Annotated in this window: 37 protein-coding genes and 1 pseudogene (2 of these 38 running past the window's edge); 19 read left to right on the top strand and 19 right to left on the bottom strand. The window is 69.2% G+C overall.

Annotated features, from left to right (window positions below; translation table 11 throughout):
* From U5O44_RS18250 to U5O44_RS18225, 6 genes are all read right to left on the bottom strand, one after another.
* Nucleotides 1-17,045: the 5' portion of a cadherin domain-containing protein gene (locus tag U5O44_RS18250; RefSeq protein ID WP_322589824.1), read on the bottom strand. The gene continues 2,656 nt to the left of window position 1, outside the view; 17,045 of the gene's 19,701 nt are visible here — the first part of the coding sequence; the start codon lies at nucleotides 17,043-17,045; its stop codon lies off the left edge, out of view.
* A 13-nt stretch (nucleotides 17,046-17,058) separates the two neighbouring features.
* A complete protein-coding gene (locus tag U5O44_RS18245; RefSeq protein WP_322589823.1) occupies nucleotides 17,059-17,925 on the bottom strand; it encodes an efflux RND transporter periplasmic adaptor subunit in 867 nt (288 codons plus the stop codon).
* Between the two features lie 17 nt (nucleotides 17,926-17,942).
* Nucleotides 17,943-19,868: a preprotein translocase subunit SecA gene (locus U5O44_RS18240; RefSeq protein ID WP_322589822.1), complete on the bottom strand. Its 1,926-nt coding sequence runs from the start codon at nucleotides 19,866-19,868 to the stop codon at nucleotides 17,943-17,945.
* A gap of 1 nt (nucleotide 19,869) precedes the next feature.
* Complete coding sequence (locus U5O44_RS18235) at nucleotides 19,870-22,101, bottom strand: site-2 protease family protein (RefSeq protein WP_322589821.1); 2,232 nt, start codon at nucleotides 22,099-22,101, stop codon at nucleotides 19,870-19,872.
* Nucleotides 22,098-23,582: an efflux RND transporter periplasmic adaptor subunit gene (locus U5O44_RS18230; RefSeq protein ID WP_322589820.1), complete on the bottom strand. Its 1,485-nt coding sequence runs from the start codon at nucleotides 23,580-23,582 to the stop codon at nucleotides 22,098-22,100. Before U5O44_RS18230 ends, U5O44_RS18235 begins: the two co-directional genes overlap by 4 nt.
* 86 nt (nucleotides 23,583-23,668) lie before the next feature.
* Nucleotides 23,669-24,376, bottom strand: coding sequence for an HAD family hydrolase (locus U5O44_RS18225; protein WP_322589819.1), 708 nt, complete (start codon nucleotides 24,374-24,376; stop codon nucleotides 23,669-23,671).
* A gap of 56 nt (nucleotides 24,377-24,432) precedes the next feature.
* Here U5O44_RS18225 and hemH point away from each other — a divergent pair, with 56 nt between their 5' ends.
* Nucleotides 24,433-25,530 carry a ferrochelatase gene (hemH, locus tag U5O44_RS18220; protein WP_322589818.1) on the top strand — a complete coding sequence of 366 codons (1,098 nt, stop codon included), beginning with the start codon at nucleotides 24,433-24,435 and terminating at the stop codon, nucleotides 25,528-25,530.
* A 32-nt stretch (nucleotides 25,531-25,562) separates the two neighbouring features.
* Here hemH and kynB read toward each other — a convergent pair.
* The 5 genes and pseudogenes from kynB to U5O44_RS18195 form a co-directional block, all read right to left on the bottom strand.
* Nucleotides 25,563-26,177 (bottom strand): annotated as a pseudogene (gene kynB / locus U5O44_RS18215) (arylformamidase); the annotation flags it as partial.
* Nucleotides 26,174-26,782 carry a hypothetical protein gene (locus tag U5O44_RS18210; protein WP_322589817.1) on the bottom strand — a complete coding sequence of 203 codons (609 nt, stop codon included), beginning with the start codon at nucleotides 26,780-26,782 and terminating at the stop codon, nucleotides 26,174-26,176. The pseudogene kynB and the gene U5O44_RS18210, both read right to left, overlap by 4 nt.
* Before the next feature lie 3 nt (nucleotides 26,783-26,785).
* Nucleotides 26,786-28,270: a tripartite tricarboxylate transporter permease gene (locus U5O44_RS18205; protein ID WP_322589816.1), complete on the bottom strand. Its 1,485-nt coding sequence runs from the start codon at nucleotides 28,268-28,270 to the stop codon at nucleotides 26,786-26,788.
* An 8-nt stretch (nucleotides 28,271-28,278) separates the two neighbouring features.
* Nucleotides 28,279-28,809 (bottom strand): tripartite tricarboxylate transporter TctB family protein, encoded by a 531-nt coding sequence (locus U5O44_RS18200; RefSeq protein WP_322589815.1) that lies wholly within the window; start codon nucleotides 28,807-28,809, stop codon nucleotides 28,279-28,281.
* A gap of 3 nt (nucleotides 28,810-28,812) precedes the next feature.
* Entirely contained in the window at nucleotides 28,813-29,772 is a 960-nt protein-coding gene (locus tag U5O44_RS18195) for a Bug family tripartite tricarboxylate transporter substrate binding protein (protein WP_322589814.1), read from the bottom strand.
* Between the two features lie 145 nt (nucleotides 29,773-29,917).
* Between U5O44_RS18195 and U5O44_RS18190 the strand changes: the two genes are divergently transcribed.
* The 3 genes from U5O44_RS18190 to U5O44_RS18180 are packed head-to-tail and all read left to right on the top strand — an operon-like array spanning nucleotide 29,918 to nucleotide 32,557.
* The gene (locus tag U5O44_RS18190; protein ID WP_322589813.1) at nucleotides 29,918-30,598 is read left to right on the top strand and encodes a response regulator transcription factor; all 681 of its coding nucleotides are present in this window, start codon (nucleotides 29,918-29,920) and stop codon (nucleotides 30,596-30,598) included.
* A 4-nt stretch (nucleotides 30,599-30,602) separates the two neighbouring features.
* Nucleotides 30,603-32,105 carry a sensor histidine kinase gene (locus U5O44_RS18185; RefSeq protein WP_322589812.1) on the top strand — a complete coding sequence of 501 codons (1,503 nt, stop codon included), beginning with the start codon at nucleotides 30,603-30,605 and terminating at the stop codon, nucleotides 32,103-32,105.
* Nucleotides 32,102-32,557: an RNA-binding S4 domain-containing protein gene (locus tag U5O44_RS18180; protein WP_322589811.1), complete on the top strand. Its 456-nt coding sequence runs from the start codon at nucleotides 32,102-32,104 to the stop codon at nucleotides 32,555-32,557. Before U5O44_RS18185 ends, U5O44_RS18180 begins: the two co-directional genes overlap by 4 nt.
* A 22-nt stretch (nucleotides 32,558-32,579) precedes the next feature.
* On the opposite strand, the gene U5O44_RS18175 is transcribed toward U5O44_RS18180, so the two are convergent.
* Complete coding sequence (locus U5O44_RS18175; RefSeq protein ID WP_322589810.1) at nucleotides 32,580-34,085, bottom strand: DUF5666 domain-containing protein; 1,506 nt, start codon at nucleotides 34,083-34,085, stop codon at nucleotides 32,580-32,582.
* Nucleotides 34,085-34,996 carry a DUF6502 family protein gene (locus tag U5O44_RS18170; protein ID WP_322589809.1) on the bottom strand — a complete coding sequence of 304 codons (912 nt, stop codon included), beginning with the start codon at nucleotides 34,994-34,996 and terminating at the stop codon, nucleotides 34,085-34,087. Before U5O44_RS18170 ends, U5O44_RS18175 begins: the two co-directional genes overlap by 1 nt.
* A 174-nt stretch (nucleotides 34,997-35,170) precedes the next feature.
* Between U5O44_RS18170 and grpE the strand changes: the two genes are divergently transcribed.
* From grpE to U5O44_RS18150, 4 genes are all read left to right on the top strand, one after another.
* Complete coding sequence (gene grpE / locus U5O44_RS18165; RefSeq protein WP_322589808.1) at nucleotides 35,171-35,725, top strand: nucleotide exchange factor GrpE; 555 nt, start codon at nucleotides 35,171-35,173, stop codon at nucleotides 35,723-35,725.
* A 120-nt stretch (nucleotides 35,726-35,845) separates the two neighbouring features.
* A complete protein-coding gene (gene dnaK / locus U5O44_RS18160) occupies nucleotides 35,846-37,795 on the top strand; it encodes a molecular chaperone DnaK (protein ID WP_322589807.1) in 1,950 nt (649 codons plus the stop codon).
* A gap of 152 nt (nucleotides 37,796-37,947) precedes the next feature.
* A complete protein-coding gene (gene dnaJ, locus U5O44_RS18155) occupies nucleotides 37,948-39,093 on the top strand; it encodes a molecular chaperone DnaJ (RefSeq protein WP_322589806.1) in 1,146 nt (381 codons plus the stop codon).
* A gap of 29 nt (nucleotides 39,094-39,122) precedes the next feature.
* Nucleotides 39,123-39,527 (top strand): DUF1801 domain-containing protein, encoded by a 405-nt coding sequence (locus U5O44_RS18150; protein WP_322589805.1) that lies wholly within the window; start codon nucleotides 39,123-39,125, stop codon nucleotides 39,525-39,527.
* Between the two features lies 1 nt (nucleotide 39,528).
* On the opposite strand, the gene U5O44_RS18145 is transcribed toward U5O44_RS18150, so the two are convergent.
* The 4 genes from U5O44_RS18145 to U5O44_RS18130 all read right to left on the bottom strand — a co-directional run bounded on the left by U5O44_RS18145 (nucleotide 39,529) and on the right by U5O44_RS18130 (nucleotide 46,095).
* The gene (locus U5O44_RS18145; protein ID WP_322589804.1) at nucleotides 39,529-40,845 is read right to left on the bottom strand and encodes a diguanylate cyclase domain-containing protein; all 1,317 of its coding nucleotides are present in this window, start codon (nucleotides 40,843-40,845) and stop codon (nucleotides 39,529-39,531) included.
* Nucleotides 40,845-43,550 (bottom strand): response regulator, encoded by a 2,706-nt coding sequence (locus tag U5O44_RS18140; protein WP_322589803.1) that lies wholly within the window; start codon nucleotides 43,548-43,550, stop codon nucleotides 40,845-40,847. The genes U5O44_RS18145 and U5O44_RS18140 overlap by 1 nt, the downstream gene beginning before the upstream one ends.
* A gap of 141 nt (nucleotides 43,551-43,691) precedes the next feature.
* Nucleotides 43,692-44,897, bottom strand: coding sequence for a CaiB/BaiF CoA transferase family protein (locus tag U5O44_RS18135; RefSeq protein ID WP_322589802.1), 1,206 nt, complete (start codon nucleotides 44,895-44,897; stop codon nucleotides 43,692-43,694).
* A gap of 13 nt (nucleotides 44,898-44,910) precedes the next feature.
* Nucleotides 44,911-46,095, bottom strand: a complete 1,185-nt coding sequence (locus U5O44_RS18130; RefSeq protein WP_322589801.1) for an acyl-CoA dehydrogenase — start codon at nucleotides 46,093-46,095, stop codon at nucleotides 44,911-44,913.
* Nucleotides 46,096-46,206: 111 nt separating this feature from the next.
* Between U5O44_RS18130 and U5O44_RS18125 the strand changes: the two genes are divergently transcribed.
* The 7 genes from U5O44_RS18125 (at nucleotide 46,207) to ybaK (ending at nucleotide 53,973) form a co-directional block, all read left to right on the top strand.
* Entirely contained in the window at nucleotides 46,207-47,100 is an 894-nt protein-coding gene (locus U5O44_RS18125; RefSeq protein ID WP_322589800.1) for a LysR substrate-binding domain-containing protein, read from the top strand.
* Complete coding sequence (locus U5O44_RS18120; RefSeq protein ID WP_322589799.1) at nucleotides 47,097-47,651, top strand: phosphoethanolamine transferase domain-containing protein; 555 nt, start codon at nucleotides 47,097-47,099, stop codon at nucleotides 47,649-47,651. The genes U5O44_RS18125 and U5O44_RS18120 overlap by 4 nt, the downstream gene beginning before the upstream one ends.
* A gap of 165 nt (nucleotides 47,652-47,816) precedes the next feature.
* Complete coding sequence (locus U5O44_RS18115) at nucleotides 47,817-48,689, top strand: transporter substrate-binding domain-containing protein (RefSeq protein WP_322589798.1); 873 nt, start codon at nucleotides 47,817-47,819, stop codon at nucleotides 48,687-48,689.
* A complete protein-coding gene (locus U5O44_RS18110; RefSeq protein ID WP_322589797.1) occupies nucleotides 48,686-51,898 on the top strand; it encodes a sensor domain-containing protein in 3,213 nt (1,070 codons plus the stop codon). The genes U5O44_RS18115 and U5O44_RS18110 overlap by 4 nt, the downstream gene beginning before the upstream one ends.
* A gap of 46 nt (nucleotides 51,899-51,944) precedes the next feature.
* Complete coding sequence (locus tag U5O44_RS18105; protein WP_416222195.1) at nucleotides 51,945-52,808, top strand: 3',5'-nucleoside bisphosphate phosphatase; 864 nt, start codon at nucleotides 51,945-51,947, stop codon at nucleotides 52,806-52,808.
* Nucleotides 52,809-52,827: 19 nt separating this feature from the next.
* On the top strand, nucleotides 52,828-53,457 hold the full coding sequence (locus tag U5O44_RS18100) for an L-threonylcarbamoyladenylate synthase (protein WP_322589795.1): 630 nt from the start codon (nucleotides 52,828-52,830) through the stop codon (nucleotides 53,455-53,457).
* Nucleotides 53,458-53,472: 15 nt separating this feature from the next.
* Nucleotides 53,473-53,973 (top strand): Cys-tRNA(Pro) deacylase, encoded by a 501-nt coding sequence (ybaK, locus tag U5O44_RS18095; RefSeq protein ID WP_322589794.1) that lies wholly within the window; start codon nucleotides 53,473-53,475, stop codon nucleotides 53,971-53,973.
* Here the strand turns inward: ybaK and U5O44_RS18090 are convergent, their stop codons facing one another.
* Nucleotides 53,974-54,564 (bottom strand): Uma2 family endonuclease, encoded by a 591-nt coding sequence (locus U5O44_RS18090; protein ID WP_322589793.1) that lies wholly within the window; start codon nucleotides 54,562-54,564, stop codon nucleotides 53,974-53,976.
* Between the two features lie 95 nt (nucleotides 54,565-54,659).
* Here U5O44_RS18090 and plsY point away from each other — a divergent pair, with 95 nt between their 5' ends.
* The 3 genes from plsY to U5O44_RS18075 are packed head-to-tail and all read left to right on the top strand — an operon-like array spanning nucleotide 54,660 to nucleotide 56,137.
* The gene (gene plsY, locus U5O44_RS18085; protein ID WP_322589792.1) at nucleotides 54,660-55,373 is read left to right on the top strand and encodes a glycerol-3-phosphate 1-O-acyltransferase PlsY; all 714 of its coding nucleotides are present in this window, start codon (nucleotides 54,660-54,662) and stop codon (nucleotides 55,371-55,373) included.
* An 18-nt stretch (nucleotides 55,374-55,391) separates the two neighbouring features.
* Nucleotides 55,392-55,754, top strand: coding sequence for a RidA family protein (locus U5O44_RS18080; protein WP_322589791.1), 363 nt, complete (start codon nucleotides 55,392-55,394; stop codon nucleotides 55,752-55,754).
* A complete protein-coding gene (locus tag U5O44_RS18075) occupies nucleotides 55,751-56,137 on the top strand; it encodes a glutaredoxin family protein (RefSeq protein ID WP_322589790.1) in 387 nt (128 codons plus the stop codon). Before U5O44_RS18080 ends, U5O44_RS18075 begins: the two co-directional genes overlap by 4 nt.
* 16 nt (nucleotides 56,138-56,153) lie before the next feature.
* On the opposite strand, the gene U5O44_RS18070 is transcribed toward U5O44_RS18075, so the two are convergent.
* Entirely contained in the window at nucleotides 56,154-57,218 is a 1,065-nt protein-coding gene (locus U5O44_RS18070) for an aldo/keto reductase (protein WP_322589789.1), read from the bottom strand.
* Nucleotides 57,219-57,303: 85 nt separating this feature from the next.
* On the opposite strand from U5O44_RS18070, the gene U5O44_RS18065 reads away from it, so the two are divergent.
* Nucleotides 57,304-57,671, top strand: partial view of a DMT family transporter gene (locus tag U5O44_RS18065; RefSeq protein ID WP_322589788.1) — the beginning only. The gene runs 487 nt beyond the window's last position; the window shows 368 of its 855 coding nt (coding positions 1-368); its start codon is at nucleotides 57,304-57,306; its stop codon lies beyond the right edge, outside the window.

Genomic DNA, 57,671 nt, shown 5'->3' with positions numbered 1-57,671 from the left:
GAGGTGATCGCCGGCGTGTTGTCGTTGAGCGCAGTGACCCTCACCGCGATTGCCTGTGAGGTCGTCAAGCTGCCATCGCTCACCTGCACGGTCACGTCATAGACGTTGTCGGCGTTGGCGTCACTCGGGGCTTCGTGGTCCGGCGCAGCCAAGAAGCTCAGGACACCCGTGGCTGCATCGATCGTGAACCGGTCGCCATCAGCGCCCCCGGTGATGCTGAACGTCAGCGTCTGCGCCGGCAGATCCGAATCTGTGGCCGTCACCGTCGTCACGGCTGTCGTGTTCTCGGACACGCTGACCGCGCTGCCCGAGGTGATGGTCGGCGTGTTGTCGTTGGTCGCAGTGATGGTCACCGCGATCGACTGCGAGGTCGTCAGGCTGCCATCGCTGACCTGCACCGTCACGTCGTAGACGTTGTCCGCGTTGGCATCGCTCGGCGCTTCGTGGTCCGGTGCGGCGAGGAAGCTCAGCGCGCCGGTGGCTGCATCAATGGTGAACCGGGCAGCGTCCCCGCCACCGGTGATGCTGAACGTCAATGTCTGCCCTGGCAGATCGGCATCCGTCGCCGTCACCGTCGTCACGGCCGTCGTGTTCTCGGCCACGCTGACCGCGCTGCCCGAGGTGATGGCCGGCGTGTTGTCGTTGACTGCAGTGACCGTCACCGCGATCACCTGCGAACTCGTCAGGCTGCCGTCGCTGACCTGCACCGTCACGTCATAGACGTTGTCGGCGTTGGCATCGCTCGGGGCTTCATGGTCCGGTGCGGCGAGGAAGCTCAGGACACCCGTGGCTGCATCGATCGTGAATCGGTCGCCATCAGCGCCCCCGGTGATGCTGAACATCAGCGTCTGCGCCGGCAGATCCGAATCTGTTGCCGTCACCGTCGTCACAGCCGTCGTGTTCTCGGCCACGCTGACCGCGCTGCCCGAGGTGATGGTCGGCGTGTTGTCGTTGACCGCGGTGACCGTCACGGCGATCGTCTGCGAACTCGTCAGGCTGCCATCGCTGACCTGCACCGTCACGTCGTAGACGTTGTCCGCGTTGGCATCGCTCGGCGCTTCGTAGTCCGGCGCGGCGAGGAAGCTCAGCGCGCCTGTGGCTGCGTCGATGGTGAACCGGGCAGCGTCCGCGCCGCCCGTGATGCTGAACGTCAACGTCTGTGCCGGCAGATCGGCATCGGCCACCATCACAGTGGTCACGGCCGTCGTGTTCTCGGCCACGCTGACTGCATTGCCGGAGGTGATGGCTGGCGTGTTGTCGTTGACCGCAGTGACCGTCACCGCGATCGCCTGCGTGTCGATCAGGCTACCGTCGCTGACCTGCACGGTCACGTCGTAGACGTTGTCCGCGTTGGCATCGCTCGGCGCTTCGTGGTCCGGTGCGGCGAGGAAGCTCAGCACGCCCGTGGCTGCGTCGATCGTGAACCGGGCAGCGTCGGCACCGCCAATGATGCTGAACGTCAGCGTCTGCGCCGGCAGATCGGCATCCGTCGCCGTCACCGTGGTCACGGCCGTCGTGTTCTCGGCCACGCTGACCGCGCTGCCCGAGGTGATGGTCGGCGTGTTGTCGTTGAGCGCAGTGACCGTCACCGCGATTGCCTGTGAGGTCGTCAAGCTGCCATCGCTCACCTGCACGGTCACGTCATAGACGTTGTCGGCGTTGGCGTCGCTCGGGGCTTCATGGTCCGGCGCGGCGAGGAAGCTCAGCGCGCCTGTGGCTGCATCAATGGTGAACCGGGCAGCGTCGGCACCGCCAATGATGCTGAACGTCAGCGTCTGCGCCGGCAGATCCGAATCTGTGGCCGTCACCGTCGTCACGGCCGTCGTGTTCTCGGCCACGCTGACTACGCTGCCCGAGGTGATCGCCGGCGTGTTGTCGTTGAGCGCAGTGACCGTCACCGCGATTGCCTGTGAGGTCGTCAAGCTGCCATCGCTCACCTGCACGGTCACGTCATAGACGTTGTCGGCGTTGGCATCGCTCGGGGCTTCATGGTCCGGTGCGGCGAGGAAGCTCAGTACACCCGTAGCCGCATCGATCGTGAACCGGGCAGCGTCCGCGCCGCCCGTGATGCTGAACGTCAACGTCTGTACCGGCAGATCGGCATCGGTCGCCATCACCGTCATCACGGCGGTCGTGTTCTCGGCCACGCTGGCCGTGCTGCCCGAGGTAATCGACGGAGCGTTGTCGTTGACCGCGGTGACCATCACGGCGATCGCCTGCGAGCTCGTCAGGCCGCCGTCGCTGACTTGCACCGTCACGTCATAGACGTTGTCGGTGTCGGCATCGCCCGGTGCTTCGTGGTCCGGTGCGGGGAGGAAGCTCAGTACGCCCGTGGCCGCGTCGATCGTGAACCGGGCCGCGTCCGCGCCGCCGGTGATGCTGAACGTCAGCGTCTGGGCGGGGACATCGACGTCCGTTGCCGTCACGGTCATCACGGCGGTCGTGTTCTCGACAATGCTGGCCGTGCTGCCCGAAGTGATGGCGGGCGCGTTGTCGTTGACCGGGGTGATCGTCACGGCGATCGCCTGCGAGGTCGTCAGGCTGCCGTCGCTGACCTGCACTGTCACGTCGTAGACGTTGTCGGTGTCGGCATCGCTCGGCGCTTCGTGGTCCGGCGCGGCCAGGAAGCTCAGTGCGCCTGTGGCAGCGTCGATGGTGAAGCGAGTCGCGTCCGCGCCGCCGGCGATGCTGAACGTCAGGGTCTGCGCCGGCAGATCGGCGTCGGTTCCCGTCACCGTCATCACGGCGGTCGTGTTCTCGGCCACGCTGACCGCGCTGCCCGAAGTGATGGCCGGCGTGTTGTCGTTGACCGCAGTGACCGTCACCGCGATCACCTGCGTGTCGGTCAGGCTGCCATCGCTGACCTGCACCGTCACGTCGTAGACGTTGTCGGTGTTGGCGTCGCCGGGGGCTTCGTGGTCCGGTGCGGCGAGGAAGCTCAGCACACCCGTGGCCGCATCGATCGTGAACCGGGCAGCGTCCGCGCCGCCGGTGATGCTGTAGCTGAACGAGGCTGCACCCAGGTCCACGTCGCTGGCCGTCACGGTGACCACCGCTGTGGTGTTCTCAGCCAGGCTCAGCGCCGCCGTGGCGCCGCCACCCAGGCTGGTGATCACCGGTGCGTCGTTGACCGGCGTGAGGGCAATGGTGCCCACGATCGGGGTGATGCTGGCACCGTCGCCGTCGCTCAGGTCGATCTGTACCGTGCGGGTGGCGCTGCCCGGGTCGTCACTGCTGTTGCGGTACGTCAGGTTGCGCAGCAGGGCCTGCACGGCCGTGACGCTGGCGTTGCTGTTGAAGGTCACGACCAGCGGTGTGCTGCCGTTGCCGAAGCCGGCGTGGGTGCCGATGACCACGCCGCCGTAGGTCACGTCATTGCCCGACAGGCCGATCTGCCCGGCGCCGGTGCCCTCGTCGCGGATGGCCAGTTCATCGCTGGCCGATCCGTTGGCCGTGACCATGTAGGCGAGGACACCGCCGTCGAAATCGGCCGAGTCCACATCCGTGACGGTGGCCACCGCGTCGAAGAGCGCTGGAGCGTTCTCGACATAGGTGCCGCTGGATCCCGACACCGTGACCACTGGAGCATCGCTGACCGCCGCAATCACGACCACCGTGTGCCCGGTGCCTGTCAGCGAGCCGCCAGTGCCCTGCGCGCCGGTGTTGCCGTCGCGGAAGGTCCAGTCGATCCGCACACTGGCGGGCGGGGTGTCCGAGCTGTTCCAGTAGACGATGTGGCGCAGCAGCGTGTCCACCCGCGCCTGGGTCGCACCGCTGCTCAGGGTGACATCGAGCTGCCCGCCGGTGAAGACATAGGTGCCAACCTGGGTACCACCGACAAACAGGTTGGCGCCGCTGACGGTGACCACCGTGCCGTCGAAGGCGAGCTGGTCCTCGGCATTGGCGCCGCCCTGGCGGGCCAGCGTCAGCGTGGCGCCGGTGAAGTCATCGGCCGCGCCCAGTTCGGCATCGGCCAGCGAGGCGGTCGGCGCGAGCGCCACGCCGGCCGCGCCTTCCGTGTAGCCGACGCTGCCGCCGAGTCCGCTGAACACGGGTGCCTCATTCACCGCCCGAAGGTGGATGCTCAGCACCACGTCGAGCGAAGCCCCAACGCTGTCGGTGAAGCGCACGGTCACGTCGTGGCGGGCAGCGGCCTCGAAGTCCAGCCGGCTGCCATCGGCCACAGTGAGGGTGCCCGTGCTGGCGTCGATGGCGAAGCGACCGCCTGCGTCGTCGATCAGGCTGTAGCTGCCCGGTGCCGCGGCGTCCGGATCGCTGCCAGCCACGGTTCCCAACACGGTGCCTGTGGTGGCGAGTTCGTCCACGTGCAGACCCTGGGACTGCTGGTAGAGCGTGGCCACGTCCTGGGCGCTGAAGACGCCCTGGGCGATGACGAAGTGGTCGATCGCGCCCTCGAAGGCGGCGTCGCCGCTCCAGTTCGACTTGCCCACGTACTGGACGGGCCGCACGCCCGTTTCGGGCACCACGCCGGTCCCGGTGCCGGTCAGGGTGCCGTTGATGTAGAGCTTCATCTCGCCACTGCCATCGACGGTGGCGACAAAGTGCATCCACACGCCGTCGGTGATGACATTGACGGCGGTAGCTCGGTAGTCGTAGCTGCCGCTCTTCTCGATCGTGAAGGTCAGGTCGTTGCTGATCCCCATGCGGCCGACATAGATCGCACCGATCCCGCCGCTGTCGGCTTCTCCGAAATCGAACACCCGCTGCCAGTCGCCCGTGGTGTCGAAACGCACCTCGGCGGCGAAGCTCATGCTCCCGCCGCTGACAAAGCCCGGCACGGTCCCGTATTGCCCCCCCGACAGCTGCAAGGCCTGGGAGCCATCGACCGCGGTGGTGCTGCCCGGGTTGCCGGACAGCGCCATGTCAAGGTGGCCGGAGCCATCGTCACGCCCCGGCTGGGCGGTGGTGTCGAAGCCGTACACCGCCACCAGATTGGCCCCCGTCACGCCGGGCACGACGTAGAGGCCCACGGGGGCATCGTTGAAGGCCGTGACGGTGACGTCCACGGTGTCGGTGGCGCTGGAAAACGCGGTCGTGCCGCCGTTGCTGGCCGTGGACACCTTGGTGCCCGCGCTACCGCTGGTGGTGTCCCAGGCGCGCAGCGTCAGGGCGGCGAGGCTGCTGCCACTGAAGTTGGCGGTCGGAGCGAAGTACAGCCGCGTCGCCCCGTTGTCGGCCAGCAGCAGCGCCGCGCTGTCGCTCACCGCGCCGACGCCTGTCCAGCTGGCGCCCGCATTGGTGCTGTAGTACCAGGCGCCGTGGGTCTCGTCCGTGGCCGTGAGGGCGATGCCCCGGACCGCGCCAGTGTCGACATCGCCGGTGCCACCAGTGAATGCGCCCACCAGCGCACCGACCACGCCGGACGGCAGCCCGGCGTCCTCGGCCACACTCAGCGTGAGCGGCGTGTCGGACAGGACGGGGGCGTCATTGACCGACGTGATGGTCACGGTGGCGCGTTCGCTGGCCGCGCTGAAGGCGGTGGCCCCCCCCACGGTGGTGGCGTCGGCCAGCGTGCCGGCCGTGCCGCTGGTCTGGTCCCAGCCCCGGTAGTCCAGCAGGACCGTGCCGCCATTCGTGGTGGAAGGCAGGATGCGGATCTGGTCCGTCGCGCGCAGTAGCAAGGCCGAGCCAGGGGCGACCGCCGGTACGCTGTTCCAGCTGGTGCCGCCGTCCAGGCTGTAGGAAAAGTCCCCCCCGCTGCCCGCCAGCGCGTACAGCGCCAGCCCGCCTGCTGCGCCCGCATCGGCATCGCTCAAGTGGCCGTTCAGTACGGTCGCCACGGACACCACGAACGGAACCGCGTTCTCCGTGGTGGCATAGGACGGGGCGTACAGCGTCAGCACCGGTGCATCGTTGACGGCGGTGACCATCACTGTCGTGCTGCCCGTGGCCGCGAGCGCGCCACCACTCCCCTGCCCACCTGTGTTGCCGTCGCTGAAGGTCCAGTCGATCTGCACGCTGGCGGGCGGCGCATCGCTGCTGTTGGCGTAGGCGATCTGCTGCAGCGCCGAGTTCACCCTCGCATTCGTGGCGCTGGCGTTGAAGGTGAAGACCAGCGTGCCAGCCGAATTCGTATAGGTGCCGATGGTGACACCGCCCGACACCAGGTTGCCGCTGGCAGCGCTGATCGAGCCCAGCGTGCCGGTCGCGCTGAACACGTCCTGGCTGTTGGCGCCGCCATTGCGCGCCAGGGTGAGGGTGGCGCCGTTGAAGTTGTTGGCTGCCGTCAGCTCGGCATCGAAAACCTGGGCTACCGGCTGCAGCACCACGGCAGCGCCGTTTTCTGCATAGTTCGCGGCGCTCAAGGTACCAGACACTTGGCGCACGGCAATGTTGTCGAGATGACCGTCGACATAAAGCGAGCCGTCGGCCACGCCCGCAGTGTCGGATGTGTCGGTGAACGTGATCGTGGTGGCCGCCGAATTAGCCGTAAAGGTGTAGGTATAACGAACGGCATCCGAGCTCGGTACGCTGGTGACGATCTGGCCTGTCGTCAGCAGATTGCCTGCGCCATCGACCGCCACCTGCAACGACTGGTTCCGCGTGTTGTTGCCGTCGCGGTAGTCGAACGACAGCGCATAGGTGACCCCCGCCTGCGTGGCCAGCACTTGCGATGCCGTGTGCGGGCCGACTTGGTCGGAAGCACCAAAGGTCAGCTCGCCTGTGGACAGGCGGGTCACACTGGCGGATACGGTCCAGGCACCGAGATCGGTGTCGAAGCTGCCGTTGGTGATCAGGTTAGGACCGAATGTCGGCGCATCGTTGATGGCATTGAAGCTCACGGTCGTGCTGCCAAGCGTGGTCAGCGCCCCGCCACTGCCCTGGGGGCCGCTGTTGCCGTCGCTGAAGAGCCAATCGATCTGCGCGCTGGCTGGCGGCGTGTCACTGTTGTTGCCATAGCCGATTTGCTGCATCACGGCATTGACGTTGGCCCCCGTAGCGGTGCTATTGAAGATCAGCGCCAGCGTGCCATTCGAATTGGTCGTGATACTTCCGACGACAGTACCGTTGAGGTTCAGGGCGGCGCCCTCGTAGAGCGCCCGAAGGGTGCCTGTCGCATAGAACACATCCGAGACGTTGGCCCCTCCGTTGCGGACCAAGGTCAGCGTGGCGCCGTTGAAGTTGTCGGCTGCGCCCAGTTCGGCATCGGCAATGGTGACGTTGGCGTCCAGCACCACGGCCGCTGCGTTTTCGGTGGAACTCGGCGTGCCGTCCAGACCGGTGAAAGCGGGCGCGTCGTTCACCGCCGTCACCGTCAGCGTGCGCGTAGCAGCCGCGCTGGTCAGGGTGGAATAAGCGTCGGTGGCGGTGAATTCCAGCGTGCGCGTGGCCGTGCTGGGCGCTTCGCTGTTGTTGACGTAGGTCACGCTGCGCAGCGCCGCCTGGTATTGCGCCAGCGTGGCCTGGCCGCTCAGCGTCAGCAGGCCTGTGGTGCCGTTCCAGTTGCCGGAAATGCCGTTTTGGCTGATGAAGCCCAGCAGGTCCTGGCTCGCCACATAGCCGGTGGTGATCTGCACACTGGCCCCTGTCAGCAGCGTGCTGTCGGCGTCGGTCAGCAGCAGGCCAGCATCCACCGCCACCGCTGCTGCGTTCTCCGTGTAGGCGGCGCTGCCACCCGTGGGGCTGACCACGGGTGCGGTGGGCGTGGTGTAGCTCACCGTCAGGTAGGGCCTTAGCGCGGCACTGGCGTTTTCTGACGAGTGGTAGCGCCAGTCGCTGCCGGCTTTGTTGATCACCCAGCCCTGGTTGGTGGTGCCGTCGGCCCAGCTCTGCAGACTGGTCTCCAGGCCAGTAAAGGTGTTGAAGCCGTTGCTGTTGCTGGCCAGAGTGCTGACGGGCGTAGCCGCTGCTTCCACGCCGTCCAGTTGCACGCCGTTGCCAGTGCTGTTCCAGGTGGCGGTGGCCTGGTTCCATGTCAGACCCAGCAACTGGTGCATGGTGGCGCTGCCAGTGCCAATGTTGTCCAGGTACAGCGTCAGCGATGCCGAGGTGATGGTGGCGCCCGCCGGAATCTGTCCTGGCCCGCTGCCAAACAGGCTGTCGAATCGAATCAGCACCTGTTCGCCAGCGTTTTGGTAGATCGCGGTTTCGTTGCCGTAGTTGGTGCTGGGCGTTCCGCTGACGATGCGCACGTCTTGCGCGCCGCTGTAGCTGTTCGCACCCTGTTGAAACTGCAGCGCACCCACTTGCATCAGCACGCTGCCGCTGGCCTGCAGCGCACCGCCGCTGCCAGTGTTGCCCTGGTCGTTCACGGTCAGGCTCAGGTTGGCGCTGCCGTTGTAGTTGGCCGGTGGCTGGTAGCTGGCGCCATTCAGTGCAGCGTTGATGTTGGTCTGGCTGCCGGTGAACACCATGCTGGCATCGGCGGTGCCGTCACCCGTGCTGAACACCAACCCGCTGATGCTGGCCAAGGTGAAGCTGCCGGTGGATACCGACAGCGTCAGCTGCAGCAGGCCGGCACCGTTATCCACATCGCTCACGGTCAGCGCGTTGCCGTTGCCCGCGCTGAACACCCGGCTGCCGTTGGTGGGCAGGCTTTGGGCACCGGACAGGTCCAGCGCCGGGGCGTCGTTGACGCCCGTGATGTTCACTGTGCTGCTGCCCACCACGGCCAATGCGCCGCCGGTACCTTGCGCGCCAGTGTTGCCGTCGTTCAAGGTCCAGTTGATCTGCACGGTGGCGGGCGGCGCATCGCTGCTGTTGGCGTAGGCGATCTGCTGCATCGCCGAGTTCACCCTCGCATTCGTGGCGCTGGCGTTGAAGGTGAAGACCAGCGTGCCAGCCGAATTCGTATAGGTGCCGATGGTTGTGCCACTCAGGACCACGTTGCCACTGGCAGCCGAGATAGCGCTCAGCGTGCCCGTGGCGCTGAACACATCTTGCGCATTGGCGCCGCCATTGCGCGCCAGGGTCAGCGTGGCGCCGCTGAAGCTGTCGGTTGCGAACAGCTCCCGGTCCACCACTGTGGCGTTGCTGTCGATCACCACCGCAGCGCTGTTTTCCGCGTAGGCGATGGTGTTACCCAGCGTGTAGGCCGCGTTGCCGGCGTCAAAGCCCCGGTCCAGTGCGCCCGCGCTGTTGTAGCGGGCGATGGCCAGGTTGTAGCTGCCGCCCAGGTTGCTGGTGCCGGCCAGCACGATCTGCCCGTCGGCCAGCAGTTGCAGGGCGGCACCGCGGTCGTCACTGCTGCTGCCGAAGTCGGTGTTCACCCGGCCCGTACCGTTGAACGTGGTGTCCAGCGCGCCGGCGCTGGTGTAGCGCACCAGCGCAAAGTCGTTGCCGTTGCTGCCGGCCTGGCCGGCAATCACGATCTTGCCGTCGGCCTGCACGGCCACGGTCACGCCCAGTTCGCTGCCGGCGCCGATGTCCGTGGTCACCGTACCGGTGCCGTTGAAGCTGGTGTCCAGCGCGCCGGCGCTGGTCAGGCGCACGGTGGCAAAGGTGGTGCTGCCGCTGGCGTCGCTCCAGCCGGTCAGCACGATGGCGCCGTTGCTTTGCAGCGCCATCGCGTAGGCCATGTCGCTGCTGTTGGTGCCGATGTCGAGCAGCCGCATGCCAGTGCCGTTGAAGCTGGTGTCCAGACTGCCATTGGCCAGCAGCCGCACCACGGCAAAGTCGAACTGGCCGCCGTTCAGCGCCGTGCCGCCCACCACCAGACGGCCATCGGTCTGCACCTCGATGCTGCGTGCCAAGTCGGTGCTGCCGGCCAGGTCGATGGCGGCCACGCCGCTGGTGCCAAAGCTGGCGTCCACGCTGCCGTTGACGTTGAAGCGCTGCACCACAAAGTCGCTGTTGCCCGCAGCCAGCAAGATCTTGCCGTCGGTCTGGATGGCCAGTGAACCCGACTGGTTGGACACAGAGTTGCTGCCGGTGGCTACGCCGTCGCCGCCGCCAAAGCTGGTATCCAGCGTTCCGTCGGCATTGAGCTTCACCAGCGCCGAGACAAAAATGCTGCCGTTGAAGGTTTGGCCGGCCACCACCAGCTTGCCGTCGTCCAGCACCTTCACGGCGGTGGCGAAATCGTTCGACAGCCCGATGGCCAGCGTGAACTGCCCGCCGGTGCCAAAGCTGGTGTCCAGCGTGCCGTCCACGTTCCAGCGCTGCACCGCCAACTCCTGGTTGGCGGCCTGCGTGTAGCCCACGGTCACCAGCTTGCCGTCGGCTTGCTTGGCCATGCCGAGGGTGAAGTCAGACGTGCCGCCGCCCAGGTCTTGCACCACCTTGCCATCGCTGTTGCTGAAGCTGGGCGCGGTGTTGGGCCCACTGGCGATCACGTTGGCAGCGAATTCTGAGGTGTCGCCGGTGCTGAGGTTGGTGGCGGTGGCGCTGATGGCCTGGCCTGCGGCCACGGCCTGGTCGAGGACGACAGAAAAACCGGCGCTGCCAGCACCATCGGTCTTCACCACGCTGTAGCCCAGGTAAGTCTGCCCCTCGCCGCTGCCGCTGGCGTCGCCCGTGGCGTTGGCGAAAAACTCCAGGCGGTACAGCGTGTTCAGGCCTGAACTCAGGCTGCCGTTGAGGGTGATTTGCGTGGCCGTGAGGGTGGCAGAGGTCAGCGTGGGCCGGTTCTGCAGGCTGTTCGCGCCGGTGTCACCGTCGCCAGTGTCGTTGGCCGTCACGCCGTCCATGCCGAGGTCGATCCCCAACCCGGCGTTGCCGACGATCGAGTTGCCCAGCACCGCGATGCCACTGACGTCAGCCTCGACGCTGATGGCACCGTCGTTGCCCCAGGAAAGGTTGTTGGCGATCAGGTTGCCGGAGCCGGTGGCGGTACCCCCCACCGTGTGCTGGCTGGTGCCCATGCCGAACCAGAAAGCGCCCGCCCAATTGCCCAGCGCCTGTGTGCCGGTCACGTCCGTGCCGATGTAGTTGCCTTGCACCAGCGTGCCGGAGGTGCCGGCGCCGAAGATCTCGAATCCGTGTCGCGTGTTGGCGGAGATGATGTTGCGTTCGGCGGCCGAGGTGCCACCGATGCGGTTGTTGGCGCCAGAGGGGATGAACAGGCCGTCCTGGGCGTTGCCACGGGCGAGCGTGCCGGTGGCATCGGTGCCGATGTAGTTGCCGATCACCACGTTGTTGGAGCCCGCCAGCCACACGCCCGCGTTCACGTTGCTGGACAGCACGTTGCGGGCCAGTGTCGTCGTGCCGCCGATCGTGTTGTTCGAGGACTGGACCGCCAGCCCGCCCAGGTTGTTGGCGGCGGCGGTGCTGCCGTCCGCCAGCAGGCCGATGACATTGCCTTCGACCGTGTTGCCATCCGAGCCCGCATCGATGTTCAAGCCGTACAGGCCGAAGTCCACCAGGCTGAAGCCCCGGACAGTGCTGCCACCGGACCCGGCCGCCAGTGTCAGACCTGACGCACTGATCCCGTTGCCGTCGAGCACGATGGCGGCACGCTGGCCGTTGGCGGCGAAGCTGTCGTCCGTGGAGGCGTCCAGCACCACAGCCCCAGTGACCGACGGCAGCGCCGTGGCCACCGTGATCGTGTGGACACCCGTGCCGGCGATGGCGAAGGTGATCCTGTCGGCGCTGCTGCCATTGGCGGTGTTGTTGGCCGCCGTGATCGCCTCGCGCAGACTGATGAAGCCGTCTGCGCCCTTGTTCGCCAGCAGCGTGCTCAGGCTGCTCGTGTCGCCATCGCTGGTGTCGGCGGCAGTATCCACCGTGATGACCGCCTGCGCGCTGGACACGGCGGCGATGCTGCGCGCGAACTCGGAGGTGTCGGTGAAGGTCGTGTAGGTCGCGTCGCTCTTCGTCGCCGTCGCGCTGATGGACTCGCCCACCGCCACGCTGGCGCTCAGGGTCGTGCTGATCGTGGCGTTGCCCGAGGCGTTGGTGGCCACGTTGGCGTAGCCGAGGTAGCGCTGGCCTTCGCCGTAGCCGGTGGCGTCCTGGCTGGTGTTGGCAAAGAACTCGATGCGGTAGTAGCTGCTGGCGCTGCTGTTGAGCGTGCCGGTCAGCAGGAGCTGTGTGCTGCCGTCGGTGCGTGCCGTGTTCAGCACCGGGAAGTTCTGCAGATTGTTCGGTCCGAAGTCGGCATCACCGGTGTCGTTGGCCCGCACACCGGCGCTCCCCAGGTCGAGGCCCAGGCCGACATTGCTGTAGACCGTGTTACCCAGCACCGCGTTGCCGGTCGTGCTGTTGCCACTGATGCTGACGCCCGAGGTCCAGGTGCCGCCTTGGCCGCTGAACGCGATGACGTTGCCGGCCCCGGCAGCGGTACCGCCAATCTGGCTGCTAGTCGCCCCGTTTTCCACCAGGATGCCGTTCTGCTGTGTGCCCCAGTTGGCCGTGCCGGCCAGATCGGTGCCGATGCGGTTGCCGTGGACCAGGGTGCCAGACGAAGCGCCGTCGATTTCGATGCCGACCAGACCGGCACCCGCAATCCAGTTGCCGCTGTTCGCCCCCGTGCCGCCGATCACGCTGTTGTCGGCACCGCCGCTGATGAAGATGCCGTCGCCACTGTTGCCCAGCACGCCGGTGCCGGCAGCGTTCAGCCCGAGCCAGTTGCCGATGACGGTGTTGCCGTCGGACGCCTCGCTGGCGATCTTGACCGCGTTGTCTCCGTTGCCCGAGATGACGTTGCGCTGCGCGACCAGCGTGCCGCCGACCGTGTTGGCATTGGCTCCGCCCGTGATCTGGACACCGTCGAAGGTATTGCCCCGGTCCAGCAGGCCGGTGGCATCGGTGCCGATGTAGTTGCCCGCCACGGTGTTGCCGCTGATTTCGGCATCCGCCAGCGCAACCCCGTTGTAGTTGGCCGAGATGACGTTGCGCTCGGCGGCGTCGGTGCTGCCGTCGGCATTGGTGCCGATCAGGTTGCCGGTGACCGCGAGCGCAAACCCGCCGTTGTAGAGGTACACCCCGGCGCCGGTGTTGCCGACGGCGGTGCTGCCGTCGGTACCCAGGCCGATGAGATTGCCCTGCACCCGGTTGTTGGTGCTGCCGTTGGCGACCAGCACGCCGGTCTCGTTGCCCGAGATGACGTTGCCCGCCCCGGTCAGGCCAGAGCCGACCTGGTTGCCTGTGGCGCCGCCCCAGAACGCGACCCCGCCCTGTGCATTGCCCAGCGCGACCAGACCGGTCACATCCGTGCCGATGTAGTTGCCCTGCACGACGTTGCTGGCGGTGCCGGTGCCGACCATCTCGACGCCGTACCAGTTGTTGCCGGAGATGAGATTGCGCTCGGCGGTGTCGTTCGTGCCGTCCGCATTGGTGCCGATGCGGTTGCTGCTGGCACCGCCCATGATCACCACGCCGCTGACGCCATTGGTCTGGGCGGCCCCGTTGAGGTCGGTGGTGCCGGTCAGGTCGGTGCCAATGTAGTTGCCGATCACGACGTTGCCGGTGGCGGAGGCCGTGCCGAGCTTGACGCCGGCGCTGCCGTTGGCGGCGATGACGTTGCGCTGGCCGGCGGTGGTGCCGCCCACCGTGTTGCCGGCGGACTCGATCAGGACGCCGTTGACGGCATTGCCCAGCGCCGCATCACCGCCTTCGGTGGTGCCGATGTAGTTGCCTCGGATCTGGTTGCCCGTGGCGCCCCCGCCGATCCACACCCCGGTGCCCGTGTTGGCGGAGATGAGGTTGCGGTCGGCCGCAGTGTCACCGCCGATCACGTTGTTGTTCGAATTCCAGATGTTCACGCCCTGCTGGTTGCCGCGGGCGGTGACGCCGTCCGTGCCGACGCCGAACCAGTTGCCGGCCACGGTGTGGCCGCCGCTGTCGGAAATGTCGAGGCCGTCCTGGGTGAAGCGCTGCACGATCAGGCCGCGCACGGTGCTGCCATCGGCGCCGGTGTACAGGCGCAGGCCGTCCTGCACCACATTGGCGCCGTCGAGCACGATGGCCGGCCGGTTGCCGCTGGCGGCGAATCTGTTGTCGGTGGTGGCGTCGATCACCACGGCCTGCGTCATCGTGGTCAAAGCCGAGCCCAGGGTGATGCTGGGCGTCAGCAAGGCGGTGTTGATGTTGGCCGACTCGATGTTGGTCGGAATCGCAAACACGATGCGGTCGGGCGATGCCCCGTTGGTCGTGTTGTTGACCGCCGCCATGGCTTCGCGCAGGCTGACGCGCCCGTCGCCACCGCGCGCATTGCCCAGACCCGTGATGCTGGTGGTGGTGCCGTCGCTGGTGTCGCTGGTGGTGTCCACCACCACCACGCCGCTGGTGTTGGCGGTGACGTTGGCCGCGAATTCAGACGTGCCACCGTAGTTGCCCCCCCCCAGGTCACGCGTGGCCGTAGCGGTGACGCGGTCGCCGTGGTTGACGTAGACGCCGGCCAGCGAGGCGTTGATGCTGGCGTTGCCGCTGCCATTGGTGGTGACGGTGGTGAAGCCCAGCCAGCGCGCGCCTTCGCCGTTGGTGCCGTCGGTGTTGCCGGGGCGGTTTGAATAGAAGTCGATGCGGAAGGTGTGGCCGGCGGTCGAATTCAGGCTGCCATTCACCGTGGTTCCCGACGTGTCGCCAGAGACGCTGCTGAGCACAGGGAAGTTCTGGTACCCATTGGGCCCCGTGTCCGGGTCCAGGTTGTCGTTGCTGTCGTAACCGTTGTCGCCCAGATCGATGCCGCGCTGGACGTTGCTGTAGATGTTGTTGGCCAGGATGCTGGCGGTGTTACTGCCATTGGCGGTGACCAGAATGCCGTCATTGCTGTTGCCGACGATCAAGTTGGCACTGGCTTGCGTGTCGCCGCCAATCACCGCGCCACTGGAGTTGTTGTCCACGGTGATACCGCTCAGCCCATTGCTGATCACCCAGTTGCCCCGGATGCCGGTGTTGACGGCAGCATCCACGTAGATGCCGCGGCCCGTGTTGTAGGTCACCACATTCCGGCCGGCGGCCGTGCTGTTGCCAATGAGCGTTCCCGTGGCACCGGCGACATGAATGCCGCTTTGGCTGTTGGCGACTGCCGTGCTGCCGTTGCTGCCTACGCCGATCCAGTTGCCCAAGATCTGGTTGCCGGTGCTGGCAGCGTTTTCGACCGCGATGCCGCTTTGGTTGTTGCCGGCAATGATGTTGCCCGCGCCGGCAACTGTTCCGCCAATGGTGTTGTTGCTGGCGCCGGTGTCGATCTGGATGCCGTCCTGCCCGTTGCCCTGTGCCACGTTGCCACTGGTCGACGTGCCGATGTAGTTGCCGAGCACAGTGTTGCCCATGGCGCTGGCACCCGACAGGTTGATGCCGAACGTGGTGTTGCCCGAGACAACATTGCGGGCCGCAGTGGTCGTGCCGCCGATGGTGTTGAACGAGCCGAGCACGCGGATGCCGGCGTCGGCATTGGCCAGGCTGCCGGTGCCAGCGGCGTTCAGGCCAACGGTGTTGCCGGCCACCACATTGCCCGTGGCGCTGCTTTCCAGCGTGATGCCAGTGCCATTGCCGCTCACCACGTTGCCGGCCCCCGCCACGCTGCCGCCAATCGTCACCCCGCTGACAGCGTTGACGAAGACACCGTGCCAGGTGTTGCCCACATCCGCCGAGCCGGCCGCATTGGTGCCGATGTAGTTGCCCTGCACCACCGTGCCGACAGAGCCAGCACCGACGATGTTGACGCCGATGTTGCCGTTGCCAGAGATCACGTTCCGGTCGGCGGCCACGGTGCCGCCAATCCGGGTGTTGGCCGCGTTGAACAGGTTCACCCCGATGCCGTTGACCAGCGAGAAATTGCCGTTCACATCCGTGCCGATGTAGTTGCCTGCGACCGTGACGCCGCTGCTGTCGGAGATGGCGATGCCCGCGCCGGTGAACGAGTGCAGCACCAGGCCACGGAGGACGCTGGAGTCGCTCCCCGCCTGGAAATCCAGCCCAGTGGTCACGCTGTGCCCACCGTGCAGCACGATGCCCGGCACGCCTCCATTGGTGCCGTTGATCGTCACCCGCCCGGTGATCTGTGGCAGCGCGCTGGCCAGGTTGATGGTGCCGAAGGTGCTGAAGGCGATGGTGTCCGCACCGCCATTGGCGTTGGCATTGGTGATGGCCTGCCGCAGGGAACCCGCGCCGGAGTCGTTCAGATTGGTGACGGTGTAGGTCGCCAGCGTGCCCTGCCACAGCGCCTGCGCGGTGGGCTCGAAACGGGCGGAATCATCGATCCGGCCGGTCTGCAGCTCCAGTTCCCAGTCGCCGCCGGCCTCGGCCGAGCCGGTCAGGTCGGTGCTGGCGGCCACGTCGGCGCCGGTCAGGTTACCGAGCTGGTGGACAAAAGCCGCCCCGTCCAGCCCCTGCCCCACATCGCAGCCGTAGAGCAGCAGGTCAGCGTCGTCGGTGAGCGCCTGGCGCCAGCCGGCCACTTCCTCGGCCCGCGCCGCGAGCAGCGCCGCATCCACTGCGGTGCGCCCCAGCTGCAGCAATGCCGTGTCGCCGTGGCTGACCAGGTGCACCGCCGACAGGTTCTGCCGGCTCGCCAGCAAGGCGGAGACCTGCGCCAGGCCGTCGGCGAGCGGATCGGTCACCACGACCTCGATCTGGCAGGCCGACGTCGCCCGGGACCACCACATCATCGCCAGCTGCGAAGCGCCGTCGATGCCACCGTCGATGACCACCAGTTCGTGCCGGACCTCGGCCTGCCAGTCCTCCGACACGGCGGACACGGTGGACACGGCCGTCGCCACAGCCTCCGGCTGACTCTCGGGCAGGACATCGGGCAGGACATCGTCCAGCGCTGCAGCGCCCAGCCAGCGCCGACCATCCGCGTCGAACCAGGGCAGCACCTCGGCGTCCGGCGGCAGCTCGGCCAGCCGGGCCAGCCCGTCCACGCCGCCGTCGATCAGCAGCACGGACGGCGCCGGCGCATCGGCCGTGGCCTGCGCCTGCCGGTCCGCCAGCACCAGATCCCAGTCCTCGACCCGGCGATCGACCACCAGCCAGCGGGCCTGCTGCACGGCGGCAGCGGCCTCGGCTCCATCGCTGCGGGCCGTGTCCACGCTGCGCACATCGGCCATCGGCACGCCGCCCAACAGCAGCGCCGCATCGGCGGAATACAGGATGCGGGCTTCGAGTTCCTCGATGCCGGTGCGGTGGGTGGCCGTCATGGAGCAGACCGGCTCAGCGCACACCCAGGGCAGGCACCACGGCAGGCGCAGCCGGTGTCGCCGGTACGGCGGTGGGTGTGGCCCCGGCCCACTCGGGCAGGCACCGCACGCCGGCCAGGATCGCGTGGTCCGGATTTGGCAGTGTCAGCCGCGCACGGAAGGTGCGGCTGGCGGCATCGACGATCTTGTCCACCCGCTCGACCGTGGCGGTCTTGCGGGTGGCGCCCGGGTAATCGGGCTTGAGCTGCAGCGCATCGCCCGCCTTCAGGCGGCCCAGGTCGGACAGCGGCAGCACCAGCTCGACCCGCAGCGGATCGAGCCGCGCGATGCGCAGGATCGGCTTGTCGTCGACCCGCTCGCCGGGGTGCAGGAAGCGGTCGACGACCACACCGTCGATGGTGGCGACCAGTTCGCGCTGGGCGAATTGGGAGCGGGCGGTCTCGGTGTCGCTGGCGGCGGCGCGCTGCTGTTCGCGCACGGCGTCGACACGGCGGTAGGCCACCTCGGCTTCGGAGCGGGCCTGCTCGACGGCCACTTCGGAAATGAAATTCTGCCGGCGCAGATCCTCGGCCCGGACCAACTTGCTGCGCGCGAGTTCGGCCGCGGCCCGCGCGGCCCGCAGCTCGGCCTGGACATCCGAGCGTTGGCTGGCAGCGCTCAGGTTGGCGCGCTCGACCTCGCGGCGCAGCGTGGCGACCACCATGCCGCGGCGCACCGCGTCCCCACGCTCGACCGCCACCGTGGCGATCACGCCGACCACCGGGCTGCCGATGTCCACCACCTGCGAGGGCTCGATCAGACAGGCCAGTGGCGCCGCCCGTGCGGCCACGGCCAGCAGCAGCCCTGCCGCGGCAACACATGCTCGACCGTGTACGTTCACCACAGACTCCAAGCTCGTCATTCTTCCCATCCGCTGTACGCCAGCCGTCCAGCACCGGCGCGGTCCTGGCGCAGCAGGGTGCGGCGCTCGCGGATCTGCGTCCATTCATCGAACAGCATCGCCGCACGCCACACACCCGCCGTCCAGTGCGACGCCGCGGACCCAGGCACAAGCGTAGCGAGCAGCCAGCCCGGCATGCGCCGGAACAGCGGACCTTCTCCGACGCACACCAGCGTTTCGACCGACCCCGGATCGCCCTGGCGTGCCGACCGGCCCACCAGCTGGCGCCACTGGCGCGACGGCAGGGCATCGGCACACACCAGCACATGCAGGCCACCGGCCGCCCGCACGGCGGGGCTGAGCCGGATGTCCGTGCCACGGCCGGCCATCTGGGTCGACACCGTGATCCGCCCGGCCTGTCCGGCACGGGCGATGACCTCGTTTTCCAGCCGGCTCTGCACGGCGTTGAGCACCATCGGCCGCAGGCCGCGTGCGCGCAGCTGCTGGGCGAGCCGCTCCGATTCGGCCACCGACGCCGTGCCGATCAGCACAGCCCGCCCCTGCGCCACCAGCGTGTCAGCCCGGTCGGCCACCGCCTGCCAGCGCAGCGCGGCGTCGGTGAACACCCGCACGCCCAGGTCCTGGCGCTGCAGCGCGTGGTGGCGCGGGATGCGGAGGACCGGCGTGCCGTAGCTCAGCACCATCTCGGGCAGTACCTCGGCCAGCGTGCCGCTCATGCCGCCGATCTGGTGGTAGCGGCTGAACAGGCGCTGGTAGGTGAGCTGCGCCAGGGTCTGCTGGGGCGCCGGCATGGGCAAGGCCTCCTTCAGCGCCAGCAGCTGGTGCAGGCCGCGCGACCACTGGCGCTCCGGCGCGGCGCGGCCGGTGATGGGGTCGATGAAGACGATGCGCTGGTCCTGCACCGCGTAATCGCGGTCACGCTGCAGAGCGTGCAGCACGGTCAGTGCCCGCAAGACCCAGTCTTCGCGCCAGCGCAGGTCGGACCAGGGCCGCTCGGCCGCCCAGGGCTGAGCACCCAGCCAGTCGCGCCCGGCACGGGTCAGCCGCACCGTGGCAGCGCCGCTGCCGGTTGCGGCCGTGACCGTGGCATGCCGACCGATGTCGAGCGCGCGGACCCACGCCAGCAGCGCGCCCAGCTCTGCCTCCGACAGCGCCTGCCGACCATGGCCGGACAGGATCAGCGGCACGCGCGCCTCGTCGCACAGCACGCTGTCGGCTTCATCGACCAGCGCCAGACACAGCCCGCGCATCAAGGGACCGGCCTCTGGCGCACCGGCGTCGGTCCAGGCCAGCTGTCCCCCGGCACGGCCATGGGCAACCCGGTCGCGCAGGTGGTCGAACGCCACCTCGCGCGCCGCGGCATAGGTCACGTCGGCCGCATAGGCCTCGCGGCGCTGCGCGGGCGTCGAGGCCGCGGTGACGCAGGCCACCCGCAGCCCGAGTGCCGCATAGAGCGGCTGCAGCTCGGCCGCATCGCGCTCGGCCAGGTAGTCATTGGCGGTCAGCACATGCGTGGGCACACCGGCCAGACCGGCGCACGCCGCGGCGAGGAACATCGCCACCGTCTTGCCCTCCCCGGTGGCCATCTCGACCAGGCACCCCTGGAGCATGGTCCAGGCCGCCAGGTGCTGCGTCTCGTGCGGCGCGAAGCCGAGGTGGGTCCGGACCAGCTCGGTCAGCCGCTGGAAGACGGCCGCGCAGGCCGCGGGGGTGTAGCCGTCGCGCCGCAGCCGGGCGAGCGTCTGCGGCCACGGTACGGCGTCGGGCGCACGCAACAGCGCCAGAAACCGCCCCCGTTCGCACCGCACCCGCCAGGCAGTGCGCAGCGCCAGAGCCAGCGGGCGGGGCTGTGTCCGCTGGGGATAGTGGCCCCAGACCGGCCCGGGCCGCACCAGCGCCATCGCCGACAGGGTCGCGGCCATGTCAGCGGCCTCCGGGCACGTCGGTGGCTTCGCCGAGGTGGCGCAAGGTGAGCTGCTGCAGCCGCCGCAGCAGGCGGGCCCCCAGCGGCTGCGCACCATGGTCGAAGCGCACCAGCAGCCGTGCGCCCAGCCGCTGCACCGCCAGCGCCGGCACCTGTACATCGACCACGGCCACCGGCCGCAGCGTGCGCAGCCCGTCGGGATCGGCCGGATCGGTCTCGGTGTATCCGCCGGCCAGCACGCCCAGCGCCGCGGCCGGCAGGACCGAACCGGTCTCCGGCACCACCCCGTCCCAGCGCCCCGCGTAGACCCGTCCAGCCTCTTCCGGCCGCATCACCGACACCGAGCGCACCCCCGCCAGCAGCCAGGCGATGTCTTCGTCCGGCACGACCGTGCGCGCCACCAGCCGGTCATCCGCCAGCACATAGCCCAGCAGCTCGCCACGCCGCACAAAGCGGCCGACCAGCGTCTGCGGCTCGATCCAGCTCACGCGCCCGGCCCGGACGCTGCGCACGGCCATCTGCGCGATGCGCTGCGCCAGTTCCTCCTCCCGGGCCTGCAGCATCGCCACTTCGGCCTCGGCACGCTGGGCGGCCGCCGCATCCTGGACCTGCAGGCGGTTGACCTGCACCTCCAGCGCCAGCCGCCGGGCGTGCAATGTGGCCAGCTCCACGGGCTGCTCGTCGCTGTGCAGCGTGACGAGTGGCGACGACACCTGCACCACGCTGTCCGCGGCGGCGTCGATCGCCACCACGAATCCGTCGGCCGGTGCGCGCACGAGCGCATCCTCCGGCATCCAGGCCTGCGCCTGCGCGATGGTGGCCTGGGGAATCGGCACCAGCAGCACCCCCGCCAGCAATGCCCCGGCCAGTGCCAGTCCGAGTGCCGTGGCGCGCAGACGCCGTCCCCGCAGCGCAGGCGCCCGGACGAGCCAGCGCAGGCTGTCCAGCAGCGGCTTGCCCACCAGCATCCAGAGCGCGATGGCACCCGCCATCAGCGCCAGCATGGCCGCGGTCTGCGCCAGCCACAGACAGGCCGATGTCGCCACCAGCATGCCGAACAGCCAGGCAGCCGGCGCATACACCAGCGTCACGCCCCGCTGCAGCCGGCTGCGGGCCGGGAGCGCCGAGGCCATGACCCGCCCGCCCAGCCAGCCCTGGAGCCGGTCGAACCACCAGCGCCGGCTGCGCTGGGCCAGGTTCGGAAGATCCAGCGCATCGGTCAGCACGTGGTAGCCGTCCATGCGCACCAGCGGATTGGCATTGGCCAGCACGGTCGACACCCCGCCCACCAGCGCCACCGACAGCGCCAGGTCACGTACCCGGCCGGGTTCCACCGCCGACCAGACCAGCACACCGACCGCCGCCAGCACGCTTTCCACCAGCACGCCGGCCGCGCTGATCAGGATGCGTTCGCGCCGCCGCGACAGGCCGGTCGCGGCCGACGCATCGACATACGGCGCGGGCACCAGATACAGGAAACCGATGCCGACGTGGCGCACCTCGGCGCCAAAGCGCCGCACCGCCAGCGCATGCCCCAGCTCATGCAGAGCCTTGATCAGCGGATAGACCCCCCAGCTCAGCGCCAGAAAGGTCGGGCTGCCGAGGCGCTCCCGCAGATCGGCCTGCAGCGACGGCCAGACCAGCGCGGCCTGCATCAGCCCGGCCCCGACGATGGCCAGCGCCAGCAGCAGCGTCAGCGGATGGGCCAGCACGCGGGCCAGCGGATCGAGCCGGGTCAGCCAGCGGGTCGGGTCACCCAGCGGCACCCGCCAGGACAAGGGATTGAGCGAGGCACGGCGGCGGCGCCGATCGACCTGTTCCTCGCCGCGCATCAGCGCCTGCAGGTCGGGCAGGCGATCGGACTGCAGCAGCCCGGCCGAATCCAGATGGGCCAGCCATTCCAGCACCTCGTGCTGCGTCGGCGGCTGCGCGCGGTGGGTGCTGAGCCAGGTCCAGATCTCGCCGATGGTGCGCCGCCCGTCAAAGCGGCCGACGAAGGACCAGGCGGCCTCGTCCAGCAGGTGGTGGCGGCCGGTGAGCAGATCGGCGAGCACATGGCGGGCCTGCCCCTGGCTGCCACGGTGGCGCACCCGCACCGTCGGCCGCAGCCGGGGCACGATGTTCGCCACCCGGTACCAGAGCGGGCTGTCGAGCGGCACCGGGTCGAGCACCTCGCTTGCGCTGGCGCTGGCGGCTGCGCCCGGGGTCGCCAGGGTCGACGCCGGCGTCATCCGAGCAACGTCCACCAGCCCATGCGCAGCCAGTCGAACAGCCGGCCGAACAGGTCCACCGCCAGCGGGTGGCGCCCGGTGTCCAGGCGGGTGACGCCCTCGAAACCGGGCCGCAGCGTCGCGGCATTCGACACCAGCGCGCCCTCCACTTCGAAGCCGTTGCGCCCGTCGCGGATCCGCGCCACCGGGGTGATGCGCGTGACGGTCATCGGCAGGGCCTGGCCCGGTCGGGCGGCGACACGCAGTGCGCCGATCGTGCCGACCTGCACGCCGGCCACATCGCGCTCATCCACCCAGAGCACCAGCCGGAAGCCGTCGACTGGCGCCACCGTCATCATGACTTCGCCGCGCTTGACCGGTGCCCCCACCGAGCGGCTGAGGTCGCCCGAGACGACCACGCCGGTGAGCGGCGCCAGCAGCCGGCCGCGCTCCAGATCGCGCCGGGCGAGATCGGCGCGGGCGCGGGCCTCGTCGACCTTGGCCATCTGCACGACGATCTGCGCCTGGTCATGGCGGGCGAGCGCCTCGTTGACGGCGCTCTCGGCCTGGGCGAGCGTGGCCTCGGCTGTGCGCAATTCGTTGGAGGCCTGCTCGCCATCGAGGTCGATGAGCGACTGGCCGCTCTGGATCTGCGCCCCCGGACGGGCATAGACCACGGAAATGAAGCCATCGCGCGGGGCCACCATCTGGCGTTCGTGCAGCCCCTGCACCCGTGTCGGCGCCACGACTTCGCGCTGCACCGGCAACAGGCCGACCACCAGCAGCCCGCCCAGCGCGACCGGCCAGAGGTGGCGGCGCAGCGGCTCCAGCCAGCCCGGCCAGGCGACCAGCGCGGTCGGACCACGGCGCGGGGAGCGGGTGAGGTACAGGCGTAGCAGCGGGGTCAGGTAGGTAGCGGCCTGTTCCAGCCGGAGGATTTCCTCGGTGCGGAACGGCGCGCCCAGATCACGTTGCAGCGTCAGCGCGCCCAGCACCAGCCCGTCGCCCCCCAGCGGCACGGTGCAGACCGCGCAGGCGCCCATGGCGCGGCTGAGCTGCACATGGGCCAGCCCGGCCTGCATCGGTCCATGGCGGCGGGCAGGATGGGTGAGCGTGCAGGCGCTGGCAGCGGCCTCCTGCATCGCGGCATGCAGATCGCGCACGAGTTCGGCCGCATCCGACAGGCGCGGCAGGTCGGACACCGCCAGCACCTCCAGGTCCGAACGGGTCTGCCGACGCAGGCCCAGCGCGACGCGGTCACACTGCAGACCGCTGGCCAGATGCAGCACCAGCGCCCGCAGGGCGTCCGCTCCGCGGGGCGCGTGCAGCAGGACACCGACGGTGTCCATCAGCCACTCCGCAGCCGGCACGGCACGCACCGCCGCTGGTGCGGCGGACAGGTCGCGGATCGCCGCACTCAGCCGGGCCTCGGCCTGCACCGACGGACTGGCGGGTGCGGCGACGTCGCGGGCGGGGCTGCGGGGAACGGAAGTGGTGCTCACTGGTGGACGGACCCATGAATGCCCGCCAGTGTCGCGCCCGCCTCCGACCGATCAAGGCCTGAAGAAACCGCGAATCACCGCACAGATCAGACCCCGAGCGCCTCCGCAAGCGCCAGCAGATCGTCCACATGCAGGTGCTGTCCGGCGGGTGGCGCATCCAGGTCCGGACTGGCGGGACCGTGGTGCAGCGCCGCTTCCGGACGCCGGATCCAGGCGGTGTGCAGGCCCGCCTGGCGGGCACCGACGATGTCAAGCCGCCAGTCGTCGCCGATGTGCATCACCTGTCCGGCCGCACAGCGCAGCTCGGCGCACGCCGCCGCGAAGATGCGCGCCGACGGCTTGGCCACGCCACAGCCACGCGCGCTCACGGCCCCGACAAAATAGGCCGACAGCCCGGTCGCGGCCAGCTCGGCATTGCCGTTGGACAGCGCCAGCAGCGGAAAACGCGCGGCCAGCCGCTCCAGCGCCGGCCGGACATCGGCATACCACTGCACCCGCTGGCGCTCGGCAAAGAACACGTCGAACGCCTCCTCGGCCAGCGCCGGATCGTCCCCCGCCGAGATCAGCGCCTCGCGCAGCGTGATCAGGCGCAGTGCGGTCAGGTCGTGGGCCAGTTCGGGGTGGCGGTGCGCGACCTCGCCGCGCAGGCGCTGCAGCGTCGGCACATCGAAGGCCGCGGCGGTGGCCGGCGCATGGGTGCGCAGCCAGTCCTGCAGCACGGCTTCGGCGCGCAGCAAGGTCGGCATCACAGGCCAGAGGGTGTCGTCCAGATCGAGGGTGAGGGCAGCAATCATCCCTGCAGTGTCCCCGAAGCACGGGAATCTGCCGGCTCGGCGAGAATGCACCCGCCATGAAAACCCAACCCGAACCCGAATACCGCCACGGCAGCCCGACCCGCGTCGGCGTGCTGCTCGTCAACCTCGGCACGCCGGACGCGCCGACGGCGCCTGCCGTGCGGCGCTATCTGGCGCAGTTCCTCAGCGACCAGCGGGTGGTGGAGATCCCGCCCGCGGTGTGGAAGCCGATCCTGCACGGCATCATCCTGCGCACCCGCCCGGCCAAGTCCGCCGCCAAGTACGCCAGCATCTGGACCCCCGAAGGCTCGCCGCTGGCCGTCTGGACCCGCAAGCAGGCCGAGCTGCTGCAGGCCAGCGTGACCGCCCGCGGCCGGACGCTCACGGTGCGCCACGCGATGCGCTACGGCAGCCCGTCCATCGCCAGCGAACTCGATGCACTGAAGGCCGCGGGCTGCGACCGCATCCTGGTCGTGCCGATGTACCCGCAGTATTCGGGCACGACCACCGCCAGCGTGATGGACGACGTGCACCACTGGCAGCTGCGCCAGCGCTCCCTGCCCGAGATCCGCTGGATCCGCCAGCACCACGACGACGAGGGCTACCTCGACGCCCTCGCCCAGCGCGTGCAGGACCACTGGGCGCGCGAGGGCCGCGGCGACCACCTGCTGCTGAGCTTCCACGGCGTGCCGGAGCGCACGCTGACGCTGGGCGACCCATACCACTGCCACTGCTACAAGACCGCGCGGCTGCTCGGCGAGCGGCTTGGGCTGGGGCCGGAAGCCATGTCGCTGAGCTTCCAGAGCCGTTTCGGCAAGGCCAAATGGCTGGAGCCGTACACCGAACCGACGCTGCAGGCGCTGGCGAAGAAGGGCGTGAAGCATCTGCAGATCTTCTGCCCGGGCTTCTCGGCCGACTGCCTGGAGACGCTGGAGGAGATCGCCATCGAGGGCAAGCAGGTCTTTCTCCAGGCCGGTGGACAGCGCTATGACCACATTCCCTGCCTGAACGACCACCCGACGTGGATCGACGCGCTGCGCGGGCTGGTCGAGCGCCACACCGCCGGCTGGCCGGTGCGGGCCGACGAGCAGCCGCGGGCGTCCGACCTGGAAGGTCAGCGCCAGCGCGCGCTGGCACTCGGCGCCAAGGTCTGAGCCCCTGCGGCCGGACCGTCAGTCCCCGGGGGCAGCGACCGCAGCACCGCCCGCACCGGCGACGCCTCCGCCGTCATCAACCGCAGCGGCAGCGCGATCAGCTCGTAGTCGCCCTCGGGCACCTCATCCAGCACGAGGTTCTCCAGCACCCGCAGGTCCAGCCGGAGCAGGCGCTGGTGGCTGTCGAGCGCCACGCTGTCGGCCGGGTCGACCGAAGGCGTGTCGAGGCCGACCAGCCGCACGCCCTGCCCCGCCAGCCAGTCGATCGTCTCGGGCGCGAAGGCACTGAAATCGTCGCGCCAGGTGGTGGCCGCCCGCACGCAGGTCCGCACCAGCACCCGCGGCGGCAGCCCCTCGACCGCATGGGCCAGGTGCACGGGTCGGATCAACGGGCCGCAGCCGACGGCGTGGATCACCCGGCAGGGGCCGAGAAACGGGTCCAGGTCCAGCACTCCGATCGCCGGGGCGCCCTCGGCGAAATGCAGCGGGGCATCGGCGTGGGCGCCGACGTGGGGCGACAGCGTCACCGCGCTGACGTTGGCGGCCGAGTCAGGGCCGAGCGTGGCGGTCCAGCGCTGGGTGTAGGGCTGGTCGCCCGGGTAGACGGGGGTGTCGGGTCCGACCGGAGGCGACAGATCCCAGATCACGTCGGCGGAGCCTCGTCGGTTCCGGCCAGGGTCAGCGCATCGAACGACGTGAACGCCTGCGCCAGTTCGCGAAAGACGCTGCTGTCCAGTGGCGACAGCGGTGCGCACGACACCTCGGCTGGCGCCGGCACGTCCAGCGGCAGGACCAGTTGCGGGGGCGAGCCCAGCGCCGCGATGTCGCCCATCGAGATGAAGGCCACACCGGCCATCGCCGCCGCCGCATCCAGGCGTGGTGCCTCGCCCGCCAGCGACGCCTGCCGCACGACAGCCAGCGCGACCAGCTGTCGCTGCTCGCGGCTGGCGCGGCTCCAGCGGTCGTCGTCGGTGGTGCCGGCGAAGGCGTGCAGGCGGGCGAGTTCGCGGGCTGCGCGTTCATCGAAGGCCACGACCTCGACCGCACGCGCCGTGCGCAATGCCTTGAGCGCCGCGTCGCCCGCCGGGCCGGCCTCCACCAGCCAGTCGGCCAGCACCAAGGCGGGAATCAGCAGCGTGGCGCGCTGCCGCTGGGCTTCGGCGAGCCAGGCCAGGCGGTGCTCGTCGTGCGCGGGGTCACTGTCCAGGCGCAGCAGCCAGGCCAGCGCATCCGCATCGAGAAGACACCGCATGGTTCAACCTCTCTTCCTCAGCTTCATCAGGCGCGGCAGGATCAGCACCGCCAGCACCACCACGATCAGTGTCGCCGACATGGGCCGCTCCAGGAACACGCTCCACTTGCCTTCACCGATGGACAGCGCATTGCGCATCTGCGCCTCCGCCAGCGGGCCGAGGATCATGCCGACCACCACGGGTGCCGTCGGGAAGCTGAAGCGCCGCATCACCACGCCGAGAAGGCCGATGGCATACATCAGGAACAGGTCGAACGCGCTCTGGCGCATGCCGTAGACACCGACCGTCGCGAAGATCAGGATGCCGGCGTACAGGTAGCTCTTCGGGATCTTCAGCAGCTTGACCCACAGCCCCACCAGCGGCAGGTTCAGGATCAGCAGCATCACGTTGCCGATGTAGAGCGAGGCGATCAGCGCCCAGACCAGCGTGGCGTTGGTGTCGAAGAGCTGCGGCCCCGGCTGGATGCCGTAGTTCTGGAAGGCGCCGAGCAGGATGGCCGTCGTGTTCGAGGTCGGGATGCCCAGCGTCAGCAGCGGGATCAATGTCGCGGTGATCGCGGCGTTGTTGGCCGCTTCCGGGCCGGCCACGCCTTCGATGGCGCCGGTGGTGCCGAACTCTTCCTTGTGCTTGGACAGCTTCTTTTCCGTCGCATAGCTCAGGAAGGTCGGGATCTCGCTGCCGCCCGCCGGAATCGTGCCGAACGGGAAGCCGATGAAGGTCGCCCGCAGCCACGCTGGCCATGAGCGGCGCCACTCCAGCTTGGTCATGTGGACCGAGGTCAGCTTGTTCTGCGTCTCGACCACGCGGCCCTGGAACAGCACCGCATACAGCGCCTCGGCCACCGCGAACAGGCCGACCGCGACCAGCACGACCTCCATGCCGTCCATGAACTCGGGCACGCCGCCGGTGTAGCGGGCCTGACCGGAGATCTGGTCGATGCCGATCAGGCCCATCCCCAGGCCGATGCCCAGCGCGGTCAGGCCACGCAGCGTGCTTTGCCCCAGCACGGCACTGACGGTGCAGAAGGCCAGCACCATCAGCATGAAGTATTCGGGCGGGCCGAGGCGGATGGCGTAGGTCGCCACGATCGGTGCGAACAGCGTCACCAGTACCGTGGCGATGGTGCCAGCCACGAACGAGCCGATCGCCGCCGTCGCCAATGCCGCACCCGCCCGGCCGTTCTTGGCCATCTTGTTGCCTTCGAGCGCGGTCACCATCGACCCCGCCTCACCCGGCGTGTTGAGCAGGATCGAGGTGGTCGAGCCGCCGTACATCGCGCCGTAGTAGATGCCGGCGAAGAAGATCATCGACGCCGTCGGTTCCACCTTCAGCGTGATCGGCAGCAGCATCGCCACCGCCGTGGCCGGACCGATGCCGGGCAGCACGCCCACCGCCGTGCCCAGCGTGCAGCCGACCAGCGCCCACAACAGGTTGATGGGCGTGCCCGCCGTCAGGAAGCCCTGCAGCAGGTTGTTCCAGATGTCCATTCCACCCATCACAGCCACCCCGTCTGCGTCAGGCCCGGCAGGCTGATCGCCAGCGCCTTGGTGAACATCCAGTAGACCGGCGCGGCGATCGCCATGCCGATCAGCGTGTCGGTGATCCAGGCGCGCGGACTCAGGTCCAGCCGCCCTTCCGACGTCTTGAAGCCGCGCACCGCCAGCACGAAACACAGCGAGCAGCTCAGGATGAAGCCGATCTTCGTCAGCAGCAGTGCGTTGAGCAGGATGCCGGCCGTCACCCAGGCAAAGGCCGGCCAGTCGCCACGGTCGGCGCCATCCAGCTCGTCCTGGTCGCGGAAGCCGCCGGAGCGGGCCTCCCAGACCAGCCACAGCCCGCACAGGCCCAGCAAGCCCGAGACCACCCAGGGCAGGAAATTGGGACCGACACCAGCGTAACCCGCATCGGAGGAAATGGAGGTCGCCCCCCATGCCAGCGCCGCCGCCAGCACCACCACACCCAGCCCGAGCCAGGTCTGGTGGCGCACGGCGGCCGCCGACAGAGCGTCACGCGCAGTGTCGGCCATGGCTCAGATCATCCCGGCCTTGACCATCGTGACCCGCAGCGCCGCGAACTCGCGCTCGACGAACTCGTCGAAGGCGGGGCCTGCCAGCCAGGCATCGGTCCAGCCGTTCTTCTCCATCGCCTCCATCCAGCCCTTGGACTTGACGGTCTTCTGCAGCATGTCGGTCAGGGCCTTGCGCTGGGCCGGGGTGATGCCGGGGGCGCCGTAGACACCGCGCCAGTTGCCGATCTCGACGTTGAAGCCCTGCTCCTTCATCGTGGGCACCTTGGGCGCGTTCTTCAGACGGGTGGCCGAGGTGACACCGATCGGGCGCATCTTGCCGGACTCGATGTACTGCTGGAACTCGCTGTAGCCGCTGCCACCGACCGAGACGTTGCCGCCCAGGATGGCCGCGATGGCCTCGCCGCCGCCACGGAAGGGCACGTAGTTGATCTTGGTCGCGTCGACACCGATCTCGCGGGCGAGCATGGCCGCGGCGATGTGCTCGGTGGAGCCGCGCGAACCGCCGCCCCACTTCACGCTGCCCGGATCCTTCTTCACCGCCTCGACGACATCCTTCATCGACTGGAAGGGCGATGCGGCCGGCACGACGAAGACGTTGTATTCGCTGGTCAGGCGGGCGATCGGTGTCGCGGCGGTCAGCGAGACCGGCGGCTTGCCGGTGATGATGCCGCCGATCATCACGGCGCCCATGACCATCAGCGCGTTCGGATCGCCCTTGCTGCCGTTGGCGAACTGCGCCAGGCCGATGGCACCGGCGGCGCCACCCTTGTTCTCGTACTGCACGGTGCTGATCGCGCCGGCGTCCTGCATGGCCTTGCCGAGGGCCCGGCCGGTGCCGTCCCAGCCGCCGCCCGGATTGGCGGGGATCATCATCTTCAGGCTGACATCGGCGGCCTGTGCAGGCAGCACGCCCGCAGCGGCCATGGCGGCCAGGGACTTGAGGAAGGTGTCACGACGCATGGGGAACTCCTGGACGAATCGAAGGTGGTGAAGGGGACCAGGCGATGGTGGCCGCGCTGGCTGTCAAACCGCTGTCCGCAGACCTAGGGGAAATGCGGGGGACCACGGATCCGGCGAGCCCCGGTGACGCGCTAGGCTTGTCGACATGAAACTGCTGCTGATCGAAGACAACGCCACGATGCAGACCACGCTGCGCCGCGCCTTCGAGCGGCGCGGCATCCAGGTCGTCGGCTGCGACGACGGTGCCCGCGCGCTCGACCGCTGGGAGTCGAGCCAGCCCGATGTCGTGCTGCTCGACCTGAGCCTGCCGGGCATGGACGGGCTCGACGTGCTCGGCCGCGCCCGCAGCGCCGGCTGGACCACGCCGGTGATGATCGTCACGGCGCGTGGCACCGTGGGCGACCGCATCCTGGGGCTGAACACCGGGGCGGACGACTACCTGGCCAAGCCCTTCGACCTGGACGAGCTGGAGGCGCGTGTGCGCGCCCTCGTGCGCCGCTCGGGGTCCAGTCCGAACACCACGGGCCGCGCCCCCGACACCTTCTGTGGCCTGCATGTCGACGCCGACAGCGGTGCCGTCTACCTGCACGGCGCCCCGATGGAGCTGACCTCGCGCGAACTGGCGCTGCTGCGCGCCCTGCTCGCCCGCCCCGGCCATGCGGTGGCCCGCGAGCGGCTGTTCGAGCTGGTCTTTCCTGGCGAGGCCGACGTGCAGGCCGAGGCGATCGAGGTCGTCGTCTACCGCCTGCGCAAGAAGCTGGCGCAGACCGGCGCCCAGCTCGTCACGCTGCGTGGCCTGGGCTATCTGCTCAAGGCAGCCGCCTGAGCCCATGCCTGTCCATCCTGCACAGCTCCTGGCCCGCTGGCACCGGCTGCTCGAACACCTCTCGCTGCGCGCCTACCTGCTGCTGGGCATCCTGGGGCCGGTGGTGCTGCTGGTGCTGCTCAACACCGTCAGCGTCTACCGCGAGGCACTGGAGTCGGCCGACATCGCCTATGACCGCACGCTGCTGGCCTCGGCCAAGGCCATCGGCGAGCACCTGCAGATCGAGCGTGACCCCGGCGATCCCGACGGCCAAGGCACCCTGGTCACCGCCACGGTGCCCTACTCCGCGCTCGAAGCCTTCGAGGCCGACAACCGCAGCCGCATGTATTTCCGCGTCAGCGACACCCAGGGCCGGATGATCTCGGGCTTCGAGGATCTGCCGGTCTGGCGCGGCCAGCTGCCCGAGCGCAGCGTGTACGCGGCGCTGGTCGATTTCTACGACGCCGAGTTCCGTGGCCAGCCGGTGCGCATGGCGGTATTGCTGCAGCCGGTGGCCGGCAGCGCCGGCATCGGCATGGCCACCATCCAGGTCGCCGAGACGCTGGAGCTGCGCCACACGCTGGCGCGGGCCTTGCTGCTGGGCACGCTGTGGCGGCAGGCGGCACTGATCGCGGTGATCGCGGGGGTGGTGGTGTGGGTGGTGCAGCGGGCCACGCGCCCGGTGCGGCTGCTCAGCGGCCAGCTGCAGGCGCGGGGCGACGGTGACCTGACCCCGCTCGTGGCCGACGAGGCGCCCCGTGAACTGCAACCGCTCATCGAAGCCACCAACACCATGATGGCGCGGCTGGCGCAGCTGCTCGACCACCAGAAGCGTTTCGTGCGCGACGCCTCGCACCAGCTGCGCACGCCGCTGGCCGTGCTGAAGACCCAGGTCCAGTCCGCACGCCGAGGCGACATCGACCCCGGCCAGGCGCTGGCCGAACTCGAACACACCGTGGACCGCGCCACCGAGCTGGCCAACCAGATGCTCGCGCTGGCCAAGGTCGAGCAGTTGCGCCAGCAGGGCCAGGCGCCGGTGCTGGACTGGGAACCGCTGGTGCGGGACGTGGCGCTCGACCTGTCGGCGCTGATCGCCGATCATGGGCTGGAGTTCTCGATCGAGACCGACACCGCCCTGGTGCATGCCCATGAATGGGCCTTGCGCGAACTCATGCGCAACCTGCTGCACAACGCCATCAAGGCGACACCGGACGGCTCGGCGCTGGCGGTGCGGCTGCGCTGCGATGCGCGCCAGGCCACCTTGACCATCGCCGACAGCGGGCCCGGCATCCCGGAGGCCCAGCGCGAGCACCTGTTCCGCCCCTTCGCCGCCGGTCGCAGCGCCGACAAGCTGCGCTCCGGGGCGGGCCTGGGGCTGGCGATCTGCCACGACATCGTGCAGTCGCTGGGCGGTGCGCTGGTGCTGGACAATCGCCTCGATCCCGACGGACACCCCAGCGGCCTGGACGCCACCGTGCGCCTGCCTCTGGCCAACCCCCTCACGCCCGACCCCGACACCCGCCGATGAGCAGCAAGTCCCGCCACGCCGCCCCCCCACCGCCGGCCCCGACGCCCGGCCAGCGCCTGGACAAATGGCTCTGGGCCGCGCGCTTCTTCAAGACCCGCACGCTGGCGGGCGACGAGATCGAACGCGGGCGCGTGCTGGTCAACGCGCAGCACGCCAAGCCCTCGCGCGAGGTGCGCCCCGGCGACCGGCTGAGCCTGCGCCAGGGCAACAGCCCGGTGGCGCGCGAGGTGCAGGTGCTGGGGCTGTCCGAAGCCCGCGGGCCGGCGCCACAGGCGCAGCAGCTCTACGCCGAGACGCCGGAAAGCCTGGCCGCCCAGGCCGAGTGGCTGGCCCGCAAGCCCTACGCCGTCGACCCGGCCGTGGCGATCGAACAGGGCCGTCCGACCAAGTCCGACCGGCGCCAGCTGGTCGAGTGGCAGCGCTGGAGCGCCTCGCTGGACGACGACACCTGAGCGCTGCGGACCGCAGACGCGCTCAGGAACGCATCTCGCGCAGCTTGATCTTGCGCGCTGCCATCTGCAGGCCATCCGCCGACAGCGTGCCTTCCACCTCGATCTCGCGCGACGTGCCGACCAGCGCCGCCAGTCCTGCCGCGTTCAGGCTGCTGCCCAGATAGGTCTGGTCGGTCCAGGTGACGGTCAGCACCGGGTCACCCGGCTGGCGGCGCAGGGTCAGCCGGCGCGCACCGGTGTCCACGCTCAGCACGACCCCGCGCCGCTCCAGCCGGCTCTTGCTGCCCTTGGGCTCCTGTTCGCAGGCGACGGACAGCGCGCGCAGTCCCTGCGCCGTGGCGGTGCCCTTGACCTCGACATACAGCCCGTCTGCCAGCGCGGTCGCACGGCATTCGCCCAGGTCGGTCCGGGTCGCCTCGGTCAAGGACACCTGCGTGTCACGCACGCGGAAGCTGCGCGTGGCGGCCGACCAGTCGACCAGCGTCCCGCGCAGCTCGGCGCTGACACTGACGCTGTCCCCCGACAGGTGTTCGATGCGGGTGGCGCGCCAGCGGCCACTGCCGTTCTGCGTGGCCGTCACCTGGACATAGGCGCCGTCCGTGACGGTGCGCCCGGCCGGCACGGTCTGCGTCTCGGCATCGACCAGCAGCGCCACGCCATCCACCTCGAATGCCGTGCCAGACCAGGCGCCGACCAGCCCGGCGCGGTGCAGGGTCGCCCCGGGATCCCCGGCAGCCATCACCCGGACCTGGCTGGCCGCCATGCCCAGCGTTGCCGGGTCGAAGGCCGACTCGGCGGCGAAGACGGTGACGGCATGGCCGTTCGCCAGCGCCAGGCCCTGGGGCAGCACCGCGGCGGCGGCGGGCAGCGCCACCGTCAAGGCACCCAACCGGAAACTGCGGGCTCCGCCGGTGCCAGCGGTCGACAGCTCGGCCACGGTGCCGCTGACCCGCACACCCGACAAGCTGCTGCGCGGGGCGATGCGCGAGGCCACGAGGCGCACGTCACGGGCAGCGGCACCCGTGCGCTGGGTCAGCGCGTGGACCTCGACCGCGTCGCCGAGGCGCACATCCGCCAGGCTGCCCAGCGGCGCCTCGAACACCGTGACCGGACCGCGTGCGGGATCGCTGTTGACAGTGACCGTCTGGCCGAGCACGCCCAGCGTGTCCGCGGTACGCTCGTGCACCCGGCCGACCAGCGCCGGCAGCAGCTCCACACGCTGCAGCACCTGCACACCGCCGGCATCGGGGCCGAACTCCAGGGACACCCGGTGCCCCAGCCGCGCGTCGCCGACATCGGATTCGGTGCCGTTGCGGCGAACTTCGACCGAAGCAACACTGTCGTCGTGCCGCGTGCCATCGACGATCACGCTGCCGAGCCCGGACACCGTGCCCACGCTGAGACCGATCGTGACCGGACTGCCGGTGCCATTGGAGCCCACGCCCCCCCCGCCACACGCCACCAGTGCGACCAGCACCGCCAGCACTGTCGAGGCCGCCAGACCGGCCCGCCGCATCGCCGTGTGCATCATTCGTCTTCCTCCCGGGAGTTCTTGGGATTGGGGGCATCGGGCGCCGCAGGGAGCGCCGATTTGTTCACTTCGAGATGGTAATAAATCCCGAAGCGCATGCGGGTGTCATGCGCGACATCCTGCGCGACGTCCTGCGAGGCGTCCGGCGTGATGCGGGCACGGGCCTCGCGCACCATCCCTTGCAAGGCCGTGTCCCACAGCGCGCGGGCCACTTCGCCCAGGTGGGCGGCCGACTCGGCACTCAGTCCGTCGGCAAAGACGCTCTGCTCCAGTCGCCGCTGCACCGGGCTGTCGGCGCGCAGGTTGTGCACGGCCGTGGCCAGATGGTCCGCCACGTTCACCGCCATGGTCCGGATGGCGGCCGGATCGTGCACCGGCGACACGAAGCGGTCGGACAGCAGACAGACCTGGTCCGGCTGCACCGCGACCAGCGCCAGCCGCTCCAGCTCTTCGAGCAGGGTCCGGGGATGCACATCCCGGGACGCCTCGCGGGCGAGGGCCTCGAAACTCGGCGTCGGGCCATGGCGCGGCAGCGTGCGCTGGATGGCACCGTCAGGCGTGCGGTAGGCGGGATCGGTGATCCACTGGGTGAACAGCGCCGCCGCGGGCGTCGGCGCCAGGCGCACCGGGACGGGGGGCGAGCCGCTCGGCTCGTGGTGGGCTTCCATGTAGGCGCGCACCTCCTTGCGGTGGATGCCGGTCAGCACGCTGAGGGCGGAATCGGTCACCCGCCGGTCTCGCTGGCTCAGATCCCGGTACGCCTCGTCGAGGTAGACCCCGCGCAGGGTGCGGACCAGCGCGCCCAGCGGTATGCCCTGCACCAGCAGCCAGCGCACCAGGGGCGCCAGCATCAAGGCAACATCGTCGAGTACCTGCTCGGCAGGGGAAGGCGGGATCGGATCGGTCATCTTCGGAACATGCGGCCGCCCACCCACGGGGCGATCCGGCCGCAAGTGTGACAGTTCTCACACCGCTACCTTGTGGCGAATCGTCAACTTGTGTCGTGTGACCCCTTGAAGTCTGGAGGGGCATCCTCATTTCGCATCTCAGTTGCCGCAATCACAGGCCAGGAACCGCCACCCATGTCCGATACACAGAACTCCGCTCCGTACCAAGACACCGAGCCTGCAGCGCTGAACACGGCCTCGTCCGACGCCGCCGACGCTGCCCATGAAGCCGCCGCCCGCATCGCCGAACTCGAAGCCAAGAATGTCGAGCTGGCCGATGCCTACCTGCGCTCCAAGGCTGAGGCCGACAACACCCGCCGCCGTGCCGATGAGGAAATTGCCAAGTCGCGCAAGTTCGCGGTCGAAGGCTTCGCCGAGAGCCTGCTGCCGGTGAAGGACAGCCTCGAAGCCGCATTGGCCACCCACGCCAGCGGCCAGGGCTCGCCCGAGCAGGTGCTCGAAGGCGTGAACATCACGCTGCGCCAGCTGGTCCAGGCGCTGGAGCGCAACAAGGTGCTCGAGATCAGCCCACCGGTCGGCACCAAGTTCGACCCGCACCAGCACCAGGCCATCAGCATGGTGCCCGCCGACCAGGACGCCAACACCGTCGTGATGGTGCTGCAGAAGGGTTACCTCATCGCCGAGCGGGTGCTGCGCCCGGCGCTTGTCACCGTGGCCGCGCCGAAATGAGGCCCTGATCCAGCACAAGAAACAGGCCAGTCCGGCTGACAGGGCGCTCGATACCCCTTGAAACCGGCCGGACAAGCCGCAGATCACAGACAACCAACCAATTTCCGGAGCTTCAACACCATGGGCAAGATCATCGGCATCGACCTCGGCACCACCAACTCGTGCGTCTCCATCATGGAAGGCAACACCACGAAGGTGATCGAGAACAGCGAAGGCGCGCGCACGACGCCGTCCATCATCGCCTACCAGGAAGACGGCGAGATCCTCGTCGGCGCCTCGGCCAAGCGCCAGTCGGTCACCAACCCCAAGAACACGATCTACGCGGTCAAGCGCCTGATCGGCCGCAAGTTCACCGAGAAGGAAGTGCAGAAGGACATCGACCTGATGCCCTATGCCATCGCTGCCGCCGACAACGGCGACGCCTGGGTGGAAGTGCGCGGCAAGAAGCTCGCGCCCCAGCAGGTCTCGGCCGAGATCCTTCGCAAGATGAAGAAGACCGCCGAGGACTATCTCGGTGAGGAAGTGACCGAGGCCGTCATCACGGTGCCGGCCTACTTCAACGACGCGCAGCGCCAGGCGACCAAGGACGCCGGCCGCATCGCCGGTCTGGACGTCAAGCGCATCATCAACGAGCCGACCGCCGCGGCCCTGGCCTTCGGTCTGGACAAGCACGGCAAGGGCGACCGCAAGATCGCGGTGTATGACCTGGGCGGCGGCACCTTCGACGTGTCGATCATCGAGATCGCCGACGTCGACGGCGAGATGCAGTTCGAGGTGCTGTCCACCAACGGCGACACCTTCCTGGGCGGCGAGGATTTCGACCAGCGCATCATCGATTTCATCGTCACCGAGTTCCGCAAGGAGCAAGGCGTCGACCTGACCAAGGACGTGCTGGCCCTGCAGCGCCTGAAGGAGGCCGCCGAGAAGGCCAAGATCGAGCTGTCGAACTCGTCGCAGACCGACGTGAACCTGCCGTACATCACGGCGGACGCCTCGGGTCCGAAGCACCTGAACATCAAGCTGACCCGCGCCAAGCTGGAGTCGCTGGTGGATGAGCTGATCGAGCGCACGATCGCCCCCTGCCGCACCGCGATGAAGGACGCCGGCGTCTCGGCCAGCGCCATCGACGACGTGATCCTGGTCGGTGGCATGACCCGCATGCCCAAGGTGCAGGAAAAGGTCAAGGAGTTCTTCGGCAAGGAGCCGCGCAAGGACGTGAACCCGGATGAGGCCGTGGCCGTCGGCGCGGCCATTCAGGGCCAGGTGCTGGGCGGCGGCCGCTCCGACGTGCTGCTGCTGGACGTCACCCCGCTGAGCCTGGGCATCGAGACCCTGGGCGGCGTGATGACCAAGATGATCACCAAGAACACGACCATCCCGACCAAGTTCGCGCAGACCTTCTCGACCGCCGACGACAACCAGCCGGCGGTGACGATCAAGGTGTTCCAGGGCGAGCGCGAGCTGGCCTCGGGCAACAAGCTGCTGGGCGAGTTCAACCTGGAAGGCATCCCGCCGGCCATGCGCGGCACGCCGCAGATCGAGGTGAGCTTCGACATCGACGCCAACGGCATCCTGCACGTCGGCGCCAAGGACAAGGGCACCGGCAAGGAAAACAAGATCACCATCAAGGCGAACTCGGGCCTGTCGGAAGACGAGATCCAGAAGATGGTGCGCGACGCCGAGGTGAACGCCGCCGAGGACAAGAAGAAGGTCGAGATCGTGCAGTCGAAGAACCAGGGCGACGCCATGGTCCACTCGGTGCGCAAGTCGCTGACCGACTACGGCGACAAGCTCGAAGCCGGCGAGAAGGAAAAGATCGAAGCCGCGATCAAGGCCGTCGAGGAAGCCATCAAGGGCGACGACAAGGAACTGATCGAAGCCAAGACCAATGAGCTGATGACCGCCAGCCAGAAGCTCGGCGAGAAGATGTACGCCGACATGCAGGCGCAGCAGGGTGCGGCCGGTGCGGCAGGCGCCGCCGGTGCCGGGGCGGCGGGTGGCGAAGCGCCCAAGTCGGACGCCAAGGATCCGGACGTCGTGGACGCCGAGTTCAAGGAAGTCAAGAAGTGATCGGCTGACCCGCGACCCCACCTGCGGTGGCGCGGGTGGTCCTCGCCGCGTTCGAGACGGGTGCTCCCTCGGCACTTTTTCCTCGGCGCGGCGTTCCCGTTTGAACAGCCTGCGCCTCATCGGCACACGGCTTGCTGCTGTCGGAACTGTCCATGGCAAAGCGTGACTACTACGAAGTCCTCGGCGTCGCCAAGAACGCGAGCGAAGACGACATCAAGAAGGCCTATCGCAAGATGGCCATGAAGCACCACCCGGACCGCAACCAGGGGGATGGCGCGAAGGCGGCCGAAGAGAAGTTCAAGGAGGCCAAGGAGGCCTACGAGATGCTCTCGGACGCGCAGAAGCGCCAGGCCTACGACCAGTTCGGCCACGCCGGCGTCGACCCGAACGCGGGCGGTTTCCGTGGCGGGCCGGAAGGCTTCGGCGGCGGCGGTTTCGCCGAGGCCTTCGGCGACATCTTCGGCGACATCTTCAGCCAGGGTGGCGGCGGCCAGCGGCGCGGCGGCCAGCAGGTCTACCGCGGCGCGGACCTGTCCTACGCGATGGAGATCACGCTGGAGGAGGCCGCCCTCGGCAAGGAAGCGCAGATCCGCATCCCCACCTGGGAAGAGTGCGACACCTGCCACGGCAGCGGCGCCAAGCCCGGCACCAGCGCCAAGACCTGCACGACCTGCCACGGCTCCGGCACGGTGCACCTGCGCCAGGGCTTCTTCAGCATCCAGCAGACCTGCCCGCACTGCCACGGCACCGGCAAGATCATTCCCGAGCCCTGCACCACCTGCAACGGCCAGGGCAAGGTCAAGAAGCAGAAGACGCTGGAAGTCAAGATCCCGGCCGGCATCAACGAAGGCCAGCGCATCGCCCTGCGCGGCCACGGCGAGCCCGGTCAGCAAGGCGGCCCGGCCGGCGACCTGTACGTCGAGATCCGCATCAAGCAGCACGACATCTTCGAGCGCGACGGCGACGATCTGCACTGCACCGTGCCGGTCAGCGTCATCACGGCGGCGCTTGGCGGTTCGGTGTCGGTGCCGACGCTGGGTGGCGAGGCCGAGATCGAGCTGCCCGAAGGCACGCAGCACGGCAAGACCTTCCGCCTGCGCGGCAAGGGCATCAAGGGCATCCGCTCGAACTACCCCGGTGACCTGTACTGCCACATCCAGATCGAGATCCCGATCAAGCTCAGCGAGCACCAGCGCAAGCTGCTCAAGGAGCTGGACGAGTCGCTCAAGAAGGGCGGCGACAAACATTCGCCGACCGCCAAGAGCTGGACCGACCGGATGAAGGATCTCTTCAAGTAAGCCAGCACGCTGCCACCCGAAGCCCCCTCATGTCCGATCGATTCCTGAACACCGACAAGGTCGATGACCTGCTCGACACCCTCTTCCTGCAGGAGGACGTGCGCGTCGATCTTGTCTCCCGGCTGCGGGGGCTGGTGCTGGCGGCCGATCCCGCCATCTGCGAGGAGGTGAAGTACGGCGGGATCCTGTTCTCCGCCGGTTCGCCCTTCTGCGGCATCTTCTCGCACCCGCGGCATGTGATGCTGGAGTTCAGCCGCGGCGCCGACCTGGCGGACCCGGACCACCTGCTGGAAGGCGACGGCAAGAAGCGCCGGCACCTCAAGCTCACGGTGCCGACCGACCTCAAGCGCAAGCGGGTGCGCGAGTTCGTGCTGCAGGCGCTGGCGGCCACCGTCGCCGTGCCGCGTCAGCGCAAACCCCGGCGCACCGGCTGAATCAGCACACCGGCATGGCGCCGTACAGGCAGGCCTGGTCCCGGCCGTCGCGCTTGGCACGGTACATCGCCATGTCGGCGTGCTTGAGCAGTGTCACGGCCTCCAGGGCGTCGTCCGGAAACAGCGCGATGCCGATGCTGGTCGACAGTTGCACGGCGCCCGTCTCCAGCAGGAACGGCTGGCGCATCACCTGACCGATCCGGCGGGCCACGACCAGCGCATCGTCCGCGCCGGCGATGTCCAGGATCAGGGCCGTGAACTCGTCGCCCCCGAGCCGGGCGAACTCGATCTCCAGCCCGCCGGGGCTGGCCCGCGAGACCATGTCGGCCGGGCGCAGTTCCAGGCGGAAACGGTCCGCGGCTGTCTGCAGGATGGTGTCGCCCGCGGCATGCCCGAGGGAGTCGTTGACCGTCTTGAAGCCGTCAAGGTCCATGAACAGCACCGCCAGTTTCTGGCGCGTGTGGCTGGCACGGCCGATCTCGCGTCCCACCCGCTCCATGAACGACGACCGGTTCGGCAAGCCGGTGAGGCTGTCGAAGTAGGCCGCCCGCGCGATGCGCTGTTCGGCCTCCTTGCGCGCCGTGATGTCGCGGGCCAGCGCGATGACCCGCGGCGACTCCCCGACGACCGCTGCCTTGCGTGCCACGGACAGCTCGAACCAGCGCCGCCCCTGCGGCATCACCAGTTCGTACTGCTTGCCGAAGGACGTCCCCTGCTCCAGCGCCGTCTGCAAGGCCGAGCCGGCCACGGTGGCGGCGTCCCCGGGCATCACGTCCGCCAGCAAGCGTCCGACGAAGTGCTCCGGCGGCTGCATCAGCAGCGCCGATGGCGGCGAATGGCATTCGATGAAGCGCCCCTCGTGGTCCAGCTCGAACAGCAGGTCCGGGATCGCGGCCAGCACGGCCGCGTGGTCCGCCTGCGCCCGTCGCAGCGCGCGCAGGGTCTGGCTGCCCCGCAGCAGGTAGCGCACGCGGTGCCCGACCAGTGCCCAGTTCAGCGGCTTGGAGATGAAATCGGTGGCACCGGCCTCGTAGGCATGGTCGACCGACCGGAGATCGTCCATGCCGGTGACCATGACGATGGGCAGCACATCGCCCGCCTGCGCACGCAGCCGGGCACAGACCTCATAGCCGCTGAGGCCGGGCATCTCGACATCGAGCATCACGAGGTCCACCGGGGTGGTCTCGAACTGGCGCAGGGCATCCTGGCCATCCACCGCCAGCACGACCTCGTGGCCCGCCTTGCGCAGGGCGGCGCGCATCAGCAGGCGAGCCGTCAGGTCGTCGTCCACGACCAGGATCCGTGCGGAAACGAACATCAGGCAAGGTCCTTCATCATCAGTTCGCGCAAGGCCGCCACCGCACGGGCATGTTCGTGGCGCACCGGGGCGAGCAGGCGCTGGGCGTCGCTCAGCCGTGCTTCGCGGGCACAGCGCTCCAGCTCCCGATGGCCCGCGGACAAGGCCAGCGCGCCCACATTGGCCGCGCTCGACTTCATCGCGTGCGCCGCCTGGCCCAGCACGCCCAGGTCACCGTCGGCCAGCGCGGCCTCGATGCGCACCATCGCGGGCTCGGCACTCTCCAGGAAGGCCTCGAAGATCTCGCGCGCCAGGTCCATGCCGCCAGACTCGTCCAGCTCGCACAGCGACTCGATCACCTTGCGGTCGATGGCCGGCATCTCCCGTGCAGCGGCGGGCAACCAGCGCACCAGCACCGCCCTCAGACCCGCCAGGGTGTAAGGCTTGGCCAGGAAGGCGTCCATGCCGACACGCAGGCAGCGCTGCTCGTCGCCCTGCATGGCGTTGGCCGTGAGCGCGATGATCGGCAAGCCCTCGCCACGGCCGCCGGGCAACCCGCGGATCGCGGCCGTGGCCTCATAGCCATCCATCACGGGCATCTGGCAGTCCATCAGCACCAGGTCGAAGGCCTCGTCGCGCACCAGCGCCAGCGCCTCCCCACCATGGTTGGCCAGCATCATCGACAGGCCGAGCTTGCGCAGCATGGCCCTGGCCACGCTCTGGTTGACCGGGTTGTCCTCGACCAGCAGCACCCGCCCGCTCAACAACTCCGGCGCATCGGCCCGCGCAGGCCCTGCCACCTGCCGCGCCGGGACCGCCCCCGCCAAGGCCTCCGGGGGCTCGGACTCCAGCAGGGCCGTGACGACCCGCAGCAGGTCGTTGCGCCGTACCGGCTTGTTCAGATAGCGCAGCACGCCGCAGGCCTGGCGCGCCGCCTGGTCGGCATTGGCATACGTGGAGCTGAGCATCATCAGCCGCGTCACGGCCAGCGCAGGATGCTGCTGGATCGCAGTCGCCAGCGCCAGGCCATCCATGTGCGGCATGTGCAGGTCGAGGATGCCGAGCTGGAACGGCGCCCCCTCCTGCGCAGCCTCCGCCATTGCGACCAGCGCCTGCGCGCCACCATCGACACAGCGCACCTGCATCCCCCAGCCCTGGAGCTGCTGCTGCAGGATGTGGCGGTTGGTCTCGTTGTCGTCCACCACCAGCGTGCGCACACCGTCGAGCGCGCGGGGCACAGGAGCAGGGGTGAACGGCACCACGGCCACGGGCAGGCACAGCTCGATGGTGAAGGTCGCCCCCTGCCCCGGCGTGCTGTCCACGCGGACCGTGCCGCCCATCCGTGTCAGCAGCCGACGGCAGATCGCCAGCCCCAGCCCCGTGCCACCAAAGCGGCGGGTGGTGGAGCCGTCGGCCTGCGAGAAATGGTCGAAGATCTTGGCCTGTGCCTGCGGCGCGATGCCGATGCCGGTGTCCTCGACGCACACGCGCAGCGCGACCTCCAGCGCATCGCGCGCCACCACCCGCACCCGCACCACCACCTCCCCCTCGTCGGTGAACTTCACCGCGTTGCCGATCAGATTGGAGATGACCTGGCGCAGGCGAAAGGGATCCCCGCGCACCCCCAGCCCCAGCCGCAGGTCGTCCGGCAGGACATCGACCGCGAGTTCCAGACCCTTGGATTCCGCCGGCTGGACGAACATGGCCAGCGCATCCTCCACCACGTCGACCAGATTGAAGTCAACCGCCTCCAGCTCCAGGAAGCCAGATTCGATCTTCGAGAAGTCGAGGATGTCGTTGATGACCCCGAGCAGATGGCGCCCGGACGACTCCACCGCCTCGGCCCAGGCGCGCTGGCGCGGATCCAGCACGCTGTCGAGCAGCAGCTCGTTCATGCCGAGCACACCATTCATCGGTGTGCGGATCTCGTGGCTCATCGTCGCCAGAAACTCGCTCTTGGCCTGGCTGGCCGCCTCGGCGGCGTCCTTGGCCCGCAGCAGCTCGCCCGTGCGCTGCTGCACCTGGGCCTCCAGATCGTCCCGGTGGGCGGCCAGACTGGCATCGCGTTGCCGGATCTGGGCCAGCATGTCGTTGAAGCCCTGGGCGAGCCGGTCCAGCTCCGTGATGTCGCTGGCGGGCGCGCGCACGGAGCAGCCCACATCCTCCGACACCTGCACCATCAGCCGGTTCAGCCCCGTCAGGGGCGTCAGGATCGATGCGTTCAGCCGCCGGAGCAGTCGCTCGCTGGCGAACATGGCAAGCGCGCCGGCCAGCAGCATGATGAACAGGTGGGCCGCGGTGCGTCGGTACAGCTCGGTGAGGTCGGTCTCCAGCGCCAGGAGGCCGGACAGCTTGTCCTCGAACATCACCGGCTGGATCGTCAGCAGGTGCGCCGGAAGCAGGCCGGCGATCTTGTCATCCACGTCATCCGTGCCGCGGAGATACCGGGCCATGACCTGCCCGTCCGGTGTGCGCAGATGGGCACTCAGGACATGGGGCGAGCTGCGCAAGGTCTGCAGGATGGCGCTCGCGGCCTTGGCATCCTGGAACACCACGGCGGCGATCACGTTGCCCGCCACGATCCGGGACTGGACCCGGCTGATGTCGCGCACCTCCATCAGTTCGAGCACGAAGGTGCTGAACGCGATGATGGCGCCGAAGACGAGGACCGCCACGGCCAGCGTCAGCCGGTTGATGCGCTGCAGGCGCTGGGACAGGGTGGTCATGGAAGATCCTGCCCAGCCCTGCCACTGGCACTGGCAGCGGGTGCGTTCATGGTGTCTGCATGGGTTTCTTGAAGTCACCCGATGCTAGACAGCCCCGCCCGCCGGTGGCTGCCGGAATAGGCGGGCAGGAGCGCCGCTGTTTCAGCGGCGCGGCAGGTCGGCGTCGACGCCCAGCCAGTCCGCCAGCACCTCGCCCGTGTGCGCGCCCAGCACCGGCGGCGCCGACCGGTACACCACCGGCGTCGCCGACAGGCGGATCGGGTTGGCCACCCCCGGGACTGTGCCCGCCACCGGGTGCGGCAACGCAACCCGCAGCCCGCGCGCCACCACCTGCGGATCGGCAAACACCTCGTCGATCCGGTTGATCGGCCCGCAGGGCACGGCGCGCGACTCCAGCGCGGCAACCCATTCGCGGGTCGTGCGCACCACGGTGGCTTGCCGGAGCAGCGGGATCAGCACCGTCCGGTTCGCCACCCGCGCCGCGTTGGTGGAAAACCGCATGTCCGTCGCCCATTCGGCGTGGCCCGCCACCTCGCAGAAGCGCGCGAACTGTCCGTCATTGCCGATGGCCAGGATCATGTCGCCGTCCGCGGTCGGGAAGTCCTGGTACGGCACGATGTTCGGGTGCGCGTTGCCCATGCGGCCGGGCACCCGGCCGGAGATCAGGTGGTTGCCCGCCTGGTTCGCCAGCGCGGCCACCTGCACATCGAGCAGCGCCAGGTCGATGTGCTGGCCCTCGCCGGTGCGCTCGCGGTGCTGCAGCGCGGCGAGGATGCCGATGGTGGCGTGCAGCCCGGTCATCACGTCGGTCAGCGCGACCCCCACCTTCTGCGGCCCGGCGCCCTCCTCCGCGTCGCTGCGGCCGGTGATGCTCATCAGGCCGCCCATGCCCTGGATCAGGAAGTCGTAGCCCGCACGCGGCGCGTACGGCCCGGTCTGGCCAAAGCCGGTGATCGAGCAGTAGATCAGCCGCGGGTGACGGGCGCACAGGGTGATGTGGTCCAGCCCGTACTGCCGCAGCCCGCCGACCTTGAAGTTCTCCAGCACCACGTCGGCTTCGGCCGCCAGCCGCTGCAGCAGCGCCTGCCCGTCCGGCGTGGCCATGTCGATGGCGACCGAGCGCTTGTTGCGGTTGGCGCAAAAGAAGTACGCAGCGTCCGAGGTGTCGCGCCCATCCGCGTCCTTCAGCCACGGCGGCCCCCAGGCGCGGGTATCGTCGCCCGCCCCGGGACGCTCGACCTTGACCACATCGGCCCCCAGGTCGGCCAGCATCTGCCCCGCCCACGGCCCGGCGAGCACGCGGGACAGGTCGAGCACCTTCAGGCCGTTCAGCGCGGTCGGGGTCATCGGCGCGCCCCGCTCAGAACGCCGGGATGCCGGTGATCGCGCGGCCGAGGATCAGCGCGTGGATGTCGTGCGTGCCCTCGTAGGTGTTGACGACTTCGAGGTTGACGAGGTGGCGCGCCACGCCGAACTCGTCCGAGATGCCGTTGCCGCCGAGCATGTCGCGCGCGGTGCGGGCGATGTCGAGCGACTTGCCGCAGGAGTTGCGCTTCATGATCGAGGTCAGGTCGATCGCCGCCGAGCCCTCGTCCTTCATCCGGCCCAGGCGCAGGCAGCCCTGCAGCCCCAGCGCGATCTCGGTCAGCATGTCGGCCAGCTTCTTCTGGATGAGCTGGTTGGCGGCCAGCGGCTTGCCGAACTGCTTGCGGTCCATCGTGTACTGGCGCGCCGTCTCGAAGCAGAACTCGGCCGCGCCCAGCGCGCCCCAGGCGATGCCGTAGCGGGCGCTGTTCAGGCAGGTGAACGGCCCCTTCAGGCCGCGCACCTCGGGGAAGGCGTTTTCCTCGGGGCAGAACACGTTGTCCATCACGATCTCGCCGGTGATCGACGCCCGCAGCCCCACCTTGCTGTGGATGGCCGGCGCGCTCAGACCCTTCCAGCCCTTCTCCAGCACGAAGCCGCGGATCTGGCCCTCGTCGTCCTTGGCCCAGACCACGAACACGTCGGCGATCGGCGAGTTGGTGATCCACATCTTCGAGCCGGTCAGCGCGTAGCCGCCGTCGACCTTGCGGGCGCGGGTGACCATGCTGCCGGGGTCGGAGCCGTGGTCGGGCTCGGTCAGGCCGAAGCAGCCGATCCACTCGCCGGTGGCCAGCTTCGGCAGGTATTTCTGCTTCGTCGCCTCGTTGCCGAATGCGTTGATCGGCACCATCACCAGCGACGACTGCACGCTCATCATCGAGCGGTAGCCCGAATCGACCCGCTCCACCTCGCGCGCCACCAGGCCGTAGCAGACATAGTTCAGGCCCGCGCCGCCGTACTGCTCGGGGATCGTGGAACCCAGCAGGCCCAGCTCGCCCATTTCGCGGAAGATCGCCACGTCGGTGGTCTGGTTCCGGAAGGCGTCGGTCACCCGCGGCATCAGCTTGTCCTGGCAGTAGGCGCGGGCCGCGTCGCGCACGGCCCGCTCGTCGTCGGTGAGCTGTGCGTCGAGCAGCAGCGGGTCTTGCCATTGGAAGGAAGCGCGGGCGGGGTGGGCCATGTGGAGATCTCCAAGTTCTGTGCGTGCATATCCTAGAGGTCGATCGCCCCGGATTCAAACGAGAATATTGCACCTAGCCCTTCGATAACCGCACTCCGTGATCCGGACACCGTGAAACGCCGCATCCCCAGCACCGCCGCGCTTGTCGCGTTCGACGCCTCGGCACGCCACGAGAGCTTCACCCGCGCGGCCGAAGAGCTAGCGCTGACACAGAGCGCCGTGTGCCGGCAGGTCGCCGGCCTGGAGGGCATGCTCGGCGTGAAGCTGTTTCGCCGCACACGCCGTGGCGTGAAACTCACCGACGAGGGCCGCAGCTACGCAGGCCGCATCGGCGAACGGCTCGACGCCCTGGAACGCGACACGCTGGAGCTGATGGCGGGCGCGAGCGGGCTGCCCGTGATCGATCTGGCGGTGGTGCCGACCTTCGGAACCCGCTGGCTGCTGCCGCGGCTGCCGCAGTTCATGCCCGGCGCGGTGCAGATCAACCTGCACACCCGCACCCGCCCCTTCCTCTTCGACGACACCCATTTCGACGCCGCCATCTACGCCGGCGACGGCCATTGGCCGGGCTGCATCACGCGCAAGGTGCTGGCCGAGCGCCTGATCGCCGTCTGCAGCCCGGCCCTGCTCTTTCCCCAGGACACCCCCATCACACTGGACCGGCTGTCGCACCTGCCGCTGCTGCAGCAGACCACGCGGCCACATGCCTGGCGCCGCTGGTTCGAGGCCGCCGGGCTGGCGTGTGAAGGCGATCTGCGCGGCCCGCGCTACGAGCAGTTCTCGATGAGCGTGCAAGCGGCCGTGCTGGGGCTGGGCGTGGCGCTGGTGCCCGATTTCCTGGTGGCCGACGAGCTGGCCCAAGGGCGCCTGTGCCAGGCGGTCCCGCAGGCCCACGACAGCGACCGCGCCTACTACTTCGTGGTGCCCGAGGGCCGCGAGCACGAGCCGCTGCTGGTCCGTTTCGGCCGCTGGCTGGCCGATTCGGCCGCGGACCCCACCCTGTGACGCGGACCCGCACCCCGCAGAGCCCGCACCGCCTGGCTGTGTTCGGCAGCGTGTGGCTGGCCTGCGCCGGCCAGTGGCCGCTGTGGCAGACACTGGCCGCCCTGCCGGAGCTGGCGGACGGCCGCGCCACGGTGTTCATTGGCTCGACCATGGTGCTGCTGGCGGCCGTGCTCACGCTGGTGTTCAGTCTGCTGGCCTGGCCGCGGGTGATCCGGCCGGCGCTGAGCATGGCGCTGCTGGGCAGCGCCTGGGCCACGCACGGGACGGCACACCCGCTGGGCCTGCCGGCACCCATGCTGTTGCTGCTGCTGGCCGGCCTACCGCTGGTCTGGCTGTGGAGCCGACCGGTGGCGCGGGCCAGCGACACCTGGACGCAGCTGCTGCACAACCTCGGCGTGGCCATGGCAGCAGCCGGCGTGGCGACCGCCGTGCTGATTCTCAGCGTCGCCGACTTCTCGTGGATGTGGCTGCAACATGCCGAACTCATCGAATTGCTGGGCCCGGTGCGGCTCTGGCGGAAGCTGCTGCCAGTAGAAAATGTCTTGTTTTGAGACAAGCGGGGACCGGCCGGCCATGCAGTCCGGCCACCATGGTCACGCCGATTTGATTAAATGCGCAGATGTTCCGATAAGCCGGCACAAGCGTACCCACCCGTCCTTGTCGCCTCTCTCCTCCAGCAGCAGCAGCAACGATCGAATGAACAAGGGACCCCACCGATGCGTCGGCGCCTGATGGCCTGGAGTGCGCTGGTCGTGGTCGTGGCAGCCGCGGCCATGGCACTGATCTTCCAGACCCTGTCGGACCGCCGCAGCAGCGACAGCGGCTCGCCGCTGCGCGCGGGCTATGCCCTGGAGGCCCCCTATGCCTACCGCGATGCCAGCGGCGATCTGCGGGGCGAAGCGGTCGACACGCTGCGCGCGGCGTTGCAGCGCGCCGGTCTGCCAGAGCCGGTGTGGGTGCACGTCGAGTTCCCCCGCCTGCTGCACGAACTGCGCAGCGGCCGCATCGACGTCATCGCCGCGGGCATGTTCATCACGCCGGAGCGCGCCGCCCAGGCCGAATTCACCCGGCCGACCACGTCGGTGCGCATGGGCCTGCTCGTGCCCAGCGGCAACCCGCTAGGTCTGCATGCGCTGGGTGACCTGCGCCGGGTGGATGGCGCCACCAGACTGGCGGTGCTGGATCGCTCGGTGGAGCTGGACCGGGCACGCGAGGCTGGCCTGACCGAGGCGCAGCTGCTGCGCCTGCCCGACGCCGGCAGCGCCCTGGCCGCCGTGCGCTCGGGTCAGGCCGCGGCTTTCGCGCTCTCGGCGCCATCGCTGCGCTGGGCCCTGCGCGAGTGGCCGGCACTGGAGATGGCAGAGCCCTTCACGACTCCGCTGCACGAGGGAAAGCCGGACATCGGTTTCCCGGCCTTCGTGTTCCGGACTGGCGACCCGCGCCGCGCCCGTCTCGACCAGGCCCTGGCGGGCTACCTCGGCAGCGCCGACCACTTGCGCGCGGTGGCCGACTATGGCTTCGCCGCGAACGACATCGCCGCAGCCCATGGCCTGGATCCCACCCGGCTCGGCAAGGGAGCCGCACCGTGACCGCGCCGCGCCGTCCACCCGCCGGCCGCATGCTCGGCGTGACCGCAGTGTTCGGGGTGCTCTGCCTGTGCCTGATCGCCTGGGCGGATCTGCGCTGGCGGGCCACGCTGGTCGACACCAGCCGCCCGGCCCAGCTGATCCACCAGGTCCGTCTGCACCTGCGCACCGCCGAACTGCAGGCCGAGCGGCTGCTCCACGACGACAGCAGTGCCAGTGCATCGCGTGTCGACGCCGAACTGGACAATGCCCATGCACTGGCGACCACGCTCCAGACGCAGATCCGGGCCATGGACCACGGCAGCAGCGCGACATCGGACGCGCTGATCGCGGCCGCAGACCGGTTCGTCCGTCTGGTCGACCAGACCCGACAGGCGCTGCGGATCCGCATCACCGATCCCCCGGGACAACCCGCCACCGCCCTGCGCGCACTGCACCTGGACGTCGACAGCGCCGTGATGGACATGGAGCGCCTGGCCGATGTGCTGCAGCAGGACCGGCTGCGCCAGCAAGGCATGCTGAGCCTGGCCACGCTGGTGCTGATCGCACTCGGCACGCTCACGCTGCTGCTGCTGCAGTGGCGCCACGCCCGCCAGCGCGACCACATGCTCGACGAGCTGGCACGCAGCGAGGCCCACCTGCGCGCGCTGGCCGGAGCGATGCCGGACGTCTCCTTCGTGCTGGATGCCCAGGGAACCTATCTGGAGGTGTATGGCCAGTCGGACAAGCTGATGGCCCCCCCGGAGACCCTGATCGGACGGCGCTACCACGAGTTCCTGCCAGCCGAAGCCGCCCAGCGCATCGACGCCATCCTGCGGCGCACCCTGGCCACGCGCGAAGTCACCCACACCGAGTACAGCCTCGAACTCGACGGCCAGACCCACTGGTTCGAAGCCCGTGCACACGCCCTGCCCAGCGGGGATGACCGTGTCGTCGCGATCAGCTGGGACATCAGCGAGCGCAAGCACAGCGAGGAGCGCATCCAGACGCTGAGCCGCCTCTACAGTTTCCTGAGCCAGGTCAACCAGTCGATCGTCTGGACCCGATCGCCCGCCGAGCTGTTCGAGCGCATCTGCACGGTCGCCCTGAGCCATGGCCATTTCACCATGGCCTGGGTGCTGGAGCCCGATGCACGGTCGGAGGCGCTATTGCCCGTGCACCAGGCCGGCGATCCGCAGAAGACGGCCCCCGCCCACCGCCCTTGCCGTCTGCGCCTGGACACGCCGAACACCGACACCGTCCACCCGGCACTGCGCACCTGGCTGAGCGGCCACCCGCGCTGGGACGTCCCTGCCGGCTCGCTGACCCAGGCCGTCACGCTCCCGGTGACGTGCAACGCCAGCATCGCCGCCGTGCTGGTGCTGGTGCGGGCACATTTCGATCCGCAGGACACCGAGGAGCAGACGCTGTTCCGTGAAGTCGCCACCGACATGTCCTACGCGCTGACGCAGTTCCACCAGCGCGAACAGTGGCGTGAAGGCGAGGACCGCAACCGGCTCCACGCCGCTGCGCTCGAAAGCACGCAGGACGGCGTCATCGTCTCTGACATGCGCCGCACCATCGTCTCGGTCAACCGGGCCTTCACCGAGATCACCGGCTACAGCCAGACGGACGCCGTCGGCCAGACCACCGACTTCCTGGGCGCGGACAGCCAGGACGACGGCACCCATGCGCAGCTGCGCGAGGGCATCCTGCAGCACGGCCGCTGGCAAGGCGAACTCCGCAGTCGGCGCAAGGACGGCACCCGCCAGGTGCTCTGGAGTTCGGTGGCCACCGTCTCGGATGCCAGCGGCCTGCCGACGCACCTGGTCACGGTCTTCACCGACATCACGAAACAGAAGGACGTCGAATCCCGGCTGAAGCAACTGGCCCATGTCGACAGCTTGACCGGGCTGCCCAACCGGCTGATGGTGCTCTCGCGCATGCAGCATGCGCTGGCGGCGGCGCAGCGCCAGCACCACAAGGTGGCGGTGCTCTACATCGACCTGGACAACTTCAAGCACGTCAACGACAGCCTCGGCCACAACGCCGGCGATCAGCTGCTGCTCGGCGTCGCCCAGCGCCTGGCGCAGCGCACGCGGCGCGACGACACGCTGGGCCGGCTCGGCGGCGACGAGTTCATCCTGTTGCTGGAGACACTCCGCGAAGGCGAGGACGCCGCGGCGGTGGCGCAGGAGCTGCTGCAGCTGCTGGCGCGCCCCTTCGATGTCGGCCCGAGCGAGGTCTATGTGCAGGCCTCGATCGGCATCAGCCTCTATCCGGACGATGGCACCGAGGTCGACGACCTGCTGCGCGATGCCGACAGCGCCATGTACCAGGCCAAACGGGCCGGGCGCGGCACGTACCGCTATTACACCGAAGCGCTGACCCAGGCCGCGCAGGTGCGCCTGCAGCTCGACACCCGGCTGCGCCGCGCGCTGGAGCGTGGCGAGTTCGAACTCTGGTACCAGCCGCTGTACCGGCTTGGCGATCGGCGCCTGATCGGCCTGGAAGCCTTGGTCCGGCTCCACCAGCCGGGCTTGCCCCCGGTCGGACCAGCCGAATTCATCCCCGTGCTGGAAGACACCGGGCACATCGTCGCGCTGGGCGAGTGGGTCACGAACGAGGCCTGCCGGCAGGGACGCGCCTGGCTGGACGAGGGCCTGTCCTTCGGGCGCATCGCGGTCAACATCTCCGCGGTCGAGATGCAGCGGGGCGGCACGGTCGCCCGGGTGCAGAGGGCCCTGGACGCCCACAGCCTGCCGGCCGAGTGCCTGGAGCTGGAAATCACCGAATCGGGGCTGATGCAGCAGGGCGAGCACAGCGAAGCCTTCCTGCACAGCCTGCGCGCCATGGGAGTCCAGCTCGCCATCGACGATTTCGGCACGGGCTATTCCTCGCTCTCGCACCTGAAGCGTTTCCCCGTGGGAAAGCTCAAGATCGACCGCAGCTTCATCCGCGACCTGATGACCGACAGCGCCGATGCGCAGCTCGTCAACGCCATGGTCGCGATGGGCCGCAGCCTGGGCATCTCGGTGCTGGCCGAAGGCGTCGAGACCGAGGCCCAGATGCAGCAGCTGCAGCACATCGGCTGCGAGGCGGCGCAGGGTTACTTCTTCGGGCGGCCAGAGCCGGCTGCCACGGCCCGCCGCTGGCTGATCGACGCCCGCGAGGCACAGCCGGGCGCTGCGCCAGCCGCTGCGGCAGGCAGCGAAGTCTGGCCCGTGATCTGATGGCCGCGTCAGCGCAACGCGGCAGACAGCCTCCTACAATGTGCCGGTGAACATCTTCAATGCCGACCTGCACTGCCACTCGACCGTCTCCGACGGCACACTGAGTCCCGAGGCCCTGGCCGAGCGCGCCAGCGCCAACGGCGTCGAGCTGTGGGCGCTGACCGACCACGACGAGATCGGCGGTCAGCAGCGCGCCCTGGATGCGGCGCGGGCCCTGGGACTGCCGCACCTGACCGGGGTCGAGGTCTCGGTGACCTTCGCGGGCGAGACAGTGCACATCGTCGGCCTGGGCTTCGACCACCACGACGCGGACCTCTGCCAAGGGCTGGCCGCCACCCGCGGCGGCCGCGAGGAACGGGCCCGCGAGATGGCGGCCGAGCTGCGCAAGGTCGGCATCCCCGGCGCCTTCGAGGGCGCGCTGAAATATGTCGGCAACCCGGACCTGATCTCGCGCACCCATTTCGCGCGCTACCTGGTCGAGACCGGGCGCTGCAGCGACACCAACGACGTCTTCCGCAAGTACCTGGCCGACGGCAAGCCCGGCTATGTCCCCCACCGCTGGGCGGGTCTGGGCGACGCCGTGCGCTGGATCACCCAGGCCGGCGGCGTGGCCGTCATCGCCCACCCCGGGCGCTACCACCGCTTCTCGCCGACCACCGAATTTGCGCTCTTCTCCGAATTCAAGGAGCACGGCGGCCAGGGCGTGGAAGTCGTCACCGGCAGCCACACCACGGCCGAATATGGCAAATACGCGGCGATGGCCATCGAGTTCGGTCTGGCGGCCTCGCGCGGCAGCGACTTCCACTCGCCCGCCGAAAGCCGCACCGACCTCGGCAAGCTGCCCCACCTGCCCGCCCAGCTGACCCCGGTGTGGGAGCTGCTTGCCGAACGCATCTCGCACCCGGCCTGATCCACCTGCCCGCCCTGCCATGGCCGCCCAGTACTTCGAAGTCCACCCCGACAACCCGCAGCCGCGCCTGCTGCGCCAGGCCGTCGCGATCCTCGCCGCAGGCGGCGTCGCGGCGATCCCGACCGATTCCAGCTACGCCCTCGTCTGCCACCTTGACGACAAGGCGGCCGTCGATGCGCTGCGCCGGGCCCGCGGCGTGGACGACAAGCACCACCTGACGCTGCTGTGCCGCGACCTGTCGGAGCTGGCGAGCTACGCCAAGGTCGACAACAAGCAGTACCGTCTGCTCAAGAGCGCCACCCCCGGCCCCTACACCTTCGTGCTGGAAGCCACCAAGGAAGTGCCGCGCCGCGTCTCGCACCCTTCGCGGCGCACCATCGGTCTGCGGGTGCCGGACCATGTCATCGCCCAGGAACTGCTCGGCCTGCTGGGCCAGCCGCTGCTGTGCACCACGCTGATCCCGCGCGGCGAAACCGAGCCGCTCAACGACGCCGAGGAGATCCGCGAGCGCTACGACCACCTGATCCAGGCCGTGGTCGACTCCGGCGCCTGCCCGGCCGAGCCGACCTCGGTGATCGACCTGAGCGGCGGTGATCCGGTGGTGATCCGTGTCGGACGGGGTGATCTGGCAGCACTCGGGCTGGCCTGAAACACCGAAGGCGACATGGCGAAGAAGAGCGCCCACGTCAGCGAGACCCCGGCCACGCAGTGGCTCAAGGCCCATGCTGTGCGCTACACCGAACACCCGTATGACTATGTCGACCATGGCGGCACGGCCGAATCCGCCCGCCAGCTCGGCGTGGACGAACACGCGGTGGTCAAGACACTGGTGATGCAGGACCAGGATGCCAAACCGCTGGTCATCCTGATGCACGGCGACCGGCAGGTCAGCACCAAGAACCTGGCACGCCAGATCGGTGCCAAGAAGGTCGAGCCCTGCAAGCCCGAGGTGGCGCAGCGCCACAGCGGCTTCCTGGTTGGCGGCACGTCGCCGTTCGGGTTTCGCAAGGCGGTGCCGGTGTACGTGGAGGCGACCGTGCTGGATGCCGAGCGGATCTACATCAACGGTGGCCGGCGTGGCTACCTCGTCGGCATCGACCCGGCGGTGCTGACCGGAACGCTGGGCGCCATCGCGGTGCAGGCCGCCGAGCCGGTCAAGGTCTGATCAGGTCGTACGGGGCGCACCGGTGTCCGTGTCCTCGTAGAACGCCTCGATCGGCAGGCTCAGGTCCACGCTGGCGAGCGTGACCGTGTCGCCGGGGCCAGCCGGGTGCAGCACCCACAAGCCTTCCGCATTGCGCCGGAACAGATCGACGTGGACACGGTCCTGCTCGATCAACAGATATTCCTGCAGACTCGGCAGGCGCTGGTACTGCTCGAATTTGAGGCCGCGGTCGTAGGCCGCAGTGCTGTCTGACAGCACTTCGGCCACCAGGCGCGGCGCTGTCTTGTGGGTTTCGCGCTCGGGACTCAGATCCACCGGGTCACAGGTGACGAACACGTCCGGGTAGAACGCGGCGTCCGCGGCTTCGACGCGGACTTTCACGCCTTCGATGTGGGTACGGCATGGCGTGCCGCGCAGCGCGCCTTTGAGAAAGAACGCAAAGTTGAGCGCAATCGTGTTGTGCGTGCTGCGCGCCCCGGTCATCGCGAAGACTTCTCCGGCGACGAACTCGTGGCGCTCAGGCTGTTCGGCCTCCCAGTCGAGGTAGGCATCAAAATCGAAGGCTGGCTTCGCTAGCGGCATGGCAGACATGGTGGCAGGCTCCCGGACGACGCTGTGATCTTACCGCCGCACCAGCCACCGCCTTACACTGGCAGACTGTCCCCCAGCTCCCTCCCGCTCATCCCATGACCACGCTCTGGATCGTGGTGGCCGTCGTGGCTGCCTACCTCATCGGCTCGCTTTCGTTCGCCGTCATCATCAGCAAGTCGATGGGCCTGGATGACCCGCGCAGCTACGGCTCGGGCAACCCCGGCGCCACCAATGTGCTGCGCTCGGGCAACAAGAAGGCCGCCGTGCTGACGCTGGTGTTCGACGCGCTCAAGGGGCTGATCCCCGTGCTGCTGGTGCAGCTGTTCGGTGCCCGGGCCGGTTTCGGCGATGGCACGGCGGCACTGGTCGGACTGGCAGCATTCCTGGGGCACCTGTGGCCGGTGTTCTTCCGTTTCGAGGGCGGCAAGGGCGTGGCCACTGCGGCCGGCGTGCTGCTGGGCTTCAACGTCTGGCTGGGGCTGGCGACGCTGGCGGTGTGGGGGCTGGTGGCCTATGGGTCGCGCTATTCCTCGCTGGCGGCGCTGGTCGCGGCGGTGGCGGCGCCGGTGATCCAGACCCTCGTCTGGGGTCCGTCCACGGCGACGCTGGCGATCGTGGTGATGTGCCTGCTGCTGATCTGGCGGCACAGCGCCAACATCAGCAAGCTGATGCAGGGGACCGAAAGCCGCATCGGCCAGAAGGCAGCCGCCCCCGCCACAGAAGCGGGCAAGTCCGCCACGCCTCGCCCGGCCAGGTCGGCCAGCAAGCCCCCGCGTGGCGCACGGCAGCACCGCAAGCAGACCCACTGACCCACAACCGCCCCCACCATGACCACCCTGCAACGCTTCGACGTCGGCGCCCGCCTCTCCGAGATGGCGGTCCACAACGGCACGGTCTACCTGGCCGGACAAGTCCCCGACGACGCCACCCAGGACATCCGCGGCCAGACCGCGCAGGTGCTGACGATGATCGACCGGCTGCTGGCGCGTGCCGGCAGCGACAGGACACGGCTGTTGATGGTGCAGATCTACCTGGCCGACCTCGCCGACTTCGACGGCATGAACGCGGTCTGGGACGCCTGGGTGCCCGCCGGCCACACCCCACCACGTGCCACCGTGCAAGCCCGGCTTGCCAGACCAGAATGGAAGATCGAGGTCGTCGCCACCGCCGCGACAGGGGTTGCTGAATGAGCGGCCCGACCCGACCCTCCTGGTGGCAGCGGCTGCGCCAGAGCGGCATCCTGGCGGTACTCGTGGTCGGCGTGGTCGCCTGGGGTCTGGGCCGGGTCGTCCAGACACAGGTGCAGGGCGATCAGGCCGAGGCCCTGCGCGCCGTGGCCCGGCCGGGCGACATCCGCATGATCTCGTCGGTGACCTGCATCTTCTGCACGAAGGCACGCCAGTACATGACGGAGCACCGGATTCCGTTCGAGGAATGCCTGATCGAGCGGGATCCGGTGTGCCTGGCCGACTACAAGCGCCTGGGGGCGTCCGGTACCCCGACGCTGCTGGTGCGCGGCCAGCGCCACCTCGGTTTCGACCCGCAACGGGTCGCGGCAGCGCTGGGCAACTGAACGAGCCTTCGGCGCCTCAGATCGCCGGATCGCCGAAGCGGCGGCGCAGCGCGTCGATCTGCGCCAGCAGCTCGGGACTGAGCTGCACATCCCACGCCGCCACATCCTCTTCGAGCTGCGCCACGCTGGTCACGCCGATGATGGTGCTGGCCACCGACCAGCGCCGGTAGCAGAAGGCCAGCGCGAGCTGCGTCGGTGTCAGGCCGTGCTCGCGGGCCAGCGTGTTGTAGGCGCGGGCGGCTTCGAGCGCTTCGGGACGGGCCCAGCGCTGCTTCTTCATGCTGGCGAACAGGGCGAGCCGACCCGGCTGGTGCTGCGCGTCATGGAGACCCACCGCGTCATATTTGCCCGTCAGCAGCCCGAAGCCCAGCGGCGAGTAGGCCAGCAGCGACACGTCATGCCGGTGCATCGCCTCGTCCAGCCCGTTGTCGGGCACGCGGTTGACGAGGCAGTAGGCGTTCTGCACCGTGGCGATGCGCGGCAGGCCGGCGCGCTCGGCCACGTGGATGAACTCGCACACGCCGTAGGACGTCTCGTTGGACACGCCGACCGCGCGCACCTTCCCGTCGCGCACCAGGCGCTGCAGGGCTTCGAGCTGCGCCTCGATGCTGCTGCCGGGCTGGTCGCGGCGGGCCGGGTCGTAATACGTCGCGCCGAACGCCGGCACGGCGCGCACCGGCCAGTGGATCTGGTAGAGGTCGATCACGTCCGTCTGCAGGCGGCGCAGGCTGCCCTCGCAGGCCGCCACGATGTCCTCGGGCGTGAGGTCGGCACTGCCGTTGCGGATCCACGGCATGCCACGCGACGGGCCGGCCACCTTGGTCGCCAGCGTCACCTTGCGGCGCGCCTCCGGACGGCTGGCGAACCAGTTGCCGAGGATGGTCTCGGTCTTGTTGTAGGTCTCCGGGCGCGGCGGCACGGCGTACATCTCGGCCGTATCGATGAAATCGATGCCGAGTTCGAGCGCGCGGTCGAGGATGGCGAAGGCGGTCGGCTCGTCGACCTGTTCGCCGAAGGTCATCGTGCCGAGGCAGATCGGGCTGACGCGCAGGTCGCTGCGGCCGAGGGTGACGGGTTGCATGCGGGAGGTCTCCTGGACAGGGTCGGCTGAGGTGATCGGCTATCTTAGGGGGATGAACCGATCCGCGCTGCGCACCGACCTCCTCATGCTCCTCACCGCCGCCATCTGGGGCTCGACCTTCGTCGCGCAGCAGATGGGCATGGACACGGTGGGCCCGTTCACCTACACCGGCGCGCGGATGCTGCTGGGCGCGGCGCTGGTGGCGCCCTTGTGGTGGTGGCGCGGCGGGCCGTTCGCGTCGGTGCCGCTGGTGCCGAGCCAGGGCGTGCTGGGGGCCGGTGCGCTGCTGGGCCTCGTGCTGTTCATCGCGATCAACCTGCAGCAGGTCGGCCTGCTCGGCACCTCGGTCAGCAACGCCGGCTTCATCACCGGGCTCTACGTCGTGCTGGTGCCGGTGCTGATGCGGCTGGGCGGGGCCGCGGTGTCGCGCCAGGTCTGGATCGCCGTCACGGT

This window comes from Sphaerotilus sp., from assembly GCF_034519685.1.
Taxonomy (GTDB): Bacteria; Pseudomonadota; Gammaproteobacteria; order Burkholderiales; family Burkholderiaceae_C; genus Sphaerotilus.
Note: the sequence above shows the minus strand (reverse complement) of the source record. Positions and strands in the feature narration are given on the sequence as shown.

Bases quoted from the DNA above. Each gene is read 5' to 3' on its own strand.
- U5O44_RS18140 (WP_322589803.1), bottom strand. From the start codon at position 43,550: ATGACCACCCTGTCCCAGCGCCTGCAGCGCATCAACCGGCTGACGCTG.
- hemH (WP_322589818.1), top strand. From the start codon at position 24,433: ATGAAAACCCAACCCGAACCCGAATACCGCCACGGCAGCCCGACCCGC.
- U5O44_RS18080 (WP_322589791.1), top strand. From the start codon at position 55,392: ATGACCACCCTGCAACGCTTCGACGTCGGCGCCCGCCTCTCCGAGATG.
- U5O44_RS18195 (WP_322589814.1), bottom strand. From the start codon at position 29,772: ATGCGTCGTGACACCTTCCTCAAGTCCCTGGCCGCCATGGCCGCTGCG.
- grpE (WP_322589808.1), top strand. From the start codon at position 35,171: ATGTCCGATACACAGAACTCCGCTCCGTACCAAGACACCGAGCCTGCA.
- U5O44_RS18070 (WP_322589789.1), bottom strand. From the start codon at position 57,218: ATGCAACCCGTCACCCTCGGCCGCAGCGACCTGCGCGTCAGCCCGATC.
- U5O44_RS18200 (WP_322589815.1), bottom strand. From the start codon at position 28,809: ATGGCCGACACTGCGCGTGACGCTCTGTCGGCGGCCGCCGTGCGCCAC.
- U5O44_RS18100 (WP_322589795.1), top strand. From the start codon at position 52,828: ATGGCCGCCCAGTACTTCGAAGTCCACCCCGACAACCCGCAGCCGCGC.
- U5O44_RS18190 (WP_322589813.1), top strand. From the start codon at position 29,918: ATGAAACTGCTGCTGATCGAAGACAACGCCACGATGCAGACCACGCTG.
- U5O44_RS18115 (WP_322589798.1), top strand. From the start codon at position 47,817: ATGCGTCGGCGCCTGATGGCCTGGAGTGCGCTGGTCGTGGTCGTGGCA.
- U5O44_RS18135 (WP_322589802.1), bottom strand. From the start codon at position 44,897: ATGACCCCGACCGCGCTGAACGGCCTGAAGGTGCTCGACCTGTCCCGC.
- plsY (WP_322589792.1), top strand. From the start codon at position 54,660: ATGACCACGCTCTGGATCGTGGTGGCCGTCGTGGCTGCCTACCTCATC.
- U5O44_RS18130 (WP_322589801.1), bottom strand. From the start codon at position 46,095: ATGGCCCACCCCGCCCGCGCTTCCTTCCAATGGCAAGACCCGCTGCTG.
- U5O44_RS18170 (WP_322589809.1), bottom strand. From the start codon at position 34,996: ATGACCGATCCGATCCCGCCTTCCCCTGCCGAGCAGGTACTCGACGAT.
- U5O44_RS18180 (WP_322589811.1), top strand. From the start codon at position 32,102: ATGAGCAGCAAGTCCCGCCACGCCGCCCCCCCACCGCCGGCCCCGACG.
- dnaK (WP_322589807.1), top strand. From the start codon at position 35,846: ATGGGCAAGATCATCGGCATCGACCTCGGCACCACCAACTCGTGCGTC.
- U5O44_RS18185 (WP_322589812.1), top strand. From the start codon at position 30,603: ATGCCTGTCCATCCTGCACAGCTCCTGGCCCGCTGGCACCGGCTGCTC.
- U5O44_RS18175 (WP_322589810.1), bottom strand. From the start codon at position 34,085: ATGCACACGGCGATGCGGCGGGCCGGTCTGGCGGCCTCGACAGTGCTG.
- U5O44_RS18145 (WP_322589804.1), bottom strand. From the start codon at position 40,845: ATGTTCGTTTCCGCACGGATCCTGGTCGTGGACGACGACCTGACGGCT.
- dnaJ (WP_322589806.1), top strand. From the start codon at position 37,948: ATGGCAAAGCGTGACTACTACGAAGTCCTCGGCGTCGCCAAGAACGCG.
- U5O44_RS18205 (WP_322589816.1), bottom strand. From the start codon at position 28,270: ATGGACATCTGGAACAACCTGCTGCAGGGCTTCCTGACGGCGGGCACG.
- U5O44_RS18240 (WP_322589822.1), bottom strand. From the start codon at position 19,868: ATGGCCGCGACCCTGTCGGCGATGGCGCTGGTGCGGCCCGGGCCGGTC.
- U5O44_RS18090 (WP_322589793.1), bottom strand. From the start codon at position 54,564: ATGTCTGCCATGCCGCTAGCGAAGCCAGCCTTCGATTTTGATGCCTAC.
- ybaK (WP_322589794.1), top strand. From the start codon at position 53,473: ATGGCGAAGAAGAGCGCCCACGTCAGCGAGACCCCGGCCACGCAGTGG.
- U5O44_RS18225 (WP_322589819.1), bottom strand. From the start codon at position 24,376: ATGATTGCTGCCCTCACCCTCGATCTGGACGACACCCTCTGGCCTGTG.
- U5O44_RS18235 (WP_322589821.1), bottom strand. From the start codon at position 22,101: ATGACGCCGGCGTCGACCCTGGCGACCCCGGGCGCAGCCGCCAGCGCC.
- U5O44_RS18210 (WP_322589817.1), bottom strand. From the start codon at position 26,782: ATGCGGTGTCTTCTCGATGCGGATGCGCTGGCCTGGCTGCTGCGCCTG.
- U5O44_RS18075 (WP_322589790.1), top strand. From the start codon at position 55,751: ATGAGCGGCCCGACCCGACCCTCCTGGTGGCAGCGGCTGCGCCAGAGC.
- U5O44_RS18150 (WP_322589805.1), top strand. From the start codon at position 39,123: ATGTCCGATCGATTCCTGAACACCGACAAGGTCGATGACCTGCTCGAC.